Annotated in this window: 54 protein-coding genes and 4 pseudogenes (2 of these 58 running past the window's edge); 29 read left to right on the forward strand and 29 right to left on the reverse strand. The window is 61.8% G+C overall.

The window, feature by feature from the left end; translation table 11 throughout:
* A protein-coding gene (locus tag ACSFC5_RS21265) for an aldehyde dehydrogenase family protein (protein ID WP_440767213.1) crosses the window boundary here: on the reverse strand, positions 1–102 show its 5' end (the start). 1434 nt of this gene lie to the left of the window's left edge; only the first 102 of its 1536 coding nucleotides appear in the window; it begins with the start codon at positions 100–102; its stop codon lies off the left edge, out of view.
* Between the two features lie 143 nt (positions 103–245).
* Between ACSFC5_RS21265 and ACSFC5_RS21270 the strand changes: the two genes are divergently transcribed.
* Entirely contained in the window at positions 246–1637 is a 1392-nt protein-coding gene (locus ACSFC5_RS21270) for an ATP-binding protein (protein ID WP_440767214.1), read from the forward strand.
* Positions 1638–1710: 73 nt separating this feature from the next.
* On the opposite strand, the gene ACSFC5_RS21275 is transcribed toward ACSFC5_RS21270, so the two are convergent.
* The 5 genes and pseudogenes from ACSFC5_RS21275 to ACSFC5_RS21295 form a co-directional block, all read right to left on the reverse strand.
* On the reverse strand, positions 1711–2868 hold the full coding sequence (locus ACSFC5_RS21275) for an MFS transporter (RefSeq protein WP_440767215.1): 1158 nt from the start codon (positions 2866–2868) through the stop codon (positions 1711–1713).
* Between the two features lie 152 nt (positions 2869–3020).
* Entirely contained in the window at positions 3021–4193 is a 1173-nt protein-coding gene (locus ACSFC5_RS21280) for an MFS transporter (protein ID WP_440767216.1), read from the reverse strand.
* 475 nt (positions 4194–4668) lie between these two features.
* Positions 4669–5070, reverse strand: a complete 402-nt coding sequence (locus tag ACSFC5_RS21285) for a nuclear transport factor 2 family protein (RefSeq protein WP_440767217.1) — start codon at positions 5068–5070, stop codon at positions 4669–4671.
* 152 nt (positions 5071–5222) lie between these two features.
* The gene (locus ACSFC5_RS21290) at positions 5223–6395 is read right to left on the reverse strand and encodes an MFS transporter (RefSeq protein WP_440767218.1); all 1173 of its coding nucleotides are present in this window, start codon (positions 6393–6395) and stop codon (positions 5223–5225) included.
* A 185-nt stretch (positions 6396–6580) separates the two neighbouring features.
* Positions 6581–6889 (reverse strand): annotated as a pseudogene (locus ACSFC5_RS21295) (M20/M25/M40 family metallo-hydrolase); the annotation flags it as partial.
* A gap of 198 nt (positions 6890–7087) precedes the next feature.
* Here ACSFC5_RS21295 and ACSFC5_RS21300 point away from each other — a divergent pair.
* A pseudogene (locus ACSFC5_RS21300) lies at positions 7088–7492 on the forward strand (arsenate-mycothiol transferase ArsC).
* 33 nt (positions 7493–7525) lie between these two features.
* Here the strand turns inward: ACSFC5_RS21300 and ACSFC5_RS21305 are convergent.
* Positions 7526–8842: an MFS transporter gene (locus ACSFC5_RS21305; RefSeq protein WP_440767219.1), complete on the reverse strand. Its 1317-nt coding sequence runs from the start codon at positions 8840–8842 to the stop codon at positions 7526–7528.
* A gap of 226 nt (positions 8843–9068) precedes the next feature.
* Positions 9069–9821, reverse strand: coding sequence for a pirin family protein (locus tag ACSFC5_RS21310; protein ID WP_440767220.1), 753 nt, complete (start codon positions 9819–9821; stop codon positions 9069–9071).
* Positions 9822–10161: 340 nt separating this feature from the next.
* On the opposite strand from ACSFC5_RS21310, the gene ACSFC5_RS21315 reads away from it, so the two are divergent.
* From ACSFC5_RS21315 to ACSFC5_RS21345, 7 genes and pseudogenes are all read left to right on the forward strand, one after another.
* Positions 10162–10389, forward strand: a complete 228-nt coding sequence (locus tag ACSFC5_RS21315) for an AbrB/MazE/SpoVT family DNA-binding domain-containing protein (RefSeq protein WP_440767221.1) — start codon at positions 10162–10164, stop codon at positions 10387–10389.
* Positions 10390–10563: 174 nt separating this feature from the next.
* Positions 10564–10803: a hypothetical protein gene (locus tag ACSFC5_RS21320; protein ID WP_440767222.1), complete on the forward strand. Its 240-nt coding sequence runs from the start codon at positions 10564–10566 to the stop codon at positions 10801–10803.
* A complete protein-coding gene (locus tag ACSFC5_RS21325; RefSeq protein WP_440767223.1) occupies positions 10800–13229 on the forward strand; it encodes a xanthine dehydrogenase family protein molybdopterin-binding subunit in 2430 nt (809 codons plus the stop codon). The genes ACSFC5_RS21320 and ACSFC5_RS21325 overlap by 4 nt, the downstream gene beginning before the upstream one ends.
* A 240-nt stretch (positions 13230–13469) precedes the next feature.
* A pseudogene (locus tag ACSFC5_RS21330) lies at positions 13470–13647 on the forward strand (IS4 family transposase); the annotation flags it as partial.
* Positions 13648–13831: 184 nt separating this feature from the next.
* Entirely contained in the window at positions 13832–14467 is a 636-nt protein-coding gene (locus ACSFC5_RS21335) for an IS6 family transposase (protein WP_440767224.1), read from the forward strand.
* A gap of 36 nt (positions 14468–14503) precedes the next feature.
* Positions 14504–14821: an RPA12/RPB9/RPC11 RNA polymerase family protein gene (locus tag ACSFC5_RS21340; protein ID WP_440767225.1), complete on the forward strand. Its 318-nt coding sequence runs from the start codon at positions 14504–14506 to the stop codon at positions 14819–14821.
* A 152-nt stretch (positions 14822–14973) separates the two neighbouring features.
* The gene (locus ACSFC5_RS21345; RefSeq protein ID WP_440767226.1) at positions 14974–15084 is read left to right on the forward strand and encodes a DUF7692 domain-containing protein; all 111 of its coding nucleotides are present in this window, start codon (positions 14974–14976) and stop codon (positions 15082–15084) included.
* 18 nt (positions 15085–15102) lie between these two features.
* Here ACSFC5_RS21345 and ACSFC5_RS21350 read toward each other — a convergent pair whose 3' ends face one another.
* Positions 15103–15621: a DedA family protein gene (locus ACSFC5_RS21350; protein ID WP_440767227.1), complete on the reverse strand. Its 519-nt coding sequence runs from the start codon at positions 15619–15621 to the stop codon at positions 15103–15105.
* An 83-nt stretch (positions 15622–15704) separates the two neighbouring features.
* On the reverse strand, positions 15705–16892 hold the full coding sequence (locus ACSFC5_RS21355) for an MFS transporter (RefSeq protein WP_440767228.1): 1188 nt from the start codon (positions 16890–16892) through the stop codon (positions 15705–15707).
* A gap of 929 nt (positions 16893–17821) precedes the next feature.
* Here ACSFC5_RS21355 and ACSFC5_RS21360 point away from each other — a divergent pair.
* Both ACSFC5_RS21360 and ACSFC5_RS21365 read left to right on the forward strand, forming a co-directional pair.
* Positions 17822–18130 (forward strand): hypothetical protein, encoded by a 309-nt coding sequence (locus tag ACSFC5_RS21360; RefSeq protein ID WP_440767229.1) that lies wholly within the window; start codon positions 17822–17824, stop codon positions 18128–18130.
* Between the two features lie 668 nt (positions 18131–18798).
* Entirely contained in the window at positions 18799–20031 is a 1233-nt protein-coding gene (locus tag ACSFC5_RS21365; protein WP_440767230.1) for an orc1/cdc6 family replication initiation protein, read from the forward strand.
* A 513-nt stretch (positions 20032–20544) separates the two neighbouring features.
* On the opposite strand, the gene ACSFC5_RS21370 is transcribed toward ACSFC5_RS21365, so the two are convergent.
* The 4 genes from ACSFC5_RS21370 to ACSFC5_RS21385 form a co-directional block, all read right to left on the reverse strand.
* Positions 20545–20823, reverse strand: a complete 279-nt coding sequence (locus ACSFC5_RS21370) for a PadR family transcriptional regulator (protein WP_006091191.1) — start codon at positions 20821–20823, stop codon at positions 20545–20547.
* 183 nt (positions 20824–21006) lie between these two features.
* Positions 21007–21843, reverse strand: a complete 837-nt coding sequence (locus ACSFC5_RS21375) for an RNA ligase family protein (RefSeq protein ID WP_440767231.1) — start codon at positions 21841–21843, stop codon at positions 21007–21009.
* A 207-nt stretch (positions 21844–22050) separates the two neighbouring features.
* A complete protein-coding gene (locus ACSFC5_RS21380; RefSeq protein ID WP_440767232.1) occupies positions 22051–23016 on the reverse strand; it encodes a 3-hydroxyacyl-CoA dehydrogenase family protein in 966 nt (321 codons plus the stop codon).
* A 358-nt stretch (positions 23017–23374) separates the two neighbouring features.
* Positions 23375–23830 (reverse strand): hypothetical protein, encoded by a 456-nt coding sequence (locus ACSFC5_RS21385; RefSeq protein ID WP_440767233.1) that lies wholly within the window; start codon positions 23828–23830, stop codon positions 23375–23377.
* Between the two features lie 506 nt (positions 23831–24336).
* Between ACSFC5_RS21385 and ACSFC5_RS21390 the strand changes: the two genes are divergently transcribed.
* The 7 genes from ACSFC5_RS21390 to ggt all read left to right on the forward strand — a co-directional run bounded on the left by ACSFC5_RS21390 (position 24337) and on the right by ggt (position 33447).
* Entirely contained in the window at positions 24337–25629 is a 1293-nt protein-coding gene (locus ACSFC5_RS21390) for an MFS transporter (RefSeq protein WP_440767234.1), read from the forward strand.
* A 302-nt stretch (positions 25630–25931) separates the two neighbouring features.
* Positions 25932–27107 carry an NAD(P)/FAD-dependent oxidoreductase gene (locus ACSFC5_RS21395; RefSeq protein WP_440767235.1) on the forward strand — a complete coding sequence of 392 codons (1176 nt, stop codon included), beginning with the start codon at positions 25932–25934 and terminating at the stop codon, positions 27105–27107.
* Positions 27108–27225: 118 nt separating this feature from the next.
* Entirely contained in the window at positions 27226–28401 is a 1176-nt protein-coding gene (locus ACSFC5_RS21400; RefSeq protein ID WP_440767236.1) for an MFS transporter, read from the forward strand.
* Between the two features lie 126 nt (positions 28402–28527).
* Entirely contained in the window at positions 28528–29736 is a 1209-nt protein-coding gene (locus tag ACSFC5_RS21405) for a thiolase family protein (RefSeq protein WP_440767237.1), read from the forward strand.
* The gene (locus ACSFC5_RS21410; RefSeq protein ID WP_440767238.1) at positions 29733–30146 is read left to right on the forward strand and encodes a Zn-ribbon domain-containing OB-fold protein; all 414 of its coding nucleotides are present in this window, start codon (positions 29733–29735) and stop codon (positions 30144–30146) included. Before ACSFC5_RS21405 ends, ACSFC5_RS21410 begins: the two co-directional genes overlap by 4 nt.
* Before the next feature lie 119 nt (positions 30147–30265).
* Positions 30266–31699 carry a M20/M25/M40 family metallo-hydrolase gene (locus tag ACSFC5_RS21415; protein ID WP_440767239.1) on the forward strand — a complete coding sequence of 478 codons (1434 nt, stop codon included), beginning with the start codon at positions 30266–30268 and terminating at the stop codon, positions 31697–31699.
* 110 nt (positions 31700–31809) lie between these two features.
* Entirely contained in the window at positions 31810–33447 is a 1638-nt protein-coding gene (gene ggt / locus ACSFC5_RS21420) for a gamma-glutamyltransferase (protein WP_440767240.1), read from the forward strand.
* 117 nt (positions 33448–33564) lie between these two features.
* Here ggt and ACSFC5_RS21425 read toward each other — a convergent pair whose 3' ends face one another.
* Together ACSFC5_RS21425 and ACSFC5_RS21430 are read right to left on the reverse strand one after the other, a co-directional pair.
* Positions 33565–34095 carry a redoxin domain-containing protein gene (locus tag ACSFC5_RS21425; RefSeq protein ID WP_440767276.1) on the reverse strand — a complete coding sequence of 177 codons (531 nt, stop codon included), beginning with the start codon at positions 34093–34095 and terminating at the stop codon, positions 33565–33567.
* Between the two features lie 21 nt (positions 34096–34116).
* A pseudogene (locus tag ACSFC5_RS21430) lies at positions 34117–34374 on the reverse strand (glutaredoxin family protein); the annotation flags it as partial.
* 185 nt (positions 34375–34559) lie between these two features.
* Between ACSFC5_RS21430 and ACSFC5_RS21435 the strand changes: the two are divergent.
* Positions 34560–35885, forward strand: coding sequence for an aminotransferase family protein (locus tag ACSFC5_RS21435; RefSeq protein ID WP_440767241.1), 1326 nt, complete (start codon positions 34560–34562; stop codon positions 35883–35885).
* 23 nt (positions 35886–35908) lie between these two features.
* Here ACSFC5_RS21435 and ACSFC5_RS21440 read toward each other — a convergent pair whose 3' ends face one another.
* Positions 35909–36925: an alcohol dehydrogenase catalytic domain-containing protein gene (locus ACSFC5_RS21440; RefSeq protein ID WP_440767242.1), complete on the reverse strand. Its 1017-nt coding sequence runs from the start codon at positions 36923–36925 to the stop codon at positions 35909–35911.
* A 134-nt stretch (positions 36926–37059) separates the two neighbouring features.
* Here ACSFC5_RS21440 and ACSFC5_RS21445 point away from each other — a divergent pair, with 134 nt between their 5' ends.
* From ACSFC5_RS21445 to ACSFC5_RS21455, 3 genes are all read left to right on the forward strand, one after another.
* Positions 37060–37290 (forward strand): RidA family protein, encoded by a 231-nt coding sequence (locus tag ACSFC5_RS21445; protein ID WP_440767243.1) that lies wholly within the window; start codon positions 37060–37062, stop codon positions 37288–37290.
* The gene (locus tag ACSFC5_RS21450) at positions 37287–37511 is read left to right on the forward strand and encodes a RidA family protein (protein WP_440767244.1); all 225 of its coding nucleotides are present in this window, start codon (positions 37287–37289) and stop codon (positions 37509–37511) included. The genes ACSFC5_RS21445 and ACSFC5_RS21450 overlap by 4 nt, the downstream gene beginning before the upstream one ends.
* 109 nt (positions 37512–37620) lie before the next feature.
* Positions 37621–38574, forward strand: a complete 954-nt coding sequence (locus ACSFC5_RS21455) for a D-2-hydroxyacid dehydrogenase (RefSeq protein ID WP_440767245.1) — start codon at positions 37621–37623, stop codon at positions 38572–38574.
* Positions 38575–38665: 91 nt separating this feature from the next.
* On the opposite strand, the gene solA is transcribed toward ACSFC5_RS21455, so the two are convergent.
* Entirely contained in the window at positions 38666–39811 is a 1146-nt protein-coding gene (gene solA / locus ACSFC5_RS21460; RefSeq protein WP_440767246.1) for an N-methyl-L-tryptophan oxidase, read from the reverse strand.
* A 172-nt stretch (positions 39812–39983) separates the two neighbouring features.
* Complete coding sequence (locus ACSFC5_RS21465; protein ID WP_440767247.1) at positions 39984–40568, reverse strand: GNAT family N-acetyltransferase; 585 nt, start codon at positions 40566–40568, stop codon at positions 39984–39986.
* A 266-nt stretch (positions 40569–40834) separates the two neighbouring features.
* On the opposite strand from ACSFC5_RS21465, the gene ACSFC5_RS21470 reads away from it, so the two are divergent.
* Positions 40835–41383 carry a hypothetical protein gene (locus tag ACSFC5_RS21470; protein ID WP_440767248.1) on the forward strand — a complete coding sequence of 183 codons (549 nt, stop codon included), beginning with the start codon at positions 40835–40837 and terminating at the stop codon, positions 41381–41383.
* Between the two features lie 63 nt (positions 41384–41446).
* Here ACSFC5_RS21470 and ACSFC5_RS21475 read toward each other — a convergent pair whose 3' ends face one another.
* From ACSFC5_RS21475 to ddh, 4 genes are all read right to left on the reverse strand, one after another.
* A complete protein-coding gene (locus ACSFC5_RS21475) occupies positions 41447–41710 on the reverse strand; it encodes a glutathione S-transferase N-terminal domain-containing protein (RefSeq protein ID WP_440767249.1) in 264 nt (87 codons plus the stop codon).
* A 174-nt stretch (positions 41711–41884) separates the two neighbouring features.
* Positions 41885–43057, reverse strand: a complete 1173-nt coding sequence (locus ACSFC5_RS21480) for an MFS transporter (RefSeq protein WP_440767250.1) — start codon at positions 43055–43057, stop codon at positions 41885–41887.
* A gap of 110 nt (positions 43058–43167) precedes the next feature.
* Positions 43168–44337, reverse strand: a complete 1170-nt coding sequence (locus ACSFC5_RS21485; RefSeq protein WP_440767251.1) for an acyl-CoA dehydrogenase family protein — start codon at positions 44335–44337, stop codon at positions 43168–43170.
* Between the two features lie 188 nt (positions 44338–44525).
* The gene (ddh, locus tag ACSFC5_RS21490; protein WP_440767252.1) at positions 44526–45455 is read right to left on the reverse strand and encodes a D-2-hydroxyacid dehydrogenase; all 930 of its coding nucleotides are present in this window, start codon (positions 45453–45455) and stop codon (positions 44526–44528) included.
* 258 nt (positions 45456–45713) lie between these two features.
* Between ddh and ACSFC5_RS21495 the strand changes: the two genes are divergently transcribed.
* Positions 45714–46934, forward strand: a complete 1221-nt coding sequence (locus ACSFC5_RS21495; protein ID WP_440767253.1) for an MFS transporter — start codon at positions 45714–45716, stop codon at positions 46932–46934.
* Between the two features lie 20 nt (positions 46935–46954).
* Here the strand turns inward: ACSFC5_RS21495 and ACSFC5_RS21500 are convergent, their stop codons facing one another.
* Positions 46955–48142, reverse strand: coding sequence for a CaiB/BaiF CoA transferase family protein (locus ACSFC5_RS21500; protein ID WP_440767254.1), 1188 nt, complete (start codon positions 48140–48142; stop codon positions 46955–46957).
* Between the two features lie 171 nt (positions 48143–48313).
* Here ACSFC5_RS21500 and ACSFC5_RS21505 point away from each other — a divergent pair, with 171 nt between their 5' ends.
* Positions 48314–49105: an HpcH/HpaI aldolase family protein gene (locus tag ACSFC5_RS21505; protein ID WP_440767255.1), complete on the forward strand. Its 792-nt coding sequence runs from the start codon at positions 48314–48316 to the stop codon at positions 49103–49105.
* Between the two features lie 74 nt (positions 49106–49179).
* On the opposite strand, the gene ACSFC5_RS21510 is transcribed toward ACSFC5_RS21505, so the two are convergent.
* Entirely contained in the window at positions 49180–50823 is a 1644-nt protein-coding gene (locus tag ACSFC5_RS21510; protein ID WP_440767256.1) for a thiamine pyrophosphate-binding protein, read from the reverse strand.
* Between the two features lie 176 nt (positions 50824–50999).
* Here ACSFC5_RS21510 and ACSFC5_RS21515 point away from each other — a divergent pair, with 176 nt between their 5' ends.
* The 3 genes from ACSFC5_RS21515 (at position 51000) to ACSFC5_RS21525 (ending at position 52696) form a co-directional block, all read left to right on the forward strand.
* Positions 51000–51374, forward strand: a complete 375-nt coding sequence (locus tag ACSFC5_RS21515; protein ID WP_440767257.1) for a VOC family protein — start codon at positions 51000–51002, stop codon at positions 51372–51374.
* Between the two features lie 20 nt (positions 51375–51394).
* Positions 51395–51556, forward strand: a complete 162-nt coding sequence (locus ACSFC5_RS21520) for a hypothetical protein (protein WP_440767258.1) — start codon at positions 51395–51397, stop codon at positions 51554–51556.
* A 93-nt stretch (positions 51557–51649) separates the two neighbouring features.
* Positions 51650–52696 carry a zinc-dependent alcohol dehydrogenase gene (locus ACSFC5_RS21525; RefSeq protein WP_440767259.1) on the forward strand — a complete coding sequence of 349 codons (1047 nt, stop codon included), beginning with the start codon at positions 51650–51652 and terminating at the stop codon, positions 52694–52696.
* Positions 52697–52720: 24 nt separating this feature from the next.
* On the opposite strand, the gene ACSFC5_RS21530 is transcribed toward ACSFC5_RS21525, so the two are convergent.
* On the reverse strand, positions 52721–53485 hold the full coding sequence (locus ACSFC5_RS21530) for a CoA-transferase subunit beta (protein ID WP_440767260.1): 765 nt from the start codon (positions 53483–53485) through the stop codon (positions 52721–52723).
* A 70-nt stretch (positions 53486–53555) separates the two neighbouring features.
* On the reverse strand, positions 53556–54470 hold the full coding sequence (locus ACSFC5_RS21535; RefSeq protein ID WP_440767261.1) for a CoA transferase subunit A: 915 nt from the start codon (positions 54468–54470) through the stop codon (positions 53556–53558).
* A gap of 152 nt (positions 54471–54622) precedes the next feature.
* On the opposite strand from ACSFC5_RS21535, the gene ACSFC5_RS21540 reads away from it, so the two are divergent.
* Positions 54623–55759 (forward strand): acyl-CoA dehydrogenase family protein, encoded by a 1137-nt coding sequence (locus ACSFC5_RS21540; protein WP_440767262.1) that lies wholly within the window; start codon positions 54623–54625, stop codon positions 55757–55759.
* A gap of 15 nt (positions 55760–55774) precedes the next feature.
* Here the strand turns inward: ACSFC5_RS21540 and ACSFC5_RS21545 are convergent, their stop codons facing one another.
* Both ACSFC5_RS21545 and ACSFC5_RS21550 read right to left on the reverse strand, forming a co-directional pair.
* The gene (locus tag ACSFC5_RS21545) at positions 55775–56557 is read right to left on the reverse strand and encodes an enoyl-CoA hydratase/isomerase family protein (protein WP_440767263.1); all 783 of its coding nucleotides are present in this window, start codon (positions 56555–56557) and stop codon (positions 55775–55777) included.
* Positions 56558–56563: 6 nt separating this feature from the next.
* A protein-coding gene (locus tag ACSFC5_RS21550; protein WP_440767264.1) for an enolase C-terminal domain-like protein crosses the window boundary here: on the reverse strand, positions 56564–57028 show its end. It continues 702 nt past the right edge of the window; the window shows 465 of its 1167 coding nt (coding positions 703–1167); its start codon lies off the right edge, out of view — the gene reads right to left on this strand; the stop codon is at positions 56564–56566.

A 57028-nucleotide genomic window follows, 5' to 3' on the forward strand; every position in this document is an offset into this window, starting at 1 on the left:
CGTCGCGGGATTTACGCTCGAGAACGTCTCGGACCCGTTCCCGTCGGTCCACTCACCGTCGATGTAATGGAGACAGTCTCCACTGGTAGCCGATTGGCTCACACCGTCTACTCCTAGCGATAGCGTATAATGGTTCCTCTTCCGAAACCGGTCGAACGGTACGGTGATCGGAGGCTCCCGTGATAGAGAACCGATGACTCACCGAAACACGTAAGATCATTATCGTAGTAATCATTAGCCAGAGTATGACCTTCTACGACCGGGACGACGAACTCGCGGCGCTGGAGACGGCCGCTGACTCCCCTGGCCACGATTTCTACGTCGTCTACGGGCGACGCCGTGTCGGGAAGACGGAACTTCTCAAAGAGTTCTGCACTGATCGGCCGCATATCTACTTCCTCGCGGCTCAAGAAGCCGAACACCGTCAGCGGGAGAAGTTCGTCGAGCAGGTCGCCGACAGTTTCGGCGACCGCGTCCCGCGCATCGACGGCTGGGATGACGCGTTCGAGTATCTCGGCGACCGGCTCGCTTCGGAGGACCGCATCGTCGTCATCGACGAGTTTCCCTATCTGGTCGAAGCGAACGACTCGGTGCCGTCGTACGTCCAGGCGTTCGTCGACGAACAGCTTCGAGACACCGACTCCATGCTCGTGCTCTGTGGCTCGAGCGTGAGCACGATGGAATCCGAGGTCCTCGGCCACGAAAGTCCGTTGTACGGCCGTCGAACGGGCCAGATCGATCTCCAGCCGTTCTCGTTCCGACAGGCACGAGACGTCATTTCGTACGACCTCGAGGCGGCGATTCGGTCGTACTCGGTCACCGGCGGGACGCCGATGTACCTCACGCTCTTCGATTACGACCGATCGCTCGCCGAGAACATCCAGCGGCGGATCCTCTCGCCGACGGCCGTCCTCTACAACGAGCCGGAGTTCCTGTTGCGCACCGAGTTGCGGAATCCTGCGCGATACATGAGCATTCTCGAGGCGGTTGCACTGGGCCACACGACGCCGAACGAGATTTCGGGGGCGACGGGAATCGATCCGGGGCCGCTGTCGAAATACCTCCAGACGCTCCGACGCCTCCGACTCATCGACCGCGACGTACCGGTCACCGCGTCCGGAAAGAAGTCCAAACGCTCCCGGTATCGCGTCGCCGACGAGTTCCTGCGCTTCTGGTTCCGATACGTCGAACCGAACCGTTCCAGCATCGAAGAAGCGCCGACGGTCGTCTTCGACGGAACCATCGAACCAGATCTCCCCTCCCACGTCGCAACCACGTTCGAGGACGTCTGTCAGGAAGGGATCTGGGAAGCGATCCGACGCGGTGACATCGATCCGTACTCCGAGGTCGGCCGATGGTGGTACGGCGAGGAGGAAGTCGATATCGTCGGCCTCGCGCCCGACGACGATCGAATCCTGCTCGCGGAGTGCAAGTGGACCGCCGAACCCGTCGGCCGCTCGCTCGTCGAGCGTCTTCGAGCGAAGGCCGAAAGCGTCCGGTGGGGGTCGGGGACGCGGGACGAACAGTTCGCCCTCTTCTCGAAAAGCGGGTTCGTCGACGGACTCGACGAGGAAGTCGGCGAAAACTGGTCGCTCGTTACGCTCGAGAACCTCGAAGCGCTCCTTGCAGCCCCGTAGTCACTGCCGTTCGAAACGCCCGGGTCGTGCGGCAGAAAACGGGGTGCGGAGGACCGGGCGCTCATGCGCCGGTTCAACTCGGCAGGCGCCCCGTTCGCTCGAGGACGACGAGACCGAGAGTCGTCGCCCCGAGGAAGAGCGCGGCGCCGACGAACACCGCGTCGTAGGAGTAGCCGTCCTCGATAAAAATGCCCAGCGCGAACGACCCGAGCGCCTGCGTGAACATCCACATGGAGCTGAACACGGCGTAGGCGCTCCCCCGCGTCGAGTCCGGGAGCGTATCGAGGAGGAACGTATCCGTCGCCGGAAACAGCGCGTGGATGACGAAGCCGATGACCCCCGACATCACGATCAATCCGAAGAGCCCGTTCACGGTCGTCAACACGAGCAGAGTCCCGGCGAACGTCCCGACGATGCCGAGCAGGTACGGCACGCGCGGCAGCCTATCGGCCAGGTCACCGCCGAAGTAAAACGCGGGAATCCCGGCGGCGAAAACGATCGTCAGCATCAATCCCGCCGCTCGAGGGGAGAGTCCCTTCGACTGCATGTACAGCTCGTAGAAGTTGAACACGCCCTGCCAGATGAACGACGCGATGCCGACGATCGCCAGCGCGGTCACGATGATCCGCCACTCCGACAGCGCACCGGCGACGAAGTTTCGATCCTCGATTCCCGCCCGCGGCAACTCGGTCCGCGCTGCGGCGAGTCCCGTGTACGCCGTCACCACCGCCGCACCGACGGCGATCGCCCACAGCGAGAGTCGCCAGTCGACGAGGAGCGTAAGCACCACGAGCGGAGCGGCGATTACCGCGGCGATCTGACTGGCGGCACCGTGAATGCCGATCACGTGGCCGACGCGGTCCGGGTACAACTCGCTCAAAAACGGGTTCGCCGAGACGAAGTAGACGCCGGAGGCGACACCCATCAGGAAGGCACCGACCATGAGGTGGCGGACCGACGTCGCGGTCGCGGCGAACCCGGCGGCGACCGCAAGAATCGCTCCTGACCCGATCACGACGGAGTGTCTGGGGACTTTCGTCAGGAGCCATCCCGTCGGTAAGCGGGGGAACGCGCTCCCGACCCACGCGAGCGTGACGAGGAGTCCGGCGGTCGCCTCGCCGATCGAAAACTCCGCGATGATGACGTCCAGCAGCGGTGCGAAGATGATTCTGGCGAGATTGAGGAGAAAGACCAGTCCACAGAGGGAGGCGAACAGTCGAGATCGGGACACGGTCGGTGTTTCCGACAGGAGACCTCAAGGGTTCCGAAATCGGACCGGTGCGAGTTGAATGTCCGTCATGTGGAGAGGAGCCAAGACCGGCGCTAATTTCGGCGTCCCGGTGTCCACCGATTCGGCCGCCATAGCGACGACGAACTGCACGGTCAGTAACCGAGCTCGAGCAACCGATTACCGGCGAGCGCGGCGAACGTGATCGCGAACAGAACGGCGAGTATCAGAAACGACGCCCCCCACCCGAACAGATCCGCGAACAACCCCGCGCCGACCGAGCCGGCGGAGCCCACGACGGTGTACACCGTCCGAACGAGTCCGAAGCCCGAACCGCGTTCGGCGTGCCCGAGCTGGTCGAGAAAGCGCGGATCGATCGCCGCGAAGAAACTCGAGCCGAACCCGGCGAGGATCACGGAAGCGCCGATCACGACCGAACTCGCGCCGGCAACCAGCCCGAACAGGCCGACCGCCCCGCCGAGCATCGATGCACCGATCGCGAGGTCGCGGCCGTATCGATCGGAGAACTCGCCCAGCACGAACTGGCCCACCGTCCGTACGACGAAAAACGCCGAGAAGGCGACGCCGGCCTGGGTCGCCGAGTAGCGGTGGTGTGCGACGAAAAACGTCGGGAGAAACGTGAGCAGGCCCTGCACGACGAACGTCCCGAGCATGGCGATCACGAGCGTGAACGCGATCGGCGGTCTCGAGACGAGTTCGACCACGGCATCGAGTTCGAACCGCTCGCGCATCGGCTGTGCGGGCCGTCGCGGCTCGGTCGGCCGGACCCGCCAGGCGAACAGCGCGAACACCGGCAGTCCGACGACGAGTGCGAGCGCTACCGCCGGCCGCCAGCCGAACCGAACGCCGACCCGCGCCGCCACGACGGGGGCGACCAGCCCCGCGAGCGGGCCGCCCATCGAGTGGATGCCAACGGCCCGTCCCAGTTCGTCGTACGTCCGCGACAACAGCGTCACCGCGACGGTGTAGTGCAGCCCTGCGACCAGTCCGAGAAAGACGGCGAAGAGGACGAACGCGGCGAACACGGGTGCGAACGCGAGCAGTAGACTGGCAGCGGCCGTGCCGCCGACGGCCACGAGTATGACCCGCTTTTCCCCGAATCGGTCACCGAGGACGCCGCTCGGGAACTGCGAGAGCCCGTAGGCGAGCCACATGCCCGACAGTGCGAACCCGATCTGCGTGTTGGAGACATCGAAGTCGTCGGCGATGAACGGGATGACCGGACTGATCGCCATTCGTGATAAGTAAGTGACAAAGAACGCGAGGAGACATAACGCGAGTACCGTCGTCCGATAGTGCCAGCGCATTCGAGCTCTATTAATCGGACAGCCGAAATATACAGATATACGTGATGAAACCGGCAGGCAACTCTATCCGTTCTGCTGGACACGGAGTCACACGCCGACAGTATCAACATCCAAGGCGAAGACGGAGTCCTTGTCCGAGGGGAGGGCGAATCGGTTCGGGTAAATCGGCACGGCGCACGGACGGGTGAATCAGCATGGGACATCGCTCTCGACACCGGAAGACCAGGATTAGGCGAGAAACCACCGTAGACTGATTCGGACGAGACCAGCGCTACAATAGCCACCTATTGTTAAATAGACACAAATTTTCAAGTGGGTACCTATTGTAATTGCAGAGAGATTTGTGTGATACGCAGATTCCGTGCAATTTCGAGTGCTGTGTACGATTAAACCTGCAAGTATCGTCGAGAAGTGAACTGCCTCGAGGCAAGCCCAGGGGCCTCTGCCTGATCGCCTGTAGAGCCGAAGGCAACCGTCAGTCGTCGGTGCGGACGCCGTAGGTGACCTCGGATTCGACGACTCTCCACGTCCCATCGACCTTCCGGTACTGGTCGTTGTACTTCGCCTGTCGCCACCCGACGTTGCCATCGTTGTCCTGAAACAGCAAGAAGAGGTACCACTGGCCGGTCGCGTCGTCGCCATCGACATCGATAACGGGATTGGTGACGAGGTGAGCGACGCGGTCGAAGGCGGAATCGAATAGTTCGTTGGCGAACTCGTAGAGTTCGTCGGCACCCTCGTAGGTAGAGCCGTCGTCACGGACGAACCGGCCGTCCTCGGTGAACAGTGCCGCCCACTCCTCGTAGTTCCCGGCGTCGATAGCGAAACAGTACTCGTGCTTGAGTCGCCTGATAGCGTGTGTGTCATCTACAGCCATGGGTCGAAAAATAGCGCCGATTGGATAAAGATACCGTCCTGTTCTCCAACGGTTGATACGCAACGACGGCAACCCGTCTCATCGATCGATCGCCACGCGACTGTATCGACTCCTCCCTACCCTAACAGAACGAGATTTTCGCTGTTAGTCCCTCAGTATCCGAGTTTGAAGAGTCGATTGATCGCAACGAGGGTGAACGAAGCGGCGAAAAGAACGGCGAGGATGAGAAACGTTCGGTGCCACCCGAGGGCATCCGCGAACGCACCGACTCCGATGGAGCCGGTCGATCCGCCGACGACGTAGGCTGTTCGAAACACGCCGAATCCGGTACTTCGCTCGCTCTCGGACAATCTATCGAGCATCTTGGGTTCCAGCGCCGCGAAAAAACTCGTTCCAGTCCCGAACAAGAAAACGGCCAGGAAGGCGATCCAGAGGCCCGAATCGAGCAGGAACAACAGAACGCCCACCATCCCCAGTAATAGACACCCCGCTATGACGATATCGCGATCGTACCAGTCCGAGAGGGCACCGACCCCGATCTGCGTTCCGCCCCGGGCGACGAAGTACGCCGAAAAGACGATTCCGGCCAGCGTAGGCGTATAGCCGTGAAATTCGACGAGAAACGTCGGGAGAAACGAGATCAGTCCGTTGATCGCGAACATCGCGAGGATCGCGACGCACGTAGAGAACGCGATCGTCGGCCGCACGAGAAACGAGACGAATGAGCCACCGACTTTTCGATCCGTGGACTCCGTATCGGGCCGACGCGGCTCGGTCGGGTTCACTCGCCACAGAAACAGCACGAATATCGGGAGTGCGCACAGTACGACGAGCGCAACCGCAGGCCGCCAGCCGTATCGAACCCCGACCCAGGCCGCAGCGATCGGGGCGATCAATCCGGCCGCGGGTGCGCCGAGCGAGTGGATACCGATTGCGGTTCCGGTGTCGTCGTACGTCCGCGATAACAGCGTCGACGCGACGGTGTAGTGGAGTCCGGCGACTGCACCGATTCCGGCGACGCCCAGACAAAAGAGGACGAAAATCGGCGACGCGGCGGCGACAAAACTCAGTACGGCCGTACCGCCGACCGACAGGAGGATGATTCGTTTCTCCCCGAACCGGTCGGCGAGCAACCCGCTCGGATACTGCGTCAGTCCGTACGCGATCCACATCCCCGACAGCGCGAACCCGATCTGGGTGTTCGAAACCGAAAAGTCATCAGTGATGAACGGAACGACGGGACTGAACGCAAGTCTCGCGAAGTACGTCACGAAAAACGCACACGTACACAGTAGGAGGACGGTGTCACGATACTGCCATTTCATTGGAACTCCGGTCGCTGGTTGGGTTTCTCGGCGTGTTCTTTTGACTGTAGTGGAACCGGAACGGAGGATGAAATTCGAACATCATTATGCAGCAACGTCCGACGGGAGACGGTTCAAATGAGTTAGTTCTCTCGGACTCGAATTGAAAAACCAGTGTCCGGATGGTGTAACCGAAGGAGAAGAACTCACGTCTCAACGAGTTGCGCCAGCGCGCCGGTAAGGACGGTCGTCGCCGCAGCGCAATCGTCCCAGTCCGTCCACTCCAGCGGACTGTGCGAAATCCCATCTCGCGACGGGGCGAACAGCATCCCCGCGTCGGTCACGGACGCGACGTGCATCGTGTCGTGTGCGGCGCCGAAGTGGAGATCGATCGTCTCTACGGCCTGGGCGTCTCCGGCCTCGTGGAGCGCGTCTCGGCACCGATCGGCCATCGGCATCGGCTCGAGATCGAACGGCCTGGAAAAAGTTGTCGTTACTTCCGCCTCGAGCGCGGCATAGACGCCGGCGACCCATCGAAGATGCCGCCCTCGGGTACCGAATCGAGGTGGCTGCCGGCGGCGACGGGTGCGGCGCCGGGAAATCGAGCAGCGAGACTGATCAGATTCCATCGAACTCATGGAAGTGAATATACCACGGTCTAACGATCGAACTGTGCCCAAGTCTTACTGACAGTGGGGTCTAACCTCATTATAATGACGACAAAACTCGCGTTCGTCTGCGTCGGAAACGCGGGGCGAAGCCAGATGGCAACAGCGTTCGCCGAACGAGACCAACGTAACTTCGATGTGGACATTGTGACCGGTGGAACCGATCCGGCCGACCACATCCACGACGAGGTCATCGACGTACTCCGAGAGGAGGGACTCGATATCAGCGACCGAACTCCTCGAGAGATTTCTCCCGACGACATCAGGGATGTTGACTACGTCATCACGAGAGGATGCTCAGTCGATCAATTCCGGCCTGAAAACTGAAACGGCGAAGCCGAAACGTGGGAACTGCCTCATCCTGCGGGCGATGATATCGAAGCAACGCGAACACAACGAGATGAAATCAAGCGTCGAGTCAGTGAGTTTTTCGATCAGTTGACGACGTGAACAACCGCGGTCAACCCCCCATCTATCTACCAACTACTGGTAGGCCTCGAACTCCTCGCCGAAGATCACGAAATAGGCGACACCGATCATCCCGATGACCGATGCAATCGTGAACGAGATTTCCGGGTCCACGTACTCCCACAGGAACCCACCTAGTACCCCGCTGGGAATCACGACCGCACCGCGGACGAAGTAGTACGACCCGGTCACTCGACCCCCTGCGCCTCGTTCGGCCGGGCCGACGATCAGTGCCTTGTGAGCCGGTAACCCAGCGAAGCGCAGTCCCGAGAACGCGAACAGCACGATCAATACCCACGCGTTTTCCGGCGCGAAGATCAGCATGGCGGGGAAGATGGCGTAGACCAAGAATCCGAGCCCGACAACCGGCTTGAGTCCGACGGACTCGGCGATTTTGGCCGCGGGGGCCATCGTAACGAGTGCGATAAACATCTCGACGCTCAGGAGAATGCCGAAGAACGCGGCGGGCGACAGATCGATCGTGCCAAACACGGGAAGCGACACCGTCAGTCCGATCCCCATCAGTTGCGTGATCACGAGGATGAAAAACGCGTACACCATCCCGTTGGCGAACCGAACGAACGTGTCTGCCACCAACAGTGGGTGTAACGGCTCTGGAAGCGCCCGTAGATCGGTGAGAATCTGGCCGAAGCCCTGGAACTCTTTGCCGACGGTGTCCGTATCGGTCTCGTACAACAGGTGCTGTACGATTGTGCCGAGGATAGCAAAGACGATGGCGATCACGAGCACCCAGAGGAAGCCGGGCATGAGTTGGTCGGCCACGAGGGCGGCGACGATCAGCGGCGCAATCAGGAACGCTGTTCGTCGGAACGTTTCCGTACTGGCGAACCCGCGAGCCAGTCGGCTCGGTTCGGTGGCCTGTTTGACGATCGCGTAGTGACCGCCGATTCCGAACGATTTCCAGCACTGGGCCAACAACAGACCGACGAACACCCAGACCCACGGCTCGAGGACGAACGTGCCGAGGTCGATCGCCGGAATATAGGCAGCAGCAAACCAGATCGCAAATCCGAACGTCGACAGAAAGCCGAAGACCGTCAAGGCATACCGTGATCCGACGCGGTCGGAGACGAACCCACCGTAGTACGGAAAGACCGCCCCGATTACGTTTCCGAGCGTGGCGAACAGACCCACGATGAACCCGGTTGCACCGAGGAAGACAAGATACTCTGGGAGGAATCGATTTGTCATCTGGAAGCCGAGACTGAACGCAAACATCGCCAACGAGAGGACCAGTACGTCTCGTTGAAGCGAGAAGAACTGCCGGAAGGCACCCATCGGTCCGGCAACTTCGACCTGTTGTTCCGCCATACTGTCACTCAGTCGCTCGTGGACATAAATGCCAGCGAAGTCGGCGATTTGGGCCGGCGCGCTGGCACCGTCAGGCAACCCTTAGGAAGGAAACGAAGCGGGGTCTTTCTTGGACAGTCCCCATATCCTCCGCGTCGGAGTCGGAGGTTCCTTGTATCGATCGGTGACTGGTAGGCGCCGTTGCATATGGTTGATCAATTGCGACCCCTCCCGACACCTGACAGCCTCACCGACCGATAGTCCCCTGTCGGGTGATCGGCGCATCGGGATCGATACAAAACGCGACGAGCAGCGTCTCGGTTTCAGCGGTGACCGTCAGTTCGTCTCCGTCGACGAACAGGCCGCTCTCCGTCTCGTCGAAGTGCGTACCGTCGGCCGTCACTGCCCCCTCGAACACGTAGAAGTAGGTGTCCCAGTCGGCCTTCGATGGCAGGTCGACGCTGGCACCCTCCTCGAGGTGGACGTCGTAGAAGTGGACGCCGTTGCGCACGGACAGCGGTGCGGCAGAGCCCTCGGGCCCGAAGAGATGCCGCCACTCGTTGGCGACCGGATCAGCGATCGGTTCGTGCTGGATGGTCGGCGGGAGATCGAGACTGTGTGGACGGACGAAGATCTGTAACATCCGCAGCGGCGGGTCATCCGCGAGCGTGCGTTCTTCGTGCCAGAAGCCGCTGCCGGCGCCCATTACCATCAGGTGCTCGGAATCGGTGACCAGCTCGTTTTCCTGTCGGTCGTCGTGGCGCATCACGCCCGAGGGAACCCACGAGATGATCTCCTCGTTCTGGTGGGGATGCATCGAGATCAGCGTCTCCGGATCCATGAACGACTCGACGACGGTTGCGAGCGGGCCGTATCCGTGATCGTCGTGATTCGGATGGTTGTGTCCGGGGAAGTTGAAGTGGATTCGAAACCGTCCCTGATTCTGTGAAATCTCCGTGCGTGGTGCTTTGTAGAGTTTCGTCGTGGACTCGGGGTTCATTGTACCGATTGTTGGGGCTGGAACCTCATATGCGCGCGGTGACGACTCTGTTACCGGGGGCTCTCGCTTCGGCATCGGAAGGACTCGTTCTCCGTGGCCGGCATTGGAACCTCGCAGTGACCGAGAATCCGGGTTCCGGTAGCAGTCGATGAGACGGTGCCGTGAGTGTGCCACCACGAACCCGTATAGACCATCTTTTGAGATCTGATCGAGTCCTCCAAAGGCGGTATTCGAATCTGTTTCAGCATCAAACAGACGAACTACGGGTCGAATGTATCGATATCGAGAGTAGCGCAGGAGTTTTGAATGTCAACATAGTAGTGGGAAGTAGGTGGTCAAAATGGGAAAATCATCAGTTGAAACGAACCACGGAGAGGAACTTACACTCACGGTGGACGATAGAGGACGGGTAACGCTCCCGAAAGAGGTCCGAGACCGATTAGGAATCGAATCGAACGACGAAATCCCTGCAACGCTCATCGGCTCCGTCCTCGAAGTTAACCCCAAACCGAACTCGAAACTGGAGACAGCATCAGCGGGTTCAACTCCCAGTGGGGGAACCCCATGACTTTAGCCGTGGGTGGATGTCAGTATCCGTTGCGAGCACAGTATCTAATTGACGGCTAAGACGACCTGTGATACATGTGCGGCCTGTGCTGATCAGTTCGGTTCACCGAAACGGATGGAATGAAGTCCACAGTGAAGCGATCTTTCAAGGTTCGCGCTCACCAAGGGTCGCTCAATGGTAGATCACGAGATCACCCTTACCGTCGACGGGGAACGGGAGCAGTTGACGGTGGAGGAACGCGGCGACGTTCACGCCTCGAGCGAGTATCGTGTGAGCGTCCTTCCGGCCGACGTCGAACGGGCAGTGCTGGCGGCCGTCGACGACGCGAAGACCGATGGGAAGGATGACGCCGCCGCTCCCACCGACGGCCCGGCCGGCAGCCGAGCGAACGGTCAGGGAGGTGAGCCACGATGAGCGACGCGGAATCGTCGGATACAGCGCGGGGAGTCGAACTGGACGCTAACGACGCCGAGGGTGACACGGATGGCACGTACACTGGATCTCGCGAAAAGCGCCGGGAAGACGCCGCGTTGCTGACCGGCCGTGCCGAGTACACCGACGACCACGAGCCACCGGGAACTGTCTCCCTCGCGTTCGTCCGGAGCGAGCACGGCCACGCCACTATCGAGGGGATCGACACGTCGGCCGCCGAGGCGATGGACGGCGTACTCGGCGTGTACACGTGGGGCGATATCGAGGCATCGACGTCGCCGGGCCGACTGCCGCTTTCGGGACTGGAAGGGGAGATCCCGGCTCATCCGGTGCTCGCGACGGATCGCGTTCGGTACCACGGCCAGCCCGTCGCGGCCGTCGTCGCCGAGGACCGGTATCGCGCACGGGACGGTGTTGCGGCGGTCGACGTCGAGTACGAGCCGCTCGAGGCGGTCGTCGACCCACAGGAAGCGGCGACCGATACGAATGTGCCACAGATATTCGAGGGTGCGCCGGACAACGTCGCGACGTCCGCCGAATTGGGTGACGCTGATGCGACCGACGACGCGTTCGAGGCGGCCGATCGGACGGTCGAAATCGACCTGACGAACAACCGGCTGATCCCCTCCGCGCTCGAGCCCCGGGCGGCCGTCGCGGAGTTTGATCCCGACGACGGGTTCACCGTCACGATGACCAGCCAGTCGCCACACGGCCACCGCCGGAAGCTGGCCCATACGCTCGGCGTTCGCGAAGGGGAGATCCGCGTCGTCTCGCCTCACGTCGGCGGCGGGTTCGGTCACAAGGGCCACCACCATCCCGGCGAAGCGATGGCGGCCTGGTGTGCCCGCGACCTCGAGCGATCGGTCAAGTGGACCGCGACGCGGAGCGAAAACTACCTCGAGGGTGCACATGGTCGCGATCACCGCACCACCGCAGCGCTGGCGGTCGACGACGACGGGACGATCCGCGGACTCAGCGCGGAAACGTACGCCAACGTTGGCGGCTACGGGCTCGGCAGTGGCGCCTCGATGCCCGCCCGGTACGGCCGACTGCTGGCCGGTCAGTACGCGATCGACGCGATCCACTGTGAAACTCACACCGTCTTCACCAACACGGCGCCGATTCACTCCTACCGCGGCGCCGGCCGGCCCGAGGCGATATACGTCACCGAGCGGCTGGTCGACGTCGCCGCCGACGAACTCGAGATGGATCCCGCCGAACTCCGGCGACGGAACCTCATCCCGTCCGACGCATTTCCGTACGAAACGCCCGTCGGGGCGACGTACGACTCGGGCGACTACGAATCCGCAATGGAAAAAGGGCTCGAGGCGATCGAGTACGACGACCTTCGCGACCGCTCCGGGACTACCTGGGATAGCTCGGGTAAGGAGGTCGAGAACGGAGAGATGAACGACGGCCGTCTTCGCGGCGTCGGGATCGCCAACTACGTTGAGTCCACCGGCGGCGGCTTCGAGAGCGGGCTCGTCCGCGTGCTTCCCGACGGCGACGTGGAAGTCTACGCGGGGACCCACTCGCACGGACAGGGCCACGAGACGACCTACGCCCAGCTCGTCGCGGACGCGCTCTCCCTCCCGCTCGGGCGAATCCACGTCTCCGAGGGCGACACCGAAGCGATCCCCACCGGAACGGGAACCTTCGGAAGCCGGTCGACCATCGTCGGCGGTAACGCCGTCGTCACGAGCGCCGAAACGGTGCTCTCGAAGGCGCGCCGGATCGCGGCCGCCGAACTCGAGGTCGATCCGGGGCGAGTTACGTACGACGATGGAGCGTTTACGGTATCCGGAACCGACGGTCCCGAGGCGGTCGAAGCCGGCGCACGCGGCGACGAAACGGTTTCGTTCGCGGCCGTCGCCAGGGCGGCGTACAGTAGGGGGCTTCCCGATGGCCTCGAGCCGGGGCTGGAGGCGACGACGTTCTACGAACTCGACGGAACGGCGTACACCTTCGGTACGCACGCCTGTACTGTCGCCGTCGATCCCGCTACCGGCGACGTGGAGATTGAACGATACCTCGCCGTCGACGACTGCGGCGAGCGGGTCAACCCCACAATCGTCGAGGGGCAGGTCCACGGCGGCGTCGCGCAAGGAATCGGCCAGGCGCGATACGAGCAGGTCGCCTACGACGAGGACGGGACGCTCTTGACCGACGCGATGGACAGCTACGGCGTCCCGCGCGCCGCCGACCTGCCCCCGATTGAGACCGACGCGACGGTCACGCCGAGCCCCTTGAACGCACTCGGGGTCAAGGGAATCGGCGAGGCCGGTACCATCGCAGCGCCCCCGGCCGTCGTAAACGCCGTCTGTGACGCGCTCGACATCGCCCACGTCGACATGCCACTCACCGAAGAGCGCGTCTGGCGGAAAGTTTCGGACGAGCGAGGCGATTAGCTAACCGAGCGCGATTCACTCCGTAGCGGGAGATCCGTTGCTAACCGCTATGGTAAGTGCCATAATGTGTTTGCAGAACAAGCACACATGTTATTTTGTTATTTTATAAATATTAGTGGGAGGATTAAATTTTTAGTAGTATGCCATAATATAGACAGGGAGGGGTGTACGTCTATGATGGATTTGGAAGATCATCGTTCAAATGCTGACCATAAACACAGTGACAATCGTCCAAGTGACTTTTACCAACAGCTGACGCCAGAGCTTGCGGAGTATCTAAGTGACCTTGTCGAAGCCGCGCTCGACGAGGTCACGGTTCCAGACACCATCTCCCGAGAGATTGAGCCCTTGCGGGACGTTCAGTGCAGACGGCACTGTCCTGCGGTTGACGAGTTACGTGCCGACAATTTCGCAAGCCACAAAGTCGAGGGAGGTTCTTCGACTCGGTACCACGTAGCCCAATGCGAGACTGATTTTGACGCTCTTAGTGAAAGACCGTTACAACTCGCTGGTTTCGGAATGTAGTTGAATAAAAAACCTATATCTGCCAGGCGCTGTTTCGTTAAGCGTGAAAAGTGAGGCGGTGCGATTTTATGGTGTCCATGCCAAAAATCGACCGCCTCAGCGGGTGTAGCGACTGGATCGATTTGAGTTTTGTGAAGCGAGAGCGGACACCGCGTCAGCTGATGGAACTCGGTATTCGTCTCCACCTTGCTGGACTCTCGCTTTCGAATACCGTTCGAGAATTAGAGAAGTTCGGTGTCGAGCGCAGTCGCAAGGCAGTCCACGATTGGGTTCACAAATGCGATCTACAGCCGGCAGTTGACGAGGACCCGAATCACGTCGCGCTTGACGAGACGGTGATTCGACTTGACGAACACCGCTATTGGCTGTACACTGCTGTCGATCCAGAGACGAACAATATACTCCATACACGGCTGTATTCGACGACCACGACCGCTCTGACAGAACGGTTCCTGCAGGAACTCACTGAGAAACATGACCTCGACGATGCTGTGTTTCTCGTTGATGGAGCAAAACATCTCCAGACTGCACTCCGCCGATCTGGGCTCCGATTTCGTTACGAAAAACACGGAAATCGGAGCAGTGTTGAACGTGTCTTTCGTGAGATAAAGCGCCGCACCTCTTCGTTCTCAAACTGTTTCAGCCACGCACAGCCGTCGACAGCAGAATCGTGGCTCCAAGCCTTCGCCGTCTGGCACAATGCTACAAACTAAACACGACCATCTGCCACGTGCGTAGATTCATTTATAATGCAATTCTGCGACGAGTGTGGTTCAATGATGCACACGGTGGGTGACACGTGGATGTGTCGTTCATGTGAGAACGAGAACCCGCGGGAATCGCAAGCCGAAGCGGCGATGGCGACCCGGGAGGGGCAGCGGGATGACGGGGCACCTGCCGTGGCCGACGCGACCCAAGGCTCCACTGAGACGATTCAGGAGCCCTGTCCAGTGGACGACTGCGACAGCGACCGGACCTACTACGAGATGATGCCGAAGCCGGGCGGTTCCTACGAGGTTCGGCTGTTAACCTGCGTCGAGTGTGGCCACAAGTGGCGCGAGTCCTGACGGCACATCTCGCGAACCCCCCACCAGTTAAAAACGCACAAACTCCTCTTTCCTTCCAGAAATGAACGCCGATACGAACCTGCTGTCTGCTGATTCTGCTCTAAACTGAAGACGAATATCCACCACCGTTCTACGACTGCAACCGGAGCAACGTGGTTGCGTTCGCCTGCGAAGATGTCGACCGGCTCGTTGCCGCAGCCAGGCGCATCCGCAACGACGACGATCTCACAGCGAACAGCGCCGGGAGATTACCGGGATACTGAGTACTCAGACAGCTAAATTTACAACGTGCCAATAAATTCGATTGATTCAAAAGCTATCAAAACGATAAGTACGTAGTTCAGAAGCGTCGAAGAAATCGCGTAGAAAACGGTCTGAGTTATTGAATACGAGGCCATGCCAGCGGGAATCATGATGAAGGATCCGACGAACGGGACGAGATTCGTAATGAAGATACCGATACCGCTGTGTCGCTGAAACAGATTTTCAGCACGCGTTACTTGTTCATTCGAAACAGAGACGGTTGGAAGCGAATCGATCGCGCTGATTCCATAATTGCTCGAGATCCAATAGATGAGTAACTGACCTGTAACATATCCGAATGAGGCAACGATGATACCGATAACGATCTGCTCTGAAGACGCTGTGACAGCAAGAAGGTAGCCCGGCAAAAAGAGCGACGTTGGAAATACCTTTCCGATTATCGCCCCTTTCAGAACGAATAATAGAAACAACGCTGGTTCGTCGAAAATCAATAACAGCGAAAAACTCGATTCAACGAACTGCTCGATTATGGACACGCGCTGTAAACGATTATACGACCTCGGGCGTATTTACTGTTGCCATTCCGGAGATCAATCGCTTAGTGCGCACGGTAACTCGCTTATTGCCCGGAAGTGCCGACGGCAACGGCCCAGATACCGACGACGGTAGCGACGAACGTCAGCAAGATTGCGATAAAATAGCCGTCAGTGTATGCGACGCTCGCGGTTCCGAGCGGCGGCATCGCCAACGCGGTGACGCCGATCGCGATGTTGAACACGCCGACGATCGCAGTGTCCATCTCGGGCGAATACACGTTCATGAGAAGCGGGATGTATAGCGTCGCGGTACCGCCCAGACCGAGCCCGATTAGGATGATTGCGAGCGCTAGGGCCGGAACAGCGGGGACGAACAGCAGGAAGATGCCGACTGCCGCACAGACGAGTGACGCGAGGTAGGCTCGTCTCGAGCCCACGATATCGGCGAGATGGCCGCTACCGATCCGCGAGATAATGCTGACGCCGCCGATCAGGCCGAACGCGAGCGAGGCACCGGCTGGCGTCAGCCCGCGGTGTGCGAACAGATCGACGGCGTAGGCGGCGAGCAGCTGGTACCACGCGAATGAGAGGGCGATTCCGACGAACAGTATCCGAAACGTCCGCGTTCCGCTCAGGCGGGTGAGCCACTCGAGCAGTTCGTCGACGGACTCGGTCGACTGCTCGGCCCATCGCGGTCGCCGGCAGACGACGCCAGCGAGGAGAAACGTGATTGCAGTCATCGACATGATGAGAAGGAAGCCACGGCGTACGCCCACTTCCGTGAAGGCGAACTGCCAAACCGGCGGGAGGACGGTCAGTCCGAGACCGTTGCCGACGAAGATGAGCCCCGTCGCGGCACCGCGACGGCCCTCGAACCAGCGCGGAACGATCGATGCGACGAGGACGAACACCGTCCCGACTGCGAGTCCCAGTACGGCGAAGACGACGGTTAGTCCGACGATCGAACTCGTAACGTACAGGGACGGAGCGATACCGCCCGTTGAGATCGCACAGACGAGCAACACCGCTCGCGCCGGAAATCGCGCGCCGAACACCCCGACGAGTCCGGAGCCGATGAAGAACGTAAAGAGCATGATCGCGAACACGCCGGAGAGCGCGAGCGACGAGATACCGAAGGCGTCGCGGAACGGCCCGTGGAAGATCCCGTACGACAACGGTGTCCCGAAGGTAAAGACCATCGCGACGGCGCCGACGGTCGCCACCAGCCAGCTGTAGCGACTGTCGGGGCGTTCGACAGGATCAGTTCGCACGGCTTGCACTCGAGGGTACTCAGTCGAAAGGGTTCTGATTCGCGGACTACTCCTCGGTCCGAGTTAGATCGCCGGCCGACGAACGTCAGGGACGTTCGAGAAGCTTGATCGGTACCGTTCCGGCTATAGTAACAACTGGAACTGTTTACACACCGATCGCATAGCCGTCCTGCAATAGGGTGTGCACTGACTTCCAGTGGCTACTATAGTACCAGCTGCTTCGTGGGACGCCGATCAACAAACTAGAACTGCTCGCTATTGAAACCAGTGGAGTCATGCCGTGTCGCTCATCGATCGATTTCGGGCACCGCTGTCGCTACTCAGTACTGATGTGTCCCAACGCGAATCACAGGTTGTACAGTTCTACTTTCACCACGGTTGGGTCACCTATATATGATGAACTGGACAACTCACAACTGAATACGGAAAACCGATGTGCGGATCTCGTCGCCGCTGTAGCAACGACGTCCTCCGGAATCAGCTGTCGGCTGAATACGAGATCGGCGGTAAAGATCGGCCCTGAACCATGATATCCCCATGATAAAATTGACACAACTCCTCACCCGAAGTCGGGAACAAACGCTGTTCGAATGCCGTCACTGCGGGACGAACCTGGAAACAAACACGGAGAACTGCCCAGAATGCGATTCAAACGATATTACGCGGTACGAACTGTGACGAGCGATGCACCGTGACGAGCAATGAACCCCGACTACGGATTAGCTAAAGCACCCGAGAGCAGGGTAGTTGGCCTTCGCAGTCTTATTCTCGACCGGTCTTTGTTAAAGGGTAGAGATTTTTTAGCAAGCACACCAACTCGAGGATCGCGTCTGTCTCGTACCAAGGATCGACCGGCCGTTCCCTTTCGGATCGTCTCAGGAGGTAAATGAGGCAAGGATCTATGATAATGCGGCGCGAATACAAGAGTAATGAGCAAAGCTGTCGACGTCACCCAACAGTGTACGTTTCCATCGTCAATCGACGTGACAGCAGTTCTCGACCGACTGGAAATCCAGTTCCTGGACGTAAACGACCGTCGTGCGATCGTTATCTTCCAGGGAGGTATCCTCAACCTCGAGAGTCAAAATGGGACGTTGACCGATCTCGAACGTGCAGAGATTACGGTCTACGATCTGCCAGTGAACAGTGACCGGAAACGGAGAGCAGAAGATCAGGTCGCGATCGAGCTGATTGAGGTTTTTAAAGAGCAGCTATCTACCACCTGGAACTCTGCATAGAAACACGCCGGTAGCTGCTATGCCGGTAACTGCTTCACTGAACGATCTGAGAGAAAGGTTGGGAGAGGAGACACCCACCCCACGTTTCCGTCGTATCTCGCGAGAGGCAGGGGCTGGTTTGCGGATAGCAGTTGGTTCCACCCCCCACGTTTCCGTCGTTTCTCCAGGAGGGCGTAGAGATGAGTTCGATTGAAATATCGAAGTTCTGTTCTCTAGTTATTTGGGCGAGAATCTAATAGCCGCAACACCTAGGTTAAAGTATATAGACTGGGTAAAGTCCATTAAGTATAGTTCGTTTGTCGATAAAACGGAATATTATTCGTTTTATCGGTCGAAATAAGGGTTTCTTTGCCGTCTCTATACTGATTAGCATATGAACGCAGAACGGCTCTCCCGCCACTTATTCTCTCTCGAACCACTGTTTCTATTGCCCCACCCCCTTTTCGCTCAATTACGACGGAAACGTGGGGTGTGGGGGTGGGAGAAAAATACCCTCTCTCTTTCCGTTCTTAATCTGGCTTACGTCGGAAACTTGGTTGTACTATCAACTGTCTTATTCCCTCTCGAAACAGCCTATAATGCGTATATTCGTCGAAATTACGTCGGAAACACGGGGTGGTTCCGTCCGCTAGTTTTATGAACTCTCCGACCACATCGTGTGATACCGAATGACATCTGATCCCTCCTCTAACTCCGTGGACGATCCGTTGTTCGAATCGGGACATCGGATTTTCTCGAACAAGGATCTCCTCAAAATCGGCCACGTTCCGGAGGCCGACCGGATCGTCGGTCGCGACGAGGAGATTTCAAAGTTAGCGAAACGGCTGAACGGTGCCGTTCACGGTTACTCTCCGGAAAACGTAATGATCTATGGAAAGACAGGGACCGGAAAGTCGTTGGTCTCGATGCACGTCTGCCAACGCGCTCGAAATGCGGCGCAGGACGGTGTGGCGATCGGGACAGCGTATATCGACTGTGCGGAAGATAATACGGAGACGCAGGCGATTTCCTCGCTCGCCGCGAAATTAAACGACGAGTCCGTTACCGATATTACCGTTCCTCACACCGGTCTGAGCACGTCGAAATACTACAAACTCCTATGGAAGACCCTCGATGCGCAGTTCGACTCCGTCATCATCATCCTCGACGAGATCGACCTGATGAACGACGATAGTCTGCTAATGAAACTCTCTCGAGCCGAAGAAGCGGGGAAGATCGATTGTAGCATCGGAATCATCGCGATCAGTAATAAGATCCAGTACGTCGATAACACGAACGAACGTGTCAAGAGTAGCTTCCAGCACAAGGAACTGTTCTTCAAGCCCTACGACGCGAATCAACTCCGAGAAATCATGCTCAACCGGGCGGACGCCTTCCAGAACGGTGTTCTTTCCGACGACGTCGTGCCGCTCTCTGCGGCGTTCGCCGCGCAAGAACATGGCGACGCCCGAAAGGCGATCGATATCCTCCGTCACGCTGGCGAGGTCGCATACGAGGAGGGCGCCGAGAAAGTTCGGGAAGAACACGTTCGACAGGCCCAACAGCACGCCGAAAAGGATCGGTTTCGAGAACTCGTCAACGGCGCACCCACGCAGGCGAAAGCCGCGTTGCTCGCGTTGACCGAACTCAGCGTCAACTCCGAGGACGACGCGTTCCTCACCAGCCGTGTCTACGATCAGTACGAACAGATCTGCGAGTATCTCGATATGGATATTCTCTCGGTCCGTCGATTCCGGGATATCTTGAAAGAACAGGCGTTTCTCGGCGTCGTCGAGATCGAGAAGATCAACAAAGGGAGCGCAGGCGGCATCCATCTGCAGAATCGACTTATCGAGGACCCGCAGGTCGTTCGTGAAACCATCCTGGAGGACTCTCGGATGCAGAACTGGAGTAGCGAATAGGATCTTTGAACATTCAGGCGAAATTTTACGACAGGAGTCCGGGGTGAGGCGTGAGGAAACGACAGACGTCGGATGTGTTCAGGATAGCAACGACGGAAGCTTGGGGAGGGGTATACGGAAACGACGGAAACGAGGGGGGTCGAACTGAACGACGGAAACGAGGGGTACGCTGGCGGTCACGGTGAATCGGTGTTCGTCCGTATTCGCGAATACTCGTACGTCGGAAACGAGGGGTGCAACGAAGTTTCCACAAAATCGACGCACGTCAGAAACGACGGAAATCCGGGGTGGGGCGTGCGGAAACGACGGAAACGAGGGGGGTCGAAGCGACGACGGAAATTTGGGGTCTGCTGACGGCATTCGAAAATTGACACTCGTTGGAAACGACGGAAACACGGGGGGTCGTAGTTGATGGAGCAGACCTATCGCTCGATTCACCGAAAAAAGGGTTGTACTCGAGATTCGTGCCATCTCCGTCGATGATGGCGTCGTCTGTTCCCGACTCCCGCCGTATCAGTCGAGATCGACGTACTGACTTTCCCAGTCTCGGCGGGCCTCAAGCTCTCGCGTTCCACGACGGGTTACCGAGTAGACGTTGGTCCGTCGGTCCTTGGTACCTTTCTCGACGAGCCCTTTGTCGACGAGCGTATCGAGATTCGGGTAGAGACGGCCGTGATGGATCTCTTTCTCGTAGTAATCCTCGAGTTCTTCTTTGATCGCCAGTCCGTGTGGATCATCCTGTCCGGCAATGACGTACAACAGGTCGCGCTGAAACCCTGTGAGATCGTACATATGGTATCATGCTCGCTCCTATTATATAAAATACCAGTTACGTTCATGACGCGGAAAATCGACAAGAATATTTCATATCCGATTTCCCGGCACGTTCGACGGATTCGAACGAATCGAAATCGACTACGACAGAACAGAATGTCCCGAAGCCCGATTCGATAGCAACGAGCACAGACCTATCGGTCAGTCGTCGAGGAACGCTCGAGTTTGCGCACCGACCTCGGACCGGAACGTCTTCATATCGATCGACGTATCAGCGTGATAGAGTCGGGGATGCTCTTCGCGAACGATGTCCTCGAGAACGCGCTCGTAAAGCGTCTCGAACGTCACTGAGTAATCCTGATTCGAAAGGCTGGTTGCGAGCCGTTCGAACCGTCGCTGTGTCGCGCAGTTCGCGGCCAACTCCGTTGCCGATACATCGATTGCATCCATCTCGTGTTCCTCACGAAACGACGGATGGAGTAGTTTCGCTCGCTGGCCGCGTTTGTTCCGTACGACGACGCCTTCGGCAGGTCCATCGTACCACGCGGACTGGGGAACGTGATACGAGCCGGGATCGAAATCTCGAGCGCGACGTTCCCGTTCGAAGACGTTCACGGACTGCAGCCCGAGCCGATCGAAGATTCGCTCGACGGCATCGACGGGGTAAAAGCTGCCTTTCCGGGTAGACCAACTGTCGAAGCCGAGAAACGACGGCGTTCGCGGCCAGTCGTAGTCGATCGTATGACGGTGTACGGCTTCGCCGAAGAAGACGACGCTTTCGACGTCGTCGACGGCGTTCCGGAGCGCGTCTCGATCGAGAGTTTCACTCACGTGGCGGACGGCGTGCTGGTACGGCTCCGGGACGGCGTCCGGGTCGTCGTAGACGCGATTCCGATCGCCGAATCGGATCAATCCCGACTCTTGGAGCTGAAATCGGAGGGTCGCCCCATCGATTTTCTCGAGAAGCCACAGATGGCCCGTCTCGAAGAGTTCGTCAGGCGCGTCCGCGATGTGTGGTATCGGAAGATACGGTTTCATTAGTGAGTGGATAGTATTGAACGCTGATAGGAAGGCCTCGGCAGTACGTGCCAGATCATCGTGAAATACTGGCTCGTCACTTGTTACTCTATCGACCGGTCTTCATCGCCGATGTACTCGATGCCTGAACTGCAGCATACGATTCGTTAGTTGATACAAACAGAAACGCGATGAGAGACTGATCACTTCACCGTGCCGTTGTTCTCGTTACTCTCTTCCGGTGGCGTCGTCGTCCTCGAGCGTTCGTAGCGCCTGGCGGATCGCAGCAACTCGCTCGTCTCGTCGTCCCGTAATTTCGTCCGGATCGCGATCGTACTCGAAGAATCCGGCACCGGCTTCGATCCCCGTTCGCCCCTGGTCGATCCGTCGATCGTAGAGCGGGTTCGCCTCGTCTCGATCCGTGAGGTCCGGATAGATGTCGTTCGCACTCGTCTGAAACAGCTCTAATCCGGCGATGTCGACCGTCTCGAGCGGTCCGATCGCGGCCGTTCGGGTCGCGTACCCATCACGGATCGCGCGGTTGACGTCCTCGGCGGACGCGATACCCGTTTCGACGATGTGGAGACACTCTCGGATGACGGCGTGTTGCACTCGGTTCCAGACGAACCCCGGAACGTCGCGGTCGACGGTGACAGGGTCGCGGTCGACGGTCTCGAGGAACGATCGAAGCCGGTCGATCGTTCGGTCGCTCGTCTCTGCACCGGCGATGACCTCGACCGGTCGGAGGAGATATGGCGGATACCACCAGTGGCAGCCGATGATACGGTCCGCGACCTCCGGTGCCCCGGCGGCGATTTTCGCGATCGGCAACCCGGACGTGTTCGAGGCCAGCACTGCGTTCGAATCAGCCTCGTCGGCGAGCGCTCCGAATAGCGCTTGTTTGGCGTTCAAATCCTCCGAAATCGTCTCGAGAACGATATCGACGTCTTCGACTGCGGCCGCGCGGTCGGTCGTGTAGGTCACGTCCGTCTCGATTGCCGCCGGATCGATCTCTGCGAGCTCTCGATCGGCGAGGAATGCTGCGGCGGACTGGGCCCGGTCTCGTGCTCGCTCGAGATTCGAGTCGCGGTGGTCGACGAGGGTGACGTGGAGCCCAGACCGGAGGAATTGGACGACAAAGCCGCTTCCCATCGAACCAGCGCCGATGATCGTGACCGTTTTGGGGGTTTCCATGGCTGTCAATCTCTCCCAAGCGACAAAAGTTCACGGTGAAGCACATAGCAGTGATTCAACTCGGACAGTGACGGATAGCCGCAGTCTCTGTGTTGACCCGGTTGAAACACAGCAATTTGGATAGGAACTGGGTGCTGAATACAGGGTGTGAATGTCGCATAGACTGAGAGACGATTTGCAAGGGTAAGCGACCGCTCACTACAGAGCACAAATGCCCAACGCAATCTGGTGCGATCTGCGTAGACGGTGATCGCTCAGTATTGGGGAAACAATAACTGAATCAGTAGTCGTCCTTAGTCATACAATTGAGACTGGTAAGTTGAATTAATTGGATGAAATGTAGGTGGAGATGATATTGTTAAGTGTCTTTTGTAACCGAGCGATACTGTGCGATTGCACCACCAGCTAAACCTGTTATCGGAATAGTAAGTAAGGAAACTGATCCTGTTAGAAGAGCAATGGAAATGGCTAGTATCGATAGGTCAGTGAAGATGATAGACAGTGGGAGATAACCCAGTCCGTACCCCGCAATTGCGGCAATAAACAGCGAGACAGCAAATCGACCATACGCATAAGGAATATTAGCATTATCTGCCCACCGGTACCCGGTAACAAAAATACCGGTCGTAGCCACCAGTGAGAGTAGAGTTACTACACTCAAGATTAAGCCGACTGTGTCAAGAGACAGTTCGAATCCCATAACCAGTTGTCTCTCTATGAGATCGGGGTTGATCGCATTTTGACCGCCGCGCAAAAAACCCGCCACTGTAGCGAACCCAATCACTATAGCGAATCGATAGCTATCTCTGTTCATATGAAGATGAAAGTAATGTAGCATTATATATCCACCCCAACTAATACTCATATCGTGCCACTATCACAAATCTACCAGCCTTTTTAATGATGGTCAGATTTGCAGTGATAAGTTCGTACGTATCGTGAGTGGATGGTTCACCGCTTTCGAAGTGAAACAAACGAGGTTGTCGTGTTGCACTACTGCTCTGTATTCAGCATAGTGGGACAGACATATCACTTACTGCGGATTTCAACGCGGTTTCTGACTCGTAACAGTGTTCCGACTCCCACTCAGCGAGAAATCACCCGGTGACCCTCGAATTATCCATTTTAGATACTGTGTATTTATCCGTAATATCTCTCTCCAAACGGACTCGATTGACGGACTGTACGCTATTGAATTCAACTTTGTTCTAATATGTGCTGTTTTTAATGGACTAAATCCGACCGTATCTTCTACAGTTCGTCTGCTGTGTTCTGACTTAGTAACCGTTATGACGGTGGGTACCAGTCTGTGCATCATATATGAGTACGGAGCAGTCAACTGGACTGAACGACAACGACAAATCTATCACGGGGTTCGTGATGATCTCGCACGCTGTCGTCCACACGTACGAGCTCTCGATTCCGATTATGATGGTCATCTGGCTCTCCGACTTCGGTCTGAGTACGGCGATTCTCGGGACGGCCGTCGCGGTCGGGTACGGGTTATACGGTATCGGTGCCCTCCCGGCCGGGGTGCTCGTCGATAAGTTCGGGTCTCGGGAGCTAGTTTTGATCTGTCTCGCTGGCATGGGCGGCTCGTTCCTCCTCTTGAGCGCGGCTCAGGGAATCGTTACGATCACGATCGCCCTCTGCGTCTGGGGGATCGCAGCGAGCGTCTACCATCCGGCGGGACTATCCCTGATCTCGACGGGCGTCGAACAGCGCGGCACCGGTTTCGCCTACCACGGAATGGCCGGCAACTTCGGCATCGCGTTCGGTCCGCTGCTAACCGCAGTGTTGCTGTTGTTCCTCGACTGGCGCTACGTCACTGCCCTCTTGGTTGTCCCGGCCGCCATCGCTATCCTCTATGCAATGTCTGCCAGTTTCGACGAAACGGCCGCCGTACAGACGGAAACTGACGGCGGCGAGCCTGCGGACGACGAGTCGATGTCGCTGTCGAAGTTCGTCACGGACAGTCGGGCGCTGTTTACGCTCGGGTTCAGCATCGCAATCGTCGTCGTCATGATGAACGGACTCTTCTATCGAGGGACGCTAACCTTCCTGCCGGACGTCCTGAGCGACTTCGTTCCGAACGTCGCCGACCAACTCCAACTGTTCGATCCGGACAGTCCGATGGCCGAAGAGTTCAATCCAGCGTCCTACCTCTACGCCGGATTGCTGATGATCGGGATGGGCGGCCAGTACGTCGGCGGTAAGCTGACCGACCGAATCCGAACCGAAACCGGTCTCGCGGTTATCTTCGGTTCGCTGGCCGTCGTCGCTGTCCTGTTCGTTCCCGCGGCCCAGGCTGGTGTCGTGCCGCTGCTCATCATCAGCGCACTGCTCGGATTTCTCCTGTTCTCGCTGCAGCCGATGTATCAGGCGACGATCGCCGAGTACAGTCCGCCCGGCGATCGCGGCCTCTCGTACGGCTACACCTACCTCGGCGTCTTCGGCGTCGGTGCCGCCGGTGCGGCCATCGCCGGCTACCTCCTCTCGGTCGTTACCGTCGGGATGACGTTCGTCGCACTGGCAGTGTTCCCCGCGACGGGTGCCGTGCTGGCGATACTGCTCTCGCGAACCGGTGATCGACGGGTGAAAGCACCCGAATAGCCCCTCTTAATTCTCGTGAACGCGTGTTCCATCGACGATCGAACGGCGTCGGCGGATCGGTCGACCTTCCGTCCGACGTTCCCGTCGACACCTTCGCTATCGGGAACACGACCTGTACGACGGTCACTCCCAACGGCGGTCCGATCATTTATCGGTACGTGCGTGGATCTTGCTCCCATGCATCTCCGGAGGACAGTGACTGCACTACATCTGACACCCGCCTCTCCCCGGGTCGTCGACGCCTCCCCGATCGAATCGAACCGTAATCGTCGGGGACCAATCCCGATCGAGGGATCGTGACGATGGCGACCCGCGTCGGCATCGTCGGCGGCGGTGTGTACGGACTCTCGATCGCCTACTACCTGAGCGAGTTCGGCGACGCCGAACTCGAGCTCACGGTCTTCGAACGCGGTGCTCTCGCGAGCGAGACGACGGGCTACTCGGCCGGGATCGTCCGTCACCACTACACGAATCGGGTCCAGATCGAGACGGCGATTCGCGGCCGGGAACTCCTCGAGGGGTTCGAGTCGGTCGCCGGCGGCGACGGCGGCTTCCGTCAGAACGGCTATCTCGTTCTCACCGACGCCGATGGCGTAGACGAGTTCCGAGCGCTGGTCGACCGACAGCGACGCGCCGGCCTCGAGGTCGACCTCGTGGAGCCGACCGACCTCGAGTCGTCTCTTCCCGGAATCGATTCAAGAGGTGTCGCACTCGGCGCGTACGAGCCCCGCGCCGGCTTCGCCGATCCGTACCTCGTCGCGACCGACTACGCGACCGGGGCTCGCGAGAACGGGGTCGAAATCCGTACCGGGACCGCGGTTACGGATCTGATCACGGATGGAACGGCGGTGACGGCGATCGAGACATCCGCGGGACGCGAACCCGTCGACGTCGCGGTCAACGCCGCGGGACCGTGGGGACGGGAGATCGCGTCGATGGCCGGCGTCGACGTTCCGCTCGAGTGGCACGAGTCGAAAGTCGCCGTCCTGCGCGGCGACGAACCGTACGGCGTCGAAACCCCGACCCTCTCCGATCACTCGGAGTCGCCGGATATGTATCTCAAGCCCGAACCCGGCGGCGACGTCCTCGTCGGCGGAATCGACCGCCCGCCCGTCGACCGGGCGGCGGGTCTTCAGGGCGTCGACGAGTCGTTCCTCCGGGCGGTCGGCGACCGACTCGAGTCCCGCCTTCCGGCGTTCGCCGACGCGGCGGTCGTCGATTCCTGGTCGGGCGTGATCTCCGTAACGCCGGACTCCCACCAGATCGTCGGCGTTCCGACCGGCGTCGACAACCTCTACAACGCGCTCGGCGGCAGCGGCCACGGATTCAAGGAGGCGCCGGCGTTCGGCGAGTCGAACGCGCTGGCGATTTTGGGCGAGGACCCGCGAATCGACCTCGAGGCGTACCGTTTCGAGCGCTTTGCGGACGGGAACACGCTCTCGGGTGTGAGCGAGAAGTCCTACGGGGGCAACGAGTAATCTCGTACACGAATTCCACTACATTCTTGTCCCTCTCGCGTGAGTCGCAACTGAGACTGCCGGACTCGAGCGGCCCGTCGACCGTGGCGTCGAGTCTGAGGGTCACCTCTCCCGAACGATGATTCGCTGGCGCTACCGAGACACCGTCCTCGCACTCTGCACCCTCGCGTTCTTCGTAACCATGTTCGGCCGGCTGGCGATCAGTCCAGTTGTTCCGGCCATCACCGACGAGTTCGGCGTCTCGAACGCGGTCATCGGGGCGTCCCTGACGGGAATGTGGCTCGCCTACGGGTTTGCACAGTTTCCGAGCGGCGTGCTCGGCGACCGATACGGCGAACGGGGGATCATCCTCGTCGCGCTCGGCGGGACCGCCGTCGCGTGTCTGCTCATCGCCGTCGCACCGCTGTTCTCGGTGTTCGTCCTCGCGACGGTGGTACTCGGCGCCGTCGCGGGGTTGCACTACAGCGTCGCGACGACGCTTCTGTCGCGAATCCACGATAACGTCGGCATCGCGATCGGCATCCACAACTCGGGAGCGACCATCGCGGGACTGATCGCTCCCGTCGCCGTCGCCTGGGTCGGCGTCACGTACGGCTGGCGGCCGGCCGTCGCCCTCACCGCCGCCGTCGGGATCCCGGCGTTCGCCCTCTTCGCCCTCTCGGTTCGACCGACCGAACCCCGCCGACCCGAACTGTCGCTGCGCGAGCGCTTCCAACTCCGGTCGCTGCTCGAACTCCTCTCGCGTCCGGTGATCGCTTTTACCCTGTTCATCGCCATCGTCGGCGAGTTCGTCTGGCAGGGGTCGGCTTCGTTCCTGCCGGTTTTTCTCATCGAACACCGCGGTTACTCGACGACGGTCGCGGCGGCGGGATTCTCCGCGTACTTCGTCGCCCAGGGGATCGCCCAGGTCGGCGTCGGAGCGGCCTCCGACCGGTTTGGTCGGGACCGGGCGACGGCTAGCTGTCTGCTCGTCGGCGCCGTCGGTCTCGTCGTACTCGTCTCCGGTCCCGGACTCGCCGGTGCCGCAGTCGGCGTGATCCTCCTCGGAATCGGCATGAGCTTCGAGGCCGCGCTGTTACCGCGGTTTCTCGAGGAGTTGGGCGCCGCCGAGCGCGGTGCCGGTTTCGGACTCGTCCGAACCGTCTACGTCATCACGGCGTCGCTCGGCTCCGTCGTCGTCGGACTCGTCGCCGACCTCTCCGGCTGGGGCGTCTCGTTCGCCTTCCTCGCGGGCCTGCTGATCCTCGCGGTCGCCGCGTTCGTCGTGAACTGGACGTTCGGACTCGATCTGTAGCCGGCGAGGGTCCCAGATCGCTCCGTCGAGAGCCATCACGATACCCTGTGTTCCGAACGTTCTCGACCGAGAGCCATCGCGAACACCTAGACGTATTACGGACCGGACTGTACGGTGAGTTACCACATGACAGCAGCTCGCACGGCAGCTGTAGCCGGCGTCGGACTACTCCCGAACGGAACGTACTCGGTCCCGGAACGGGAACTGGCGGTGGAGGTCATCCACGAGGCGCTCGCGGACGCCGCCGTGTCGCTGGCGGACATCGACGGTCTCTATATGCCCTCGCCGCGGCCGTGGACGACACAGAAGTTCTTCTCGACGAACCTGTTACACCTGCTCGGGCTCGAGGTCGATCGAACGACCGAGGTCTCGACCGGCGGAACAAGCGGCGGGAAAGCGTTTCAGACGGCCGTTTCGGACGTTCGGAGTGGCGCGGTCGACACCGCTCTCGTGTTCGCGGTCGAACGGAACTCGACGATCGAGACGACCGGTCCGTACTTCGATTACATTCTCAGCACGTTCGACGCCGAGTTCGAGTCACCGATCGGGATGTCGATTCCGGGCATTTACGCCCAGAGCATGCAGCGGTACTGCTACGAGTACGACGTCGACCGCGAGGATCTCGCCGAAATCGTCGTCAAGAACCGCGATAACGCGGCGGCCGATCCCGACACGCTCTTCGACGACTCCGTGACCCGGGAAGCGGTTCTCGGCTCGCGTCCGATCGCCGACCCCATCAGGATGTACGAGTGTCCGGCGCCCTGCGACGGCGGCGCGGCGCTGGTCGTGACGAGCGCTGACGCCGGCGGAGACGGCGACAGAGACGAAGACGATGCTAGCGATGAGCCTACCGGAACCGAAAGCGCGGTCGAGGTGGCCGGGGTGGGCAGCCACCACGCCGCGAGCCACCTGCTGATGACCCGCGACGAGTCGATCACCGAACTCCCCGCCGTCCGAAAGGCGGCGCGGGAGGCGAGCCACGATGCCGGTCGCTCTCCCGACGAAATCGACGTCTACGAGCCGTACGCGCCGTTCCCTCACATCGAGGCGATCATCACCGAAGAGTTGGGGCTGGTCGACCGAGGTGCGGGCCTCGAGGCCTGCCTCGACGGGCGGACCGCGGCCGACGGCGAGTTTCCGATCAGTCCGTCGGGCGGCTGTCTCGGGCGCGGCCACCCGCCGATGGTGACGCCGCTGTACAACTACGTGGAAGCGGTTCGCCAGCTCAGGGGGACCGCATCGACGCCGGTTCCGGACGCGGACCACGTGCTGACGACCTCGGAGCACGGCCACGTCAACGGGGCGACCGCGACGGTCTTCGCGAGGGGTGAATGACGATGCGTGAGACGCCCTACACCGAGCGGTTCTGGGAGGTGCTCTCCGACGGCCGGTTCCTGATCCACGCCTGCGAGGACTGCGAGGAGCGGTTCTTCCCGCCAGCACCGGTCTGTCCGAACTGTCACTCGCGGTCCGTCGAGTGGCTCGAGTCAAACGGGACCGGAGAACTCTACTCGTTCACCCGACAGCACGCGACGGCTGAGGGCTTTCCCGACCAGATCGTCGCGGGCGTCGTCGAACTCGACGAAGGACCGCGGCTACTGACCGCGATCGACGAGGCGTACGCTGACCTCGCACTCGGCGATCGCGTGAGAGTCGAACCGCGCGAGTATTTGCACGACTACGATCGGGGTCGCCACGCTGAGCAGCCGTTCTTCGCGGCGACGACGATCGATGGCGACGAGTGACGCCCTCTCGCGGTTGCAGGTCCGCCGAATCAACCAGCAGTAGAGCTTTGTCCTCGGCGGAGAAATCACGCCACTATGTCACACGCAACGAGCCGACAGTCCGGCGAGGTGCACCGATCGTGAGCGCGGAAGATCCCGAAACCGCCCTCGAGCGCCACGACGAGAGATTTTTTGCGGATCTCGAGGCGCTGCTGGCCCAGCCCTCGATCAGCGCGACCGGTGACGGGATAGCCGAGTGTTCGTCGATGGTCAGGGAGCTGTGTCTCGAGTACGGCTGCGACGAGGCGGAGATCGTCGAGACCCCGGGACGGCCGGCCGTCGTCGCGCACGCGAGAGCGGACCGCGAGGGTGATTCCGACGACACCAGCAACGGCGAGCGCCGCCCGACCGTCCTGCTCTACGGTCACTACGACGTCCAGCCGGCGACGCCGTCCGAGTGGACCTCGCCGCCGTTCGAACCGACCGTCCGGGACGGTCCCGACGGCGAACAGCGCCTCTACGCCCGCGGCGCGGGCGATAACAAGGGCCAGTGGTTTGCACACCTGTGTGCGATTCGGGCGCTGCGCGAGACGACCGGGCTCCCGGCCGACGTCGTCCTCCTGATCGAGGGCGAGGAGGAGAGCGGGAGCGAGAACCTCGAGTGGCTCGTCCGCGAGCACAGCGACGAGTTCGACTCGGACGTCGCCATCGTCGCCGACGGACCGATCGACTCGTCGGGTCGGCCGCACGTCCTCCTCGGAGCGCGCGGATTGCTATACGTCGACATCGAGGCCCGGGGCGCGAACCGAGACCTTCACTCGGGTAACTTCGGCGGGCCGGTGCCCAATCCGGCGACTTCGATCGCGGACCTCCTGGCGTCGCTGACGGACGAGGACGGACGAAGCACGCTCGAGGGGTTCTACGACGACGTCCGACCCCTGACCGAGCGGGACCGGGAGGTCCTCGGCGCGATCCCGGTCGACGAGAAAGACATCTTGTCGGACCTCGGCCTCGACGCCCTCGCGACCGATCCCGACGAGGGATACGTCGAGCGGTTGCTTACCCGCCCGAACCTGAACGTGGCGGGACTCGACGCGGGGTATCACGGCGAGGGAATGAAGACCGTCCTCCCGTCCCGAGCGCGCGCGAAAATCGACTACCGCTTGGTCGCAGATCAGGATCCCGAAGCCGTCTACGACGCGCTCGAACGACACGCCCAGGAGCACGCGCCGGCGGGAATCGACGTCGAACTCAGCCGCGTCGCGGCGATGGCGCCACAGCGAACGTCGGCGGACAGCCCCGTCGTCGAGCCAGCGATGCGGGCGGTCCGCGACGGCTGGGACACCGAACCGATCCTGAAACCCGCACTGGGCGGCTCGGTGCCGACCTACGTCTTCGCCGACGCCCTCGACGTTCCGTGTCTCGTGATCCCGTACGCGAACGAGGACGAGAACAACCACGCGCCGGACGAAAACATCAAGCTTTCCTGCGTTCGCGCCGGTGCGCGGACGACGGTGGCGCTCCTTTCGGAACTCGCCGACACGAACCTCGAGTCGGGATCGACGCCCGTCTGATCCGACAGAACGCTGTCCGCTAATAGTGTGGATTTTCTGGACTAAGTTTCACACTTTTCTGGACTATTCGGACAATAATGTTTTTGCCCCCGTCTATCCACTCCCTTCGTATGGACGGACAGCAATCGCCGGATCTCGATCAGTTCACCTCACGCCGATCGACCGTGTACGCACCGAACGGCATCGTCGCGACCAGCCAACCGCTCGCCGCCGAAGCCGGAGCGGCGATCCTTCGCGAGGGCGGTAACGCGTTCGACGCGGCGGTGACGACCGCTGCTGCCCTGAACGTCGTCGAACCGACCAGCACCGGGCTCGGCGGAGACGTCTTCGCGCTGTATAAGACCGCCGATGACGAGGTCGGTGCGCTTCGAAGCTGCGGCGGTGCACCCGACGACGCGACGCTCGAGCGCGTTCGCGACCGGATCGCCGCCGAGCAGGACGTCGAACCCGACGCGGCTGAGATGCCCACCTACGGTCCGTACACGATCACCGTCCCGGGTACCGCTCGCGGCTGGGAACGGACCGTCGAGGATCTCGGCACGCTCTCTCTCGAGCGGGTGCTCGAGCCGGCGATCGAGTACGCGACAGAGGGGTTCCCGGTGTCGGAGATCATCGCCAATCAGTGGGCGGAGGCGGCGTCGGTGCTCCGTGACGATAACGCTCGCGAGGCGTACCTGCCGGACGGTCGCGCACCCGAGGTCGGTGAACACGTCCGTCTTCCGGCGCTCGGCGAGACGATGCGACGGATCGCCGAGGAGGGGGCCGACGTCTTCTACGAGGGCGAGATCGCCGAGGAGATCGTGTCGGCGGTCCAGTCGCGCGACGGCTTCCTGACGCTCGACGATCTGGTGTCGTTCGAACCGGAGTACGTCGATCCGATCAGTACGACCTACGGCGGCGCCGAAATCTTCCAGCTGCCGCCGAGCAACCAGGGGATCGTCGCGCTCGAGGCCCTGAACATCGCCGAAGCGCTCGGGGCGGGCGATCACCCGCCGGACTCGCCGGAACGGATCCACCTCGCCGTCGAGGCGGCGAAACGGGCGCTGACCGACGGCCTCTTTCACGTCACCGATTCCGATTACGAGGAGATCCCGGAGCTCGGCTCCAAGGCGTACGCGGCGGAGCGAGCCGACGAAATCGGAGCCGAAGCGACGCCGGACGTCGATATCGGACACCCGAGCGCGAACGGGAGCGCCGAGGACGCCGACACCGTGCTCCTGACCGTCGCCGACGAGCAGGGGAACGTCGTCTCGTACATCAACTCTCGCTTCAAGGACTTCGGTAGCGGCGTCGTCGCGGGCGATACCGGCGTCGCCCTCCAGAACCGCGGCAGTTCGTTCTCGCTGGACCCGGACCATCCGAACCGGATCGAGCCCGGAAAGCGACCGTTCCACACGCTCATTCCCGGTCTGGCGCGGTTCGACGACACCGACTGGGCCGCCTTCGGCGTCATGGGTGGCTACATGCAACCGCAGGGGCACCTTCAGGTCCTTCTCAACCTCCTCGAGGACGGGATGTCGCTGCAGGAGGCGATGGATTACCCCCGGTGGCGCTATCAGGTCGACGGCCAGCTCGCCGTCGAAGGACGCTACGACGGGGACGTGCTGACGAAGCTCGCTCGGCGCGGCCACGAGGTGCGGGTCCGACCGCCGGGACACTTCGGTGGCAGTCAGATCGCCCGCAACGACGACGGGACACTTTCGGGTGCCACCGATCCGCGTAAAGACGGCTCCGTCGTCGGATTCTGACCGACTGAAATCTGTTTTTCGCAGATAGCGCAGTTCTACGCGCCACCCGATTCGCGAGTGGGTACTCGAATTCGGAGCCGGGTTTAGCCACTATCAGTTGAGATGGGGAACACTGATTCAGGGCTGGTCCGTCCAGTTCGCCTCGATCTCGTCGTACGGTGGCGATGGCGGCCACTCGTCGGCGACCCAGGCGTGGTCAACGGTCAGGTCGTCCCCGATCAGAAACGTCGCCGGGCGAGGTTCCGACACGCCCGTCATCCCGTCGAGGTCGTGGACGACGCCGTAGCGTTCCGCGACGCCGTTTCCGGGATCGGAGTAGAGCGAGTGCTCGAGGCCCCGGCGCTCGATGAACCGCTGGTGATCGAACGGCTGCGAGATTCCGACGCCGACGACCGTCAGCTCGTTGCCCCACTCGCGTTCGCGAATCTCGTCCCACCAGTACACCGACTTTCCGCCCCAGTTCAACGGATAGAACACCAGTAACACGCGTCCGTCCCTCGCGACCAGATCGGACAACGACGCGTCCTCCCAGTACTCCTCGGACACGAGCGGACGGGTGAAGTCCGGCGCCTGATCTCCTTCAGTCGGGTGATCTGACGGGCCAAACTCGACCAGATCGAACCCGTCCGAAGCGGTTTTCTCGTCCACGACTCCGTCGCCGTACGTTCGATCGAGGTACTCGAGGATCCGGCCGCTTTCGGGCATCGTTACGCCGCGTTCGTGATCGATCACGACGGGCACCGATCGCGTTCCCGACGCGCGAGCGACGGCGTTTCGGCGACTGTGCTCACCCGCGACGAATCGGGAGCGATACGGCACATCGTATCGCTCGAGTCGCCGAACGACGAGTTCGCAGTAGGGACAGCCGTGGAGTCGGTACAGCGTTATCGTCGCGTTTTCACCGTTCGAACCGATGGTAGTGGACATGCGAGGCTACGGTTCGTTCGCGTCGACTCGTCTAAAACACCACTGGTGAAATGGACCAGAAAGGATCACTTTCGCAGTAGCTGGATTCACTATCCGAGTTCTCGATTCGGCGAACTGATCGCTCGGGATCTCCAGAAGCGGACCCATTAGCTCATGTGTGTGGGTATAGATACCATAGGACGAGTATGGCAATCGAACAAGTAGACGATGAACCCGAGAGCGCGGCGAAAACGATCCCCCACTGGTACTCGGCGGACAACGACGACGTTCCGACGCTGGTCGACGGCGACGGCGTCGAGGTATTCGACGCCGGCGGAAGGGCTTATCTGGACTTTCAATCGCAGCTGTACTGCGTCAACGCGGGCCACAGCAACCAACGGATTATCGATGCGATCGCGGACCAACTGGCCCGAATTCCGTACGTCTCCTCCGGAACGCACAACGACACCCGAAACGAACTCGTCACGCGACTGCTCGAGGTCGCGCCGGACTCGATGTCTCAAACGCTGTTTTCGATCTCGGGAAGCGAAGCGAACGAAGCGGCGGTGATGCTCGCACGGGAGTACGCCGACGCACCGAAGATACTCACCAGATGGCGGTCATACCACGGGGCGACCTACGGAACGGCCAGTCTGACGGGCGACACTGAGACGCACTCCTTTATCGAATCGCACGCTGCGACGACTGGAAACGCCAAGTTCCTGCCGCCAATACCAGCAGCGTTCGATGCGGATTCGCCCGAAGCGCTCGCCGAACAGGCGGCGAACCACCTCGAGTTCGTCATCCGCAACGAGGGACCCGATTCGATCGCCGCGATCCTCACCGAAATCGTTGCGGGCTCGAGCGGCGGCTTCACCGCGCCGCCGGGCTATTTCGACCGCGTCCGCGAACTCTGTGACGAGTACGATATCCTGCTGATCGCGGACGAAGTGATCACCGGCTTCGGCCGAACGGGCGAGTGGTTCGGTGCCCAGAGCGAGGGCGTCCAACCCGATCTGATGACGTTTGCGAAGGGGGTCACGAGTTCGTACGTTCCGCTGGCTGGCGTGATGATGAACGCGGAAATCGCCGACTACGTCGCGGAAGAGGGGTTCGATGTCGGCCAGACGTTCGCCGGCCATCCGGTCGGGTGTGCCGCCGGACTAGCCGCGATGGACGTCTACGAGAACGAACTGCTCGAGAACACGCGATCGGTTGCGCCCCACCTCGAATCCCGACTCACCGCACTGGAGGAACGGTTCGATGTCGTCTCGTCGGTTCACGGCCGCGGCCTCCTCTGGGGCGTCGAGTTCACCGATCCCGAGACGGGCGAGCCGTTCGTAGATCCGCGGGTGAGCGACGCCGACAATCCGGTCAAAACGGTCCTCTCCGCGGCCGGCGAGAACGGTGCGATATTCGGCATGGGCCGCCCCGGTATCCAGCTTCTCGTCTCACCGCCGCTCTGTGTGACCGAAACCGAGATCGACGGGGCGGTCGACATCCTCGAGAACGCGATCAAAACTGCGTTCTAGACACCCGAATCGATGACTTCGAACTACTGCTGGGGACGTACGACGAGCTTTCCGACCGCATTCCGAGATCGCATCTCATCGATCATCCGTGCAGTTTCCGCCAGCGGATACTCCCTGGCAATGACCGGGTCCAATCGCCCGGTTTCGACGAAGCCGACGAGTTTCTCGAGGTCGACCTGCGTTCCGAGCGTGCTTCCGAAGAGGCGTTTGTGACCGAAGTAGAGGTCTCGAGCGTCGAATTCGGGAAACTGGCCAGCCGTCCGTCCACAGACGACCATCGCCCCGTTCGTTCGCAACACCTCGAGTCCGACGCGAGTAAACGGTCCGCCGAGGTGGTTGATCGTGACGTCCACATCACCGATCGCGGCGACCGCTGTCCGCATCTCGTCGGGATCGCCGGTGTGAATCGAGTGACTGAGGCCGAGGGACTCGACCGTTCGGAGTTTCGGTTCGACGGTCGACGTCCCGATCGTTTCGGCACCCAGAATCGTCGCAAGCTGAATCGCCGCCACGCCGACGCCGCCGGTCGCACCCGGAACGAAGACGAGATCGCCGGCCGTGGTTCCGGCGCGCTGGAGCATCCTGAACGCAGTCACGTACGCGATCGGAAGCGCCGCCGCATCGACGAAACCGACGGACTCGGGGAGTTCGACGAGTCGGTCCGCGTCGACGACCGCCCGTTCGGCGAACGCGCCGTCGTAGCTGCTGTAGTTCTCGCACATGTTTTCGGGACCTTCGCGACAGAACCGGCAGGTCCCGCAGGTCTCGAGCGGACAGAGGACGACGCGGTCTCCCTCAGAAACGGTCGAAACGTTGGCGGCCGTCTCCTCGACGATGCCTGCCAGATCGCCGCCGGGAACGAACGGGAGGTCCTCGGCGGTGAGTCGATCGTCGTCCTCGAGTTTCCAGAGATCCCGGTGGTTGAGCGCGGCGGCTTCGACGCGAACGATCGCTTCGCCGGGACCCGGACTCGGCGCTGGCCGGTCCTGAATTTCGATCTCGGGGGGCGTCTCGTGACTGGTGAGTGCGGCGACGCGCATAGTGTTGGCCGAGACCACACCACGTAGCGCCTTACCTCCTGTGTTCGCCCCTATCGATCACGGCGTCGAAGCCGTTTCGAGACGATGCGGGCGCGATCAGTATTATTTGCTCGTTCGACCAACCGAACGGTGGCATGCGAAAAACTATCATCGACCCGACTGCAGGAAACGATCTCGTGGCGGACTCGGACGTCGTCAGCGAAACTGCGTACTCGAGGGGCGTCGCCGTCGACTTCGACGGGTACAAGCGCGTGTTCTTGTCGGGTGTCACGCCCGTCGAGACGGCGACGGATTCTATCGAGGCCCAGACCAGAGAGGTCCTCGAGACGATCCGGGCGTTGCTCGCACAACAGGTGGTGAGATGAACGACGTCGTTCGGATCCGGACGTACGTCCAGGACGTGATGGACGACGAGTTCGAAACGATCCGCGAGGTTCGCGGGGAATTCTTCGACCGCGAGCACCTCCCGGCGAGCGCGCTGCTCGAGATCGGATCGATCGTTCGCGGCAACATCGAGATCGAAATCGAAGCCGTGGTGCCGGACTCGGAGTGGGAGGTCGAGCACGTGTCGGCTCCGTCGTCCTGAACCCGACTCTCGACGCCGTCCAAACACGAGTGGCGTCCGAGCCGAGCATCGACGCCGCGAGAGTCGCCGTGCGGTATACGCTTAACCCGCTGGCGCTCGAGGCACCATCATGCAGAAAATCGTCGTTCTCCACGGGACAGCACACGGTATCCCGTCCAGTGAGTGCGCTGACCGGCTCCGGGATCTCCGCTCCGACGTCGAGGTTCGACACGCGTCCTCGAGACGCGAGGAACTCGAACTCGTTCGCGACGCGACGGCCGTCGTCGGTCGTGACCTTCGTCCGGAGTTGTTCGAAGCGGCCGAGAACCTTCGGCTGTTCGCATGTTCGTCGGCCGGCGTCGGCCACCTCGACCTCGACGCGTTCCGAGGGCGAGATATCGCCGTGACTAACGCGTCAGGGATTCACGGGCCGAACATCGCCGAGCACGTGATCGGCTGGATATTGTTGATCACGCGGCGTCTCGACGAAGGACTCCGTCGGCAGGCCCGCCGCGAATGGCGGCACTTCCAAGCGATGGGCGACCTCTCCGGCTCGCGCGTCTGTGTGGTCGGACTCGGCGCGATCGGTCAGGCGATCGTCGAGCGTCTCGAGGGCTTCGGCGTCGAGACCGTCGGCGTTCGGTACACGCCGGAGAAAGGCGGCCCGACGGACGACGTCTACGGCTTCGAGGAGATCGAACGGGCGCTGGTCGGCGTCGACTATCTCGTCCTCGCGTGTCCGCTGAGCGAGACCACCAGGGGACTCATCGGAGCGGACGAACTGGCGACGTTGCCGTCCGACGCGGTGTTGATCAACGTCGGCCGCGGACCGCTCGTGGACACCGACGAACTGGTGGCCGCGCTCCGCGGTGAGGATCTCTACGCCGCCGCCCTCGACGTCACCGATCCCGAACCGCTTCCCGAGGACCATCCGCTGTGGACGCTCGGGAACGTCTACATCACGCCGCACAACTCCGGCTACACGCCGGAGTACTGGGTTCGGATCGCGGACATTCTCGCCCGGAATATCGAACGCGTCACCGACGGCGGATCGTACGACGACCTCGAGAATCAGGTCGCTTGAAATCGACCTCGGCCCGACGTCGTAACCGGCTCACCGACTCGAGGGCGGTACGGACGTCCCAATCGCCCCTTCTCGTACTCACGCGAGTTTCTTACTCACGACTCTGTAGCCGACTCCCGAACCGGTGGACGCCGATCGGGTTGTCGGTGTCGCCGTCGATCGCGAAATCCGCCAGCACCTCACCGACGACGCTGGCGAATTTGAACCCGTGCCCGGTGAACCCCGCGGCGATCGAGACGTGGGGGTACTCCGGGTGCGTATCGAGGTAGAAGTGACTGTCGAGCGAGCGAGTCACGATGCAGGTCGCGAGCCGTAGCGTCGGCCCCGACGCAGCGGGAAAGTGGTTTTCGGTGAGTCGCCTCAGTCTTCTTTCGTCCTCGAGCGTTGGCTCGTCGTCCCAATTGTCCGGATCGATGGAATCGGCACCGGAGGGCGTGTAGCCGAATTTGAACCCGGGCCGTTCGGCCACCGGAAAGCCGTAGAACTCCCCCTCGGGAACGTCGACGTTGAATACCGGGAACGTCTCCGGCGTAAACTTCGCCGGTTCCGTCGGCTGGAGCCAGAGCATCACCCGTCGCTGCGGCGAGAGCGCGTTTTCGAGCAGCGGCATGCGTTTGCCCGCCCACGCGCCGGCGGTAACGACGAGGTGGTCCGCCTCGTACGTCCCGCGGTTCGTCCGGACCTCGACGCCGCGTTCTCGAGGCGTCCACTCGAGCACCCGTTCGCGGGCGTGGACGGTTCCGCCGTGTTCGTGAGCGAAGGTCACGTGCGTCGAGATGGCCCGCTCACAGGCGAGAAAACCGCCGTTCGGCTGGTAGACGCATCGGTGGTCGTCGGGAAGCTCGTAGCCCGGAAATCGCTCCCGAAGCGCCCCACCAGACAGTATCTCGTGCGGTACGTCGTTAGCCGCGCAGGACTCGATTGCGGCCGAAACGTGCGCTGCGTCGACAGGGCCGGCACGGACCGACCCCGTTTCGGTGAGGAGACGCTCGCCCGATTCGGCCTCGAGGTCGCGCCAGAGCGTCCGCGCTCGCTCGGCGAGCGGAACGTACGTCGGGTGTTCGGGCTGTGTCAATCGAAAGATTCGAGTATCTCCGTGGGAGGATCCCCGTCCGTGGGGAACGTCGTACTGCTCGATCCCCAACACGTCGACGCCCCGCTTGGCCAGGTGGTAGACGGCCGAACTCCCCATTCCACCGACGCCGAGGACGATTACGTCGTACGAATCTCGAGTCATCGACACGACAATTGGTGTGTGGTAGCAAAGCTTTTGATCCTCCGTCGCCGAAATCGGCGGCTGAGCGAGCGACAACTGAGACGACCAGTCCTCGCGATGCCTGCGGTGGACATCGATCGGCTAGCTCGTCGTGACGGTAATTCGCGTGAAACAGGGGAAGCCGCGGCCCAACTCAGTCGTCGAGTTTCTCGCGGAGACGTCGCTTCACCACCGGCCACTCCGTATCGAGAATGCTGAAGTAGACTGAATCGCGCAGCCCCTGATGGGTGTGTCTGTGCTGTCGATGGATTCCTTCCTGGGTCGCTCCGAGTCGTTCGATCGCCGCTCGTGACCGTCGATTTCTCGAGTCGGTTTTGAATTCGACGCGCACGCAGTCCCACTCTTCGAAGGCGTGCTCCAGCATCAGGTACTTCGCTTCGGTGTTGGCCGCCGTTTGCCAGTGGTCGGGCGTGAGCCACGTCCACCCGATTTCGACGCTGCGATGGTCGGGTTGGATGGTGCCGAATCTGGTGGAACCGATCGCCTCGCCGGTTTCCCGGCTGACGGTTACAAACGGTAGCGCCCGTCCGTTCGTGCGGTCTTCGACGGCGGCTTCGACCCAGTCGCACATTGCCTCCGGGTCGGAGATATCCTCTCCAAACCAGCGAAAAATGACCGACTGGGAGCCGTTCGTTTGAAGATCGGTGAGATGATCGTCGACGGACAACGGCTCTAACCGGATCGTCTCCGCCTCGAGGGTGACTGGGTCGATGTCCATGTCTTCCCTCTCGCGAGCGACTCCATCAAATTTGCTGCGTTGAGATGACACCGCGCCGATGTTCGGTCCGGTCTTCCCGCACTCGGTCTCGGGAAGCCACTTCTCGATTCACTGGCACTCCATCGATTGTAACTGGAGTAACTCATAGCCGTCTCTGTTGCCACGACTGGAGAAGTCGCAGGGATCACGTCATAATACATCTGGCGAACCAACTTTCAACAGCGCCTCGAGTTTAGCTTTAAGATGGTGGGACCGGTAGGTTTGCTATGGAACAACGGGAGCTTGCGAGTCTTGGTATCCTCGGCGTCTTGGCCGAACGGGAGCGCGCCACAGTCAAAACCGTCCACGAGAAACTTCGCCACAATTTCGGTCGCTACTGGGGTGCGAGCACCGGGATACTCGTTCCGACGATCAACCAACTCAACGAGGACGGGTACGTCGAAACGACCGACAGCACCACGCAAGCGGCGATGTACAAACTCACCGGCGACGGTCGTGACCATTTGCAGTCGTTGCTCACGAAGCCGATTCAGGACGTCTCTCATCCGTCTTTTCGTGCGCATCTGATGATGAAACTGGGCTTTCTCCACCATCTTTCGGTCGACGGCCAACAGACGGAGATCCGGGCCCTGAAGGATCAACTGAAGACCTCCCGTGAGGAACTGCGGACGATCGACGCCACTCACAAGGCGGAGGTCGACGACCGAGAGCGAGTCGGCTACAGACGGGAACTCATCGATCTTCGGGTCCGGATCCTCGACACGTTCCTCGACTGGCTCGACGCTATCGAACCGTCCCAGCCGGTCGAGCAGTGAGCTGACGATATTGTAACCGGTCGCGTATTTCGATACCCGATTCGTGACAACCGGACAGCCCTGTCAGGCGTAGTATTCGTTCAGATATTCGATGATGTCGTCGCTTTCGTAAATCGACTCGCCGCGTGCGGTATCGACCAGGAAGGGAACCTGATCCGCTCCACCGAGTTCGGTCAGTTCGTCGTACGTCTGCTGGTTAGTTACGTCCCCGCCGCTCTTTCCACCGAGTCTCGGGTTGTGAATCACGTACGACACGCCGAGATTCGACAGCTTCTCGCGGACCTTTTGGCAGTACGGGCAGGTTTCAGTCTGGTATAGCTCGAGCATATCCGCCACCACCAATGGACGAAGAAGTCATAAATCAGTATGTACCGGAAATCGGTGGTCAGCGTGGTACGTCGAACAGCTGTGCGAATCGAGGCTCTCCCGTTCGGATTGCGACGACGTCCGCCGACAAACCCGTCTGATACCCGGGGCGTGGATGCAGCCGGGACGAGAAGGTCAGTAACCGAGATCCAGGAGCCAGTTGACGGCCAGCGCGACGGCGACGAGGAGCAAGAGGACCATGAGCATGCCGAACGACGCCGCCCAGCCGAAAACGTCCGCAAACAGCCCGACTGCGACGGAGCCGAAGGAGCCGACGATGAGGTACACCGTCCGGACGAGTCCGAAGCCGGCGCCTCGCTCTTCGTCGGTCATGTTGTCCATGAACCGCGGCTCCACGGCGACCGCCCAGCTCAGTCCGTTCCCGATCAGTACGAGGCCGCCGGCGACACCGAGGACCCCGGGAACCGCGACGAACAGCCCCAACCCCGCTGCACTGGTGACCATGCAACCGAAGGTCGTCACGTCGCGACCGAAGCGGTCCGACACCGCACCGATACCGGGTTTGACGATCGACTGGATGACGAAGTACGCGGAGAAGACGATGCCGGCGAGCGTCGCCGACTGCCCGCGATGCTCGACGAGGAACGTCGGCAGGAACGAGGCCGTCCCTTGCCAGACGAACGCGCCGACCGACGCGATGGCGACGGTGAACACGATCTCCGGCTTGCTGAGGATGTTCGTGACCGCCTCGAGCTGGAACCGCTGTCGGAGCGGTTGCTCGGGCCGATGCGGTTCGACGGGGCGGATTCGCCAGACGAACAGCGCGAATATCGGGGCGGCGACGATCGCTCCGAACGCGACGGCCGGCCGCCAGCCGTACTGAATGCTGATCCAGGCCGCGGCGATCGGTGCGACCAGTCCCGCCGCCGACGAGCCGACCGTGTGGACGCCGATAGCGAACCCCAGGTTATCGTACGTCCGGTCGAGAAGCGTCGTCGCCGCGCTGTAGTGGAGTCCGGCGACGGCGCCGAGGATGACCATGGAGAGCACGAACACGGCGTAAACCGGGGAAAGTCCCAGCAGCAGGCTCATAACGGTTGTTCCCCCGATCGATACCAAAATAATCGATCGCTCTCCGAACCGGTCGGCGAGGATCCCGCTCGGAAACTGCATGATCGCGTACGACAACCACATCCCGGTCAGCGCGATGCCGATGACGGTGTTTCCGATCTGAAAATCGTCGGTGATGGCGGGCACCACGGGGCTGATAGCGAGGCGTGCGACCATCGTCGCGAAGAACGCGAACGTACAGAGCGTGAGTACCGTGTGCTTGTACTGCCAGCTCATCGTTCCTCACGCGTCGACGCGGTCATAATCGGGTACTCACAATGCGGCCAGATCAGTGTGGATTTTCCGGCAAACGGCACACTGCTCGGCGACGCCAAAACGGGGCAGCCTCAGTAGGACTTCGGGAGACCGAGGACGTGTTCGGCGATGTAGTTTTTGACCATCTCGTTCGAGATCGGAGCGATGACGTTGATCATCGTCTCGCGCCAGTAGCGCTCGACGTCGTACTCGCTCGCGTAGCCCATCCCGCCGTGAGCGCGGATCGCGCGTTCGCAGGCTTCGAGCGAATCCTCGCTCGCCCGGAGTTTGACGGCGTTTGCCTCGGCGCCGCAGTCGCGGTCGGCGTCGTAGAGCCACGCGGCCTTCCGGATCATGAGCTCGTCCTGCTCGAGTTTCGCCCATGAATCCGCGAGCGGATGCTGGACCGCCTGATACGAGCCGATGGGGTTGCCGAAGACGACCCGCTCGCCGGCGTACGCGGCCGCTTTTTCGATCGCGGCTTGCCCGACGCCGACCGCGTTCGAGGCGATCGCGATCCGTTCGGTGTTGGCGAACCGAAGGAGATACCGGAACCCGCTTCCCTCCTCGCCGATCCGGTCGTCGGCGGGGATACGAACGTCGGTGAACCAGACCTCGTTCGAGTCCGACGCTCCCCGTCCCGCCTTCGGGATTTCGGACACTTCGACGCCGTCCATGTCCCGGCTAAACTCGGTGAAAAAGAGCGTGAGACCGCCGAATCGGTCGGATTCCGCTCGAGGTTCGGTCCGAGTAAGCAGCATGATCACGTCCGCCTCCTGGGCCTTCGAGGTCCAGATCTTCTGTCCGTTGATCACGTACTCGTCGTCGTCGCGCTCTGCGACCGTCTCGATTCGTGAGGTGTCCGTCCCGGCGTTCGGTTCGGTCACGCCCGTACAGACCTGCACCGAACCGTCGGCGATATCCGGCAGGTAGCGCTCCTTGTGCTCCTCGTCGGCGAACGCGACGAGCGGTTCGGTGCTAAACGTGTGGTGTGCGGTGATCGACGTCCCCGCCATTCCGGCACCCGATCGGGCGATCTCCTGCTGGACCAGCGACGCCTCCTGCACGCCGTATCCCTGTCCGCCGTACGACTCGGGGATCGTAATTCCGCACCAGCCGCCATCGGCGAACGCCTCGAAGAACTCGGTCGGATACTCGTGGTTCAGGTCTTTCTCGCGCCAGTACTCGTCGCCGAACTCGTCGCAGAGATCGCGCACCTGCGATCGGATCAGCCGCTGTTCGTCGGACAGCTCGAAGTCCATGACCGGTATTTCCACCATGCTGGCTAAACAGTTTCCCCCTTTCCCGTTCGAACGCTCCTTGTACTCCCGCTCCAACGCTCGTTACTCCTCCTCGTTCGAACGCTCCGCGATTCATCCGTACGACGCTGCCGCTCTCGAGAGTGCCGTCGCCGACGCAAAGTTTGCGACTCGTCGCCCGTTCTCAGACCTCAGACGACCCGGTTGATGAGGGCTTCGCCTCGTCCGATCCGTTCGACGTTCTCGCGGACGATGCCGCCCACGTCGCGGAAGTAATCGCGGGTGTACGCTGCCGCGTGCGGGGTGACGATGACCTCGTCCAGCTCCCACAGCGGGGACGTCTCGGGTAACGGCTCGGTCTCGAACACGTCGAGTGCGGCGCCCGCGACGTCGCCGGCCTCGAGGGCGTCGATCAACGCTCGTTCGTCGACGACTGCGCCGCGGGCGACGTTGACGAAGTAGGCGTCCGATCGCATGGCGTCGAACTCCGGCGCGTCGAACAGTCCGCGGGTGGCCTCCGTCAACGGCACGGTGACGATAACGAAGTCGGCCGCCGCGATGGGTTCGTGGAGGGTTTCGATGGCGTACATCTCGTCGAACTCCGGGAGGGGGTCGTCGGACCGCCGGACGCCGACCGTCTCGACGCCGAGCGAGCCGAGGACGTCGGCGACGCCGCGGCCGAGCGTCCCCGTGCCGACGACGCAGGCGGTGGTACCCGGGAGCGTGAACGCTTCGTCCCACTCCGGTCGCTCCCAGCGCCGGTCCGTCGCGCTCGCGATCTGGTCGTGGAGTCGACGAGCGAACGCGAGCAGGTAGCCTGCGACGGTTTCGCCGACCGTTCTCCCGTGGATTCCGGTACTGTTGGTGAGTGCGATGCCATCCTCGGCGAGCGCCTCGAGCGGGAAGCGATCGACGCCCGCCTGCGTCGAGTGAATCCAGTCGACCTCGAACAGCGCGTCGAAGTGGTTTCGCGTGACGACCGCGTCGCAGTCGGCGATTCCCGCCTCGTCGACGACGGAGACGTCGACCGGGAGGTCGGAGAGGAATGCCGCGAGCTCCGACGGCGGAAAGATGGCTTCGACGGACTCCTGAACGCCCAGCCGCTCGAGTTTGCCTGTCATACTCTCTCGGAGGTGCAGTCGTCGTATCAATCTTCGCACGGTGGGACTGGGAAACGCATACGGGTTTCCGTCGAAACGCTCGATGCGTCGGCGTCCGGTCGAGTCGTCGTCGGCCGTCTCTCTTACAGCCGTCGCTCCGAATCGGGACGGTGCCCGTCCGTCGTCTCGGAAACTGCCACCCGTCGTCTCCCGAATTACGCCATACTCCGTCCAGCCGTAGCAGAATACTTATCATCGGTACTTGAGTACCGTTCCGCCGTGGGAAGCAACCCTTTCGGGAGCCTCTCCGACCTCAGGAACGGAGTGGCCGACCTCTGGAGCGGCGGCCGCGGGAGGATACTCACCGCGGTTGCCGCCGGTTGGTTTCTCTCCATCGGCGTTCGGATGATCTATCCCGTGATGCTGCCCTATCTCAGGACCGCCTACGGGCTCGACCTGACGACCGCCGGCCTCCTCCTAACGGTGTTGTTCCTCGCCTACGCGCTGGGACAGTTTCCGGGCGGGGTGCTCGCCGACCGGTTCGGAGAGCGATTCACGCTCACGGCGAGCGCGGTGATCTCCGCGGTAACGTTGACGCTCGTCGTCACCGCCAACTCATCGATCGTTCTCTTCGCCGCCACGGCGCTGTTCGGGTTCGGAACGGCGCTGTACGCGGTCGGTCGATACACCGTCCTGCCGCGACTGTACACGGACCGCCTCGGCGCTGCGAACGGCGTGACGGCCGCCTCGCAGGACGCCGGTCAGTCGGTTCTGCCGCCGGTCGCCAGCGTGATCGCGGCGGCGTTTCTGTGGCAGCTCGGATTCGGCTTCGCGATTCCGTTGTTCCTGCTCGCGGCCGTCGTCCTCTGGGCCGTCGTCCCGGCCCGTTCCCCGAGCGCTTCGGAGGACGACTCCGGGTTCAGCCGCGACGATCTCCACGTCCTCACGTCGGTGTTCCGCCAGCCGTCGGTGGTGTACGCGACGGCGGTGTTGATCCTCGGACTCTTCGTCTGGCAGGCGTTCACGAGCTTCTATCCGACGTATCTGGTCGAGGTGAAAGGGCTCTCGACGACCGTCGCCAGCTTTCTGTTCGGGACCTTCTTTGCACTCGGCATTCTCATCAAGCCGCTCGCAGGGGGCGCGTACGATCGGTTCGGCATCCGTCGCTCGCTCACGATCGTCGCGAGCGGACCGACGATCGGCCTCATTGCGCTCCCGTACGTCGACGACCTCTGGATCCTTATCGCGGTCACCGCTCTCGTGAGCACCTTGCTCGGCTTTGCGACGGTCGTCGAACCATCGTTGCTTCACTCCCTCCCCGAGGAAATTCGCGGGACGGGGTTCGGCATCCTTCGATCCGTCGGCTTTACAATCGGGGCAACCAGTCCGGTCCTGTTCGGTGCCGCGGCCGACCGAGGGTTTTTCGACGAGATGTTTCTGGTTCTGGCCGTGTTCGCCGCCGGAATGATTCTCTTGGCGTTCCGGATCCCCGAGAACTGAGCTTCTGAGTCGGCGACGGGCTACGAACTCGAGATGACCGCACCGTGTTCGTGAAATCGCTCGATTTCGTCGTCCGAGTACGACAGCGCCTCGAGGATGTGATCGGTGTGTTCGCCCTTCTTCGGCGGTCGCGAGGAGAACTGCCCGTCGTGGATGTCCGAACTGAAGCGGAACGGAAGCGACGCCGTCAGGACCTGCTCGTCGACCTCCGGATTGTAGCTGTCGACGATCATCGACCGCGCCTCGACGTGTTCGTCGTTCTCCACGAGATCTCGGACCGTCTGAACGGCTCCGGCCGGAATCCCCGCGTCGAGTAGTTTTCGCTCGAGTGCTGCCGACGTAAATTCCGTGAACTCCGGGATGAGCTCGTCCCGGAGTGCTTCCCGGTGGTCCATGCGGTCATCGATCGTTTCGAACCGATCCTCCTCGAGCAGATCGGTTCGATCGAGGGCCGTACAGAGTCGCTCGTACATCGCTTCCGAGAGCGTCGCGACGTAAATGTGACCGTCGGCCGTCGGGAAGACCCCGTTCGGCGCGCTGCCGATGCCCTTGCCCCCCGCGCGTTCGGGGAGCGATCCCGACTGGTCGTAGTTCGTGATCCAGTAGGACATCCAGGAGATCGCGACGTCGAACAGCGAGATGTCGATGTGAGTTCCGCCCCCGCCGCGGTCACGGTGGCGGACAGCGGTGAGGATCGCGAATGCGGCGTTCGCACCCGTCCCGCAGTCGATCAGACTCGCGCGGATTCGGACTGGCGGCCGATCGCTGTAGCCGGTGGTCGCCATGAGCCCCGAGACGGCCTGAATACAGGGGTCGTAGCCGGGATACGACTGATACGGGCCGGTTCGGCCGAAGCCCGACAACGAACAGTAGACGACGTCTTCGTTTCGGGCCGTAACCGACTCGTAGTCGAGATCGTACTTCTCGAGAACGCCGGGCCGAAAGCTCTCCACGATCACGTCGGCCTCGTCGACGAGTTCCGTGACGATCGAACGCCCTGCGTCGGTTTTGATATCGACACACAGGCTCTGCTTCCCGTGGTTGAAGGGGGTGAACAAGTTCCCGTTCATCAAGTTCCGAAACGAGTCGCCCGACGGCGGTTCGACCTTCAGAACGGTCGCCCCCATCTCGGCGAGCAACTGCGTACAGACGGGACCCGCTATCGACTGAGTGAAATCAACGACGGTTAGATCGTCTAAGGGCTTCATACTCCCTCCGATGTCATCACTCGAGAAAATCCTTTGGGAAATGCTACCACATATATGGCGTTACTACCGCCTTGAACGGTCCCCGACCTCGAGGAAATTCGTCTCCGATGACCGAGGATGTGTCACTCCAACCCACAGGCTTTTGCTCCTCGCATCGAAAGCGAGGGCACGATGACAACTGACGCGGACGGAGAGAGCTTCAGGTCCCGATTTGCTGACGGCGACGCTCTCGGGACGTGGGTCTCGATCGGCCACCCGGCGATAGTCGAAGCGGCCGCGAGAGCGGGATTCGACTTCGTTCTCATCGACACGGAACACACCGCGATGAGTCTCGAGACCGTCGCCGAACTCGCCCGTGCGGCCGCTGCGTCGCCCGGAGAACTCGGAGTAATCGTCCGCCCCGCCTGGAACGACCCGGTTCGGATCAAGCGGATCCTCGATATCGGGGTCGACGGGATCATGGTTCCGATGATCGACACGCCGGACGCTGCCGCCGAACTCGTCCGGGCGACGCGGTATCCGCCCGACGGCGATCGCGGAATCGCCTCGGGTCGTGCGGCCGGCTACGGCCAGAACTTCGTCGACTACGTCGCGGAGGAGCACCGGTCGTTGCTCACGATCGCACAGATCGAAACGCCGACCGGCGTCGAACACGCCGCGGCCATCGCGGCGGTAGAGGGGATCGACGCGCTCTTCGTCGGCCCGGCCGACCTCTCGGCGTCCCTCGGCGTCTTCGCCGAGTGGGACGCACCCGAGCTCACCGACGCGATGGCTCGCAGTATCGAAGCCGGAGCGAACACCGACACGCCCGTCGGCACGCTCACGGTTCGGGAGGCCGACGTCGCGGACCGCGTCGAACGAGGGTTCGACTTTCAAATCGCGGGCAAGGACATGACAACGCTCATCGAAACCGGCGAACGGATCCGCGAAACGTACGACGAGAGTGTCTCGAGCCAGCAGTAATATCGAACACAGACGAAACGCGACTCTTTTCGGCGAGATGTAACTTCTCCCGGCGGCTCGAGGCCGGGATTCCGTTACTTGTTCATCCAGACGCTCGACTGCGGTTCGTAGGGGTCGGTCGGAATTTCGACGAGCGTCGGGCCATCGCTTGCGATAGCGTCAGCTACTGCGGATTCGATCTCAGCCGGTGTTTCCGCGCGGTCGACATCGATGCCGAGGCCATCCGCAACGGTCGTGTACGAGACCGGCGTCTCCTCCCAGCCGTACTCACCCTCGTCCATCCGGTAGTTTCGTCTGGCGTCCTCACTGATGATTGCGTAGTCGCTGTTGTTGAGAACGACGACTGTCACGTCGATCCCCTCGTCTGCTAGCGTGTGGAGTTCATGAACGCACATCATCAGCCCGCCGTCGCCCGAGAGCGCCACGACGTCCCGCTCCGGGTTCGCCATCTTCGCTCCGATCGCGGCGGGGACTCCCGTCCCCATCGTCGCCCACGAGCCCGGACTGACGTGATCGCGAGGCTCGTATATCGGAAACATCTGGAGCGCCCACAGCCGATATCCGCCCGCATCGAGGGAGATGATCGCGTCGGCCGGTGTCCCCTCTCGAATCGCGTCCAGTGCCGTGACGGACGTCAGCGGCGGCTCCGTTATCCCGCGCAGTTCCTCGAGTCGCTCGTCGATTGCGGCCCGCGTCGCTCGAGCGCGCTCCAGTCCGGTCCCCTCGGCGATCGTTCGGTCGGCCAGCGTGTCGTCGAGGGCCGCGAGCGTGCGGGCCGCATCAGCCACGATTCCGACCGCCGCGTCGTAGCCGGTCCCGATGTCGCCGGCCTCGAGTGTCACGTGGACCAAATCGTCCGGCACCTCGATCGACCAGCCGTGCATGGTGAGGGCGTCGAAGTCCGTGCCGACGCCGAGTGCGGCGTCCGATTCGGCGACGAGTTCCTTCACGTCCGTGCCGGTGCCGCCACAGAGCACGCCGCCCATGAGTTCGTGATCGTCGGGGAAGACGGCCTTCCCCTTGTACGTGAGGATGACCGGGGCCTCGAGCCGTTCGGCGACCGCTCGCAGTTCGTCGCTCGCGTCGGCCGCTCTAACGCCGCCGCCGGCGACGATGATCGGCCTCGACGCGTCTGCGAGGAGGTCCGCCGCGGCGTCGAGTTTCGCCTCGGGGACGCCGCTGAACGACTGGCGGTCGATTTCGCCGCGCTCGGCGAGCGGAACGTCCATCTTAAGAAAGTTCTTCGGGATCCCGATCCGAACGGGTCCTTTCGGGGCCGTCTGGGCGGCGTCGATCGCCCGCTGGAGTTCGGCGACGGTACTCTCCGGCGTCTCGACGGTAATGTTCTCCTTGACGACGTTGTCGTAGGTGTCCGGCGGCGTCTCGTGAATTCCGTCGCCGCCGCGAATCTCCGGTTCGGTCTCGACGGCGATGTGCAGGAGCGGCGTACAGTCGTTCAGCGCGTTTTTCAGCCCGTTCATCGCGTTCATATCGCCCGGCCCGGGGATGACCACCGTGGCGGCCATTCCGCCGCTTGTTTCGGCGTACCCCCACGCTTGATGTGAGACGGCGGTTTCGTGGCGAGCCATGACGAACCGGATATCGTCGCGCTCGCTGATGCTCTCGTTCAGCGGGAGCGACTGTTTGCCCGGAATACCGAACAGCGTGTCGACGTCGTTCTCGGTCAGACAATCGATAATTGCCTCGTTAACCTTCATAGCCGTACTGAGACCGAAGACAGTGTAAAGGTTTAGGGTATCCCCTGTGAAAGACAGTGTAATTTCACCCGATACCCGTCGTGTGGTTCGCGACGCGGTCGTCCCCGAACCACAGCGGTCGCGAAACCGGCGTCGCTGACGATATGCTTTTGTACCGGGCCTTGGTGGGAGATAGCATGGACGTCCTCCATACGGCTATCTGGGTCGACGACATCGACGCACAACTGGCGTTTTACTGCGACGGACTCGGACTCGAGCAGACGCGCGAGTTCGACCTCGACGGCGTGACCAACACCTACGTCGCCGGAGAGAGCGACGCGGAGATCCAGTTCAAACACGACGACACCGATCGAAATCCCGAGCCGGCCGGCATCGACCACCTCGCCGTCCAAGTCGCTGACATGGCCGAGACGATCGAGACGGTCGTCGAACGGTACGACAGCGAGGTCGTCGACGAGCCACGGACCATCGAGGAGAAGGGGATTCAGATCGCGTTCGTCACCGATCCGGAAGGATACGTCGTCGAACTCATCGAAACCCTCGAGGCGTAACCGAACACGGAGTCGTTCGCATGAGCAACGAAAAACAATCCCTCGTCGAATCGCTGTTCGAAGCCGAATCCCAGTTTCACGAGCTGATGCCGATCAAAGACGCCTATAGCAAACTCCTCTTTCGCTCGCTCCTCTGGTTCGCCCTCTTCAGTGTGGTCTACATGGTCGTCACTGGTCTGTAAACGGGGGTTCGATCCGAGGGGATTCGACTCGATTAGTACGAGCCGAGGATCTCCGACCCGAAGTATATGGTTCCCCCTCGCGTCACCGCAGGTGTGACGCCGAACACAGCGGATCGAATGACTGCGGTACTGAAGACGCGACCCGAACCGGGAATGGCACTCGAGTCCGTTCCCGTCCCCGAACCGGGGTCCGGCGAGGTCCGAATTCGGGTCGAGTCGGTCGGTATCGACGGCGGCGCGGAGGCGCTGATCTACGACTGGCACGAGAGCAAACGATACTACGCGGATCAGCTTCCGCAACTGTTCGGCCACGAGTTCGCCGGCGTGATCGATGAAACCGGGCCGGACGTCGACGGGTTCGAGGCGGGGACGCGCGTCGCGGTGGAGCCCGTCCTCGGCTGCGGCCGCTGTCGGCTCTGTCGCTCGGGGTCGTTCGGTATCTGTCCCGATCGGCGAATCGTCGGTCTCCATCCGGACCTCGACGGGGCACTCGCGGAGTACGCCGTGGTACCACAGGAGACGCTCTATCCAATCGGCTCATTGAGCGCGGACGAAGGCGTCTTTCTCGAGTTGCTCGGACTGGCCGTCCACGGGATCGAACGCTCCGGGTTCGAACCCGGCGATAGCGTCGCGATCTCCGGCCCCGGATCCGTTGGGATCGGCGCGCTCGTCGCGGCGGTCGCCGGCGGCGCGAGTTCGGTCACGGTTATCGGGACGGCGGACGACCGCGAGGATCGACTGCCGCTCGCGCGCGAACTCGGTGCGACGCGGACGGTCACGGCTGAGAACGCCGAGGCGAAACTCGCCGAGGAGGTCGACGTCTTCGTCGAGGCCTCCGGACATCCCGACGCGGTATCGCTCGCGTCGTCGGCGACGCGTCGCGACGGCGAAATCGTCCAGATCGGCATCTTCCACGGCTCGGAGACGGTTCCCGTCGATCTCACTCGGCTCGTTCGGCGGGGCGTCTCGATCACGACGGTCTACGGCCGGCGCGACTCGAGTTGGCGACGGGCGATCGCGATCGCGGAGAACGCCGACCTCTCGCCGGCACTCGGCCCGTCGTTTCCGCTCGGTGAGTACGAGCGCGCCTTCGACGCGACCCGTCGGCGAGAAGGGATCAAAATCACGCTGCATCCGTAGCGCGAAAAAGTACTCGACGGGTTCTCACTCGGCCTGATCGGTGTACATCTCGTTCGGGTCGAGATCCTCGCGGATCAAGCGTAGCTCCTCCTCGTTCGGCTCCGGCGTCGTCCCCAGGTCGTCGGCGAACTCGATCTCCCAGCCGGTCTCGGCGCGCACTTCCTCCTGCGAGGCGTTCGGGTGAAGGGTGTCGACGTACATCTCTCCCCGTTCGTCGAACCGGCAGACGGCGAGGTCGGTAATGACCGCTTCCGGCCCGCCGTCGAGTCCGAGATCCGCTCGACCCTCACGGCCGCCGACAAAGCCGGGGCTCGTGATGAAGTCGACTTCTTCGGGGAACCGTCGCTCCGAGTGGGGCGTGACCATCAGCGTCCGGTCGACGTGACCCGCGATCTCGCAGGCCCCGCCGCTCCCCGGCAGCCGAACCGTCGGATCGTCGTAGTCGCCGATGACCGTGGAGTTGATGTTGCCGTACTTGTCGATCTGTGCGCCGCCGAGGAAGCCCACGTCGAGGCGGCCGGCCTGCAGGTAGTAGTTGAACCCGTTGCGCATCGGTTCGATCGAGACGGCCCCCGACGCGAGCACCGGATCGCCGATCGAAAGCGGCGGCGAGGACGGATTCGATCCGATCGTCCCCGACTCGTAGACCATCTTCAGTTCCGGGGCGTGCGTTCGCTTGGCGACGTTACACGCCAGGTTCGGCTTGCCGATTCCGACGAGCACCGAGTCGTCGTTCTCGAGTTCCCTCGCGGCCGCTACCACCATCAGTTCGCTCTTCGTGTAGTTCATTGGGTTGCCTCCGTGGATTCGGTCGATCGATCGGTTCCGCCATCCCCGCGAGCGCTCGAGCGAGGGACAGTCATCGGTACGCCCCCATGTCGATGGGCGTCGCGTACGAGTGGTCCGGCTGCAGGTCGAGCAGTCGCTCGGCGCCGAGTTTCTCGACGTACTCCCGGCGGTTTTCGACGCCGTAGACCCACTCGTCGAGCCAGGCCTCGACCCGGTCGACGTCGCTCGCGATTTCGGCCCACTCGATGTAGGCCTCGTTGTCCCGACCGTAGTAGCCCTGGGCGTACGACGGGTGGGAGCCGTAGGGGTCGTGGACGACGTGATCGACGTCGTCGCTCGTAATGACGGTTCGGTTCGGATCGCTGCGGATCGTCTCCTCGGAACACAGCTCCTCCACCGAGAGTATGACCGTGTCGGCGGCCAAACCCGCGATCTTCACCTCTCCTTGAATCCCCCAGAGGTGAGCGTTCCCCGCCTCGTCGGCGCGCTGGGCGCGGATGACCGCGACGTCCGGCTGGATCGGCGCGACGGCGTAGACGTAGTCGTCGTCGAACGGGCTCTCGACGCGAGCGATGTTGTCGTTGTGCTTGGGCAGGTCCGAACCGATAAACCCGCGGAGCGGGGCGAACGGAAGGTTCGACGCGCCGGCGTCGAGCGCGGCGATCAACCCGAAGTGGGTGTACTCCTCGAGCTCCAGTTCCGTCGGGATCCCGTCCTCGGCCGCGCGGCGAAACGCCGGCAGACTGCCGACGCCCGGGTTCCCCGCCCACGAGAACGTCGCCTTCCGCGCGCAGCCGGCGGCGATCAACTGGTCGTAGATCAGGTCCGGCGTGGCTCGGATCAGCTCGAGGTCACGCTTTTCTTGTCTGATGATCTCGTGACCCGCGGCGAACGGAATCAGGTGCGTAAACCCTGCGAGATAGATACTATCACCGTCGGAGACGCCGGTGCTGATGGCGTCGTGCATGGACGTGACCTTGCTCATAGCTGTGTTGGACTACCGTACGAATGGCGTAATTCGCACATAAGAATTGCCTTTGGGGGCACTTCGATCCGATTTCGCCACCTGAGGCTCCCAGTCACGGCCGGGGATCCGGTTACAGTACATTGATACCGGTAGCTACGATACCAACTCACATGCTATCGCTCAGTCCGGAGCAGGAGTTACTGGTCTCGTCGGTCGCGGACATCGCGGAGCGCGAGTTCGCCGATCGAGCGTTCGAGTGGGACGGCGAGCCGCCATGGGAGAACGCACAGCTGTTGGCCGACCGTGGCTTTCTCGGCGTCAACTTCGCCGAGGAGTACGGCGGCGGTGGAATGACCGAACTCGACGCAATCCTCACCATCGAGGCCGTCGGTCGCGTCTGTCCCGACACCGCGGAGTTCCTCTACAATCAGCAGCTGGTCGCGCCGCGAGCGATCGAACTGTTCGGAACCGAGGACGCCAAGGAGCGGTACTTGCCGCCGGTTCTCGCTGCGGAAGACAGCATCGCGATCGGCATCTCGGAGCCGGAAGCGGGCTCGGACGTGGGCGCGATGGGAACGCGCATCGAGGAGGACGGGGACGATCTGGTGCTCAACGGCGAGAAAACGTGGGTGAGCAACGTCGAGCACTCGAGCGCGGCGCTCGTCTGGACGCAGTTTCCCGACGGCCTCGGCTCAGTTATCGTCGAGTTCGACTGGGACGGCGTCGAGGTCGCACAGCACTACGCCAACATGGCCGGCCACCACCAGACGCACTTCGTCATGGAGGACGTCGTCGTTCCGGAGGCAAACGTCGTTACGAGCGGCCCCGAGGGGTTTAAAAACCAGCTCCGGGCGCTCAACTGGGAGCGCGTGGGAAGCGCCACGCTGGCGAACGCGCTCGCGAGCTGTGCGCTGGAGAAGGCCCTCGAGTACGCCGAGCAGCGAACGCAGTTCGAGCAGCCGATCGACGAGTTCCAGGGCATCGAGTGGAAACTCGCGGACGCGGCGACGGAGCTCGAGGCCTCGCGGGCGCTCACCCATCGGACGGCGGCCCGCGCACACGAACAGGGACGTATTCCCGCCCGCCTCGACGCGTCGATGGCCAAACTCCGCGCGAGCGAGATGGTCGAGCACGTGGTCAGCGAAGCCCTCCAGATCCACGGCGCAAACGGCTATCAGCAGGGCCACCCCCTCGAGTACCTCTACCGGCTGGCTCGAGGACGTCGGCTCGCGGCCGGCACCGACGAGATACAAAAGAATCAGATCGCGGCCGTGCTCAAGCGGGACGGACTGCCGAACCTCGCGTGAGCCGTGGGACCCTCGTTACGAGTAGTCGCGGTCGAACTCCGGATCGCGATTCTCACCGAAGGCGTCGATCGCCTCTCGGTGTTCGGGATCGGTCACGCACTCCCACTGGTACGCGATGGCTCGTTCGCAGTACTCCTCGAACGATTGCTCCGGATCGACGAGCCGGTTCGTCCGTCGAACCGCCAGCGCGGGTAGCTCGAGCAGGTCGGCCGCCAGCTCGCGTGCGCGGTCGACGGGGTCGTCCGCGCTGTCGACCGCGAGACCGAGCTCGACGGCGTCCTCGGCGGTGATATCCTTACCGGTGAGGAGGTACTCCTTCGCTTTCGCCTCTCCGATGAGCCGCGGTAACAGCCAGCCGCCGCCGTCGCCGGGGACGAGGCCGACGCGGACGAACCCCTCCCGCAGGATCGCGTCCGGGCCGACGATTCGCAGGTCACAGGCCAGCGCGAAGTCACAACCCGCGCCGACCGCGGGCCCGCTGACCGCTGCGATCGACGGCTTCTCCATTCGGCGGAGCTGTCGAACGACGTTCTGGACCGACCAGAGGTAGCCCGCGTACTCCTCTTCGGTCATCTCCTCGCGCCAGTTCGGCATCTCCGTGATGTCGGCCCCCGCACAGAACCCGCCGTCGGCGCCGGTCAGGACGACGACGTAGACCCCGTCGTCGGCAGTTGCGTCGCGCAGCGCCTCGTTGAGTTCGAGGATCGTCTGCCGTCGAAAGGCGTTGTGCACCTCGGGACGGTCGATCGTGATCGCGGCGATTCCCCCGTCGGTCTCGTATCGGATGTCGTCGGCCATTCTCGATCACTCGTAGACTCGTCGCCCGATCTCTCTGGCTTCGATCTCGTCCCAGTCGTACTCGACGCCGAGTCCCGGCCCGTCCGGGACGTGGACGAGTCCGTCCTCGTCGACGGTGTCCAGCATGTCGGAGTAGTCGTCCGCGTACACCGGCGGCTGGGTGTTCGGACAGATCGGATGGACGAGCGCCACCTCGTAGTAGTTGCTGTTGCGCGTCGCCGCCAGGCAGTGGCGTTGGGCCGGCCCGGGCGCGTGGTACTCCACGTCGAGTCCGAACCCTTCCGCCATGTGGGCGATCTTCATCGCGCCGGTGATGCCGCCGTCGTACTCGGGATCCGCGCGCACGAAGTCGGTCGATTCCGTCGCGACGAAATCGGTGTGGGCCTCGAGGCCGCGAACGTGCTCGGTCTGGAGGAGCGGCGTGTCGAGCATCTCGCGGAGCTTTCGGTGGGAGTGCTGGGAGACGCCGCC

Origin of the sequence: Natronorubrum marinum, from assembly GCF_052040125.1 — an archaeon.
Taxonomy (GTDB): domain Archaea; phylum Halobacteriota; class Halobacteria; order Halobacteriales; family Natrialbaceae; genus Natronorubrum.

Bases quoted from the DNA above. Each gene is read 5' to 3' on its own strand.
- ACSFC5_RS21270 (WP_440767214.1), top strand. From the start codon at position 246: ATGACCTTCTACGACCGGGACGACGAACTCGCGGCGCTGGAGACGGCC.
- ACSFC5_RS21280 (WP_440767216.1), bottom strand. From the start codon at position 4,193: ATGCGCTGGCACTATCGGACGACGGTACTCGCGTTATGTCTCCTCGCG.
- ACSFC5_RS21285 (WP_440767217.1), bottom strand. From the start codon at position 5,070: ATGGCTGTAGATGACACACACGCTATCAGGCGACTCAAGCACGAGTAC.
- ACSFC5_RS21290 (WP_440767218.1), bottom strand. From the start codon at position 6,395: ATGAAATGGCAGTATCGTGACACCGTCCTCCTACTGTGTACGTGTGCG.
- ACSFC5_RS21305 (WP_440767219.1), bottom strand. From the start codon at position 8,842: ATGGCGGAACAACAGGTCGAAGTTGCCGGACCGATGGGTGCCTTCCGG.
- ACSFC5_RS21310 (WP_440767220.1), bottom strand. From the start codon at position 9,821: ATGAACCCCGAGTCCACGACGAAACTCTACAAAGCACCACGCACGGAG.
- ACSFC5_RS21315 (WP_440767221.1), top strand. From the start codon at position 10,162: ATGGGAAAATCATCAGTTGAAACGAACCACGGAGAGGAACTTACACTC.
- ACSFC5_RS21320 (WP_440767222.1), top strand. From the start codon at position 10,564: ATGGTAGATCACGAGATCACCCTTACCGTCGACGGGGAACGGGAGCAG.
- ACSFC5_RS21325 (WP_440767223.1), top strand. From the start codon at position 10,800: ATGAGCGACGCGGAATCGTCGGATACAGCGCGGGGAGTCGAACTGGAC.
- ACSFC5_RS21335 (WP_440767224.1), top strand. From the start codon at position 13,832: ATGCCAAAAATCGACCGCCTCAGCGGGTGTAGCGACTGGATCGATTTG.
- ACSFC5_RS21340 (WP_440767225.1), top strand. From the start codon at position 14,504: ATGCAATTCTGCGACGAGTGTGGTTCAATGATGCACACGGTGGGTGAC.
- ACSFC5_RS21360 (WP_440767229.1), top strand. From the start codon at position 17,822: ATGAGCAAAGCTGTCGACGTCACCCAACAGTGTACGTTTCCATCGTCA.
- ACSFC5_RS21365 (WP_440767230.1), top strand. From the start codon at position 18,799: ATGACATCTGATCCCTCCTCTAACTCCGTGGACGATCCGTTGTTCGAA.
- ACSFC5_RS21370 (WP_006091191.1), bottom strand. From the start codon at position 20,823: ATGTACGATCTCACAGGGTTTCAGCGCGACCTGTTGTACGTCATTGCC.
- ACSFC5_RS21375 (WP_440767231.1), bottom strand. From the start codon at position 21,843: ATGAAACCGTATCTTCCGATACCACACATCGCGGACGCGCCTGACGAA.
- ACSFC5_RS21380 (WP_440767232.1), bottom strand. From the start codon at position 23,016: ATGGAAACCCCCAAAACGGTCACGATCATCGGCGCTGGTTCGATGGGA.
- ACSFC5_RS21385 (WP_440767233.1), bottom strand. From the start codon at position 23,830: ATGAACAGAGATAGCTATCGATTCGCTATAGTGATTGGGTTCGCTACA.
- ACSFC5_RS21390 (WP_440767234.1), top strand. From the start codon at position 24,337: ATGAGTACGGAGCAGTCAACTGGACTGAACGACAACGACAAATCTATC.
- ACSFC5_RS21395 (WP_440767235.1), top strand. From the start codon at position 25,932: ATGGCGACCCGCGTCGGCATCGTCGGCGGCGGTGTGTACGGACTCTCG.
- ACSFC5_RS21400 (WP_440767236.1), top strand. From the start codon at position 27,226: ATGATTCGCTGGCGCTACCGAGACACCGTCCTCGCACTCTGCACCCTC.
- ACSFC5_RS21405 (WP_440767237.1), top strand. From the start codon at position 28,528: ATGACAGCAGCTCGCACGGCAGCTGTAGCCGGCGTCGGACTACTCCCG.
- ACSFC5_RS21410 (WP_440767238.1), top strand. From the start codon at position 29,733: ATGACGATGCGTGAGACGCCCTACACCGAGCGGTTCTGGGAGGTGCTC.
- ggt (WP_440767240.1), top strand. From the start codon at position 31,810: ATGGACGGACAGCAATCGCCGGATCTCGATCAGTTCACCTCACGCCGA.
- ACSFC5_RS21435 (WP_440767241.1), top strand. From the start codon at position 34,560: ATGGCAATCGAACAAGTAGACGATGAACCCGAGAGCGCGGCGAAAACG.
- ACSFC5_RS21440 (WP_440767242.1), bottom strand. From the start codon at position 36,925: ATGCGCGTCGCCGCACTCACCAGTCACGAGACGCCCCCCGAGATCGAA.
- ACSFC5_RS21445 (WP_440767243.1), top strand. From the start codon at position 37,060: ATGCGAAAAACTATCATCGACCCGACTGCAGGAAACGATCTCGTGGCG.
- ACSFC5_RS21450 (WP_440767244.1), top strand. From the start codon at position 37,287: ATGAACGACGTCGTTCGGATCCGGACGTACGTCCAGGACGTGATGGAC.
- ACSFC5_RS21455 (WP_440767245.1), top strand. From the start codon at position 37,621: ATGCAGAAAATCGTCGTTCTCCACGGGACAGCACACGGTATCCCGTCC.
- solA (WP_440767246.1), bottom strand. From the start codon at position 39,811: ATGACTCGAGATTCGTACGACGTAATCGTCCTCGGCGTCGGTGGAATG.
- ACSFC5_RS21465 (WP_440767247.1), bottom strand. From the start codon at position 40,568: ATGGACATCGACCCAGTCACCCTCGAGGCGGAGACGATCCGGTTAGAG.
- ACSFC5_RS21470 (WP_440767248.1), top strand. From the start codon at position 40,835: ATGGAACAACGGGAGCTTGCGAGTCTTGGTATCCTCGGCGTCTTGGCC.
- ACSFC5_RS21475 (WP_440767249.1), bottom strand. From the start codon at position 41,710: ATGCTCGAGCTATACCAGACTGAAACCTGCCCGTACTGCCAAAAGGTC.
- ACSFC5_RS21480 (WP_440767250.1), bottom strand. From the start codon at position 43,057: ATGAGCTGGCAGTACAAGCACACGGTACTCACGCTCTGTACGTTCGCG.
- ACSFC5_RS21485 (WP_440767251.1), bottom strand. From the start codon at position 44,337: ATGGACTTCGAGCTGTCCGACGAACAGCGGCTGATCCGATCGCAGGTG.
- ddh (WP_440767252.1), bottom strand. From the start codon at position 45,455: ATGACAGGCAAACTCGAGCGGCTGGGCGTTCAGGAGTCCGTCGAAGCC.
- ACSFC5_RS21500 (WP_440767254.1), bottom strand. From the start codon at position 48,142: ATGAAGCCCTTAGACGATCTAACCGTCGTTGATTTCACTCAGTCGATA.
- ACSFC5_RS21505 (WP_440767255.1), top strand. From the start codon at position 48,314: ATGACAACTGACGCGGACGGAGAGAGCTTCAGGTCCCGATTTGCTGAC.
- ACSFC5_RS21510 (WP_440767256.1), bottom strand. From the start codon at position 50,823: ATGAAGGTTAACGAGGCAATTATCGATTGTCTGACCGAGAACGACGTC.
- ACSFC5_RS21515 (WP_440767257.1), top strand. From the start codon at position 51,000: ATGGACGTCCTCCATACGGCTATCTGGGTCGACGACATCGACGCACAA.
- ACSFC5_RS21520 (WP_440767258.1), top strand. From the start codon at position 51,395: ATGAGCAACGAAAAACAATCCCTCGTCGAATCGCTGTTCGAAGCCGAA.
- ACSFC5_RS21530 (WP_440767260.1), bottom strand. From the start codon at position 53,485: ATGAACTACACGAAGAGCGAACTGATGGTGGTAGCGGCCGCGAGGGAA.
- ACSFC5_RS21535 (WP_440767261.1), bottom strand. From the start codon at position 54,470: ATGAGCAAGGTCACGTCCATGCACGACGCCATCAGCACCGGCGTCTCC.
- ACSFC5_RS21540 (WP_440767262.1), top strand. From the start codon at position 54,623: ATGCTATCGCTCAGTCCGGAGCAGGAGTTACTGGTCTCGTCGGTCGCG.
- ACSFC5_RS21545 (WP_440767263.1), bottom strand. From the start codon at position 56,557: ATGGCCGACGACATCCGATACGAGACCGACGGGGGAATCGCCGCGATC.